Source organism: Deefgea chitinilytica, from assembly GCF_016881405.1.
GTDB lineage: Bacteria > Pseudomonadota > Gammaproteobacteria > Burkholderiales > Chitinibacteraceae > Deefgea > Deefgea chitinilytica.
In genome coordinates, this window is the sequence record NZ_WOFE01000011.1 from 57,672 (window position 1) to 98,672 (window position 41,001).

Sequence of the window (41,001 nt, forward strand, 5' to 3'; positions counted from 1 at the left end):
GCAAACACTAAGCCGCGCCCCTTCTGAAGGCGAAGTGGCCGCCAAAATGAATATTCCCCTCGCGGAATATCAAGAAATGCTCGGCGATGCGCGTGGGCATCAATTACTGCATTATGAAGATTTTGAACAAGATGGTGACAACGACCAACTTGATCAATACGCAGCCGACAGCAGCGCGAATCCTGCAGATCTGTTTTCCGATGATAGATTTCGTTCGCAGTTGATCGCAGGGATTGAGCTATTACCAGAGCGTGAAAAGCTGCTAATGGCGCTGTATTACGATGAAGAACTCAATTTAAAAGAAATCGGTGCCGTACTTGGTGTCTCTGAATCACGAGTTTGCCAATTACATAGTCAGGCGATTGCACGCCTACGTGGCAAGTTAAAGGATTGGCTGGCTAATGGATAAAATCAGTGTTTTTGGCGTCATTCTCGGCATTATCGCCATCATCCTTGGGCAGTGGCTAGAAGGCGGCCACATCAATTCGCTAATTCAATTTACGGCATTTTTAATTGTAATGGGCGGTACCGTCGGCGCTGTAATGCTACAAACGCAAACGCGGCACTTTATTGCTGGCTTGAAAATGCTCAAATGGATTTTCATTCCGCCAACGATGGATTTTAGAAAACTACTTACCACCTTAATGAATTGGGCCACCCAAGCTCGCCGCGGCGGTTTATTGGCCTTGGAAGCTTTTCTCAATAGCGAAAAAGACCCCTTCGTCAAACGGGGGCTACAAATGGTCGTGGATGGAGCCGAGCCCGAAACCATTCGCCGTGCGATGGAACTCGATATCGACGCTTACGAAGATCAAGCTCGCGCCGCCGCCAAGATCTGGGAATCTGCTGGCGGGTATTCGCCCACGTTTGGCATTTTAGGCGCGGTGCTCGGATTAATTCACGTCATGGAAAATCTGACTGACCCCTCGAAACTTGGTGCGGGGATTGCAGTCGCGTTTGTCGCAACCATTTATGGGGTCGGTGCAGCTAATATGTTTTTCCTACCGGTTGCCAACAAACTCAAGCATTACATCATGCTCGAAGTCCGCCGCCGCGAAATGGTCGCGGAAGGCTTAGTCACGATCGCCAATGGCGAAAATCCCCGTCTATTGGAAAACAAACTCGCCGGATTTTTGCACCACTAAGCAGGCACCTCTAGGTATATTTAGCCAGCCATTGCTTATTGATGGCTAGCTACATATACCCTACCAACCCAGCAAATCAAACCAGCCCAGCTATAGTCAGAGTATCACCCTTTGTGAGGCCACCACCATGCTCTGGCTGATTCGTTGTTTGATTCGCAGTATCGCGTTGCTTGATTTAGCCGTGTTCAGCTTGATCATGTTGTTGCTCTCTTTGCTCCCCCAATCCGTGCTGTTGCGGTTTTATCCCTGCTTATTTCATGCTTGGTGCCGTTGCTTTGTCTCGGCCTTAGGCGTTTCTATTCGTCTGCACCAACATCAGCGGCAAGCGCTGCCAGAGCACTACATTCTGATCGCAAACCATCCATCGGCATTAGAAGACGTCGGAATTCCATCGCTGTTTGCGGTACGCAGTCTGGCAAAAATTGAGGTCAAAGATTGGTTTTTGGTCGGCAAAATTGCAACGGCAGCAGGAACGCTCTACGTGCAAAGGGAGAACAAAGCCTCTCGCCAAACCGCGCAGGCCGAGCTCATTGCTGCGGTGCAATCTGGCGACAATATTGCACTCTACCCTGAAGGCGGCTGCAAAGGACGACGTATTGCAGATCGATTTTTATTTGGTGCGTTTGCCGTCTCTATCGCAACCAACACCCCTATCGTCCCAGTTTTTTTACATCACGAAGCACAAGAAATATTTGAATGGCGTCAAAAAGAAAGCCTCCCTCAAAAATTATGGGCCATTCTCACCAGCCCTAATTCTATTGTGCACTACCATGTGTTTGACCCGCTCTTTCCGAGCGATTTTGCCGACAAAGAAAGCTATTGCAGCAGCACACATCAACAGTATCTGGATTGGCAGCGGCGATTTCTTGATTAATTTGATGACTTCAGCCCACAAAATAATTCATTTAGCAAACAGACAACAGGCTTGCCGTTATAATCGCGAAAGCTTCTCGTCTCCAGATATCCACAATGCCATTATTTCGTAAAAAAAATGTTGCTAATGTCTCCACCCGCGCCGCTTTGCCTCCCGGCTTAGCAAATTTACTGCGCGAATCGTGGTGGCTAATCTTGGTTGTCGTGTTGGCTTATCTCGTACTCGTACTTTCAACCTACCATCAAGCCGACCCCGGCTGGTCACACAGCGCCACCGAAGCCATGGTGTATAACCGCGGCGGCAGCTTTGGCGCATGGGTAGCAGATGTTTTGCTGTATATGTTTGGTTTTTCTGCGTGGTGGTGGACGGTATTTTTATTCGCTGCCATTTTGTGGGGCTATCGACGGATTGACCGCGTCGCCGAATCGCCACGTCCCGTGGTCTTCTTAGCTTGCCTTGGCTTTACCCTAATTGTTTTTTCCAGCAGTGCATTTGAAGCTTTGCGGATGCATTCGCTCAGCGCTCCTCTCCCTTACGTACCCGGTGGAATGCTTGGCTTGGCTCTTGGGAGCTGGATGACGCTCAGTTTTGGTTTTAGCGGCGCCACCCTTATTTTGATTACCACCTTTTGCTTGGGGATCTCGCTATTTACTGGTTTGTCTTGGCTTAATGTCATGGAAAACATCGGCACCCTACTCGAGGTAACTTACCTGAATTTAGTCAATGCCATCCAAGCCGCCAAAGATCGCCGCATCGGTCGAGAAACCAAAAAAGCACGTGATGAACAAGTGATTGCCGCCAAGCAAAAACAGGCAGACAAAGAGCCACTGATTATTGAAACGCCAACCCTCGATATTCCAGTCGCACGCCAAGTCGAAAAACGTCTTGAACGAGAAAAAAAAGAGCTAGAAAAACAACAAGCCCAAGCCAGCAAGCTCTCAGCACAGCCTTTGCTATTTGCTGAAGACGATCTCCCTCCGACGCCAAGCAAACGCCCAGCGGCGGCGATCGTCAATCACAATAACTCACTACCAGCTCTGGCGCTGTTAGCACCCGTAGTGGCGTCCCAAGAAACGATCAGCAAAGAAACTCTGGAATTTACCTCTCGCCTTATCGAGCGCAAATTAGCCGATTTTAATGTCGAAGTTAAAATCGTCGCAGCCTATCCCGGCCCCGTAATTACCCGCTACGAAATCGAGCCCGCGGTTGGGGTGAAAGGCTCACAAATCGTCAACCTAATGAAAGATCTTGCCCGAGCTTTGGGTTTGGTCTCAATTCGTGTCGTTGAGACCATTCCGGGCAAAACCTATATGGGTCTTGAGCTACCGAATCCGACCCGACAAATGATTCGACTTTCAGAAATCCTATCAAGCGAGCCCTACCACGATATGGGCAGCAAATTAACCATTGCCCTAGGTAAAGACATCACTGGCAAACCCGTCGTGACCGACCTCGGTAAAGCACCGCATATGCTAGTAGCAGGAACGACCGGCTCGGGGAAATCGGTCGGGGTGAACGCAATGATCTTGTCGCTGGTATATAAGGCGACGCCCGAAGAAGTTCGGTTTATTATGATCGACCCAAAAATGTTGGAATTGTCGATCTATGAAGGTATTCCACATTTACTCGCGCCGGTTGTCACCGATATGAAGCTCGCCGCCAACGCCTTGAATTGGTGCGTAGCGGAAATGGAGAAACGCTATCGCCTACTCAGCGCAATAGGCGTGCGTAATTTGGCCGGTTACAACCAAAAAATCAAAGAAGCTGAAAAAGCAGGGAAGCACCTCACCAATCCATTTAGCCTGACGCCGGATGACCCTGAGCGCTTAGAACATCTACCATTTATTGTCGTGGTGGTCGATGAATTCGCCGACTTGATGATGGTCGCTGGTAAAAAAATTGAAGAACTAATCGCTCGGTTGGCGCAAAAAGCACGGGCGGCGGGAATTCATCTGATTTTGGCGACGCAGCGACCGTCAGTGGACGTGATTACCGGCTTGATTAAAGCCAATATCCCAACGCGCCTCGCATTCCAAGTCTCCAGCAAAATCGACAGCCGCACGATTCTGGATCAAATGGGTGCCGAAGCGCTACTCGGCCAAGGTGATATGTTATTTTTACCACCTGGCTCGGGCTACCCGCAGCGAATTCATGGCGCGTTTGTCGCTGATGATGAAGTGCATCACGTCGTTGACTACCTCAAATCACTGGGCGAGCCCAATTACATTGATGGCATCCTCAACGGTGGCTTTGAAGCCGAAGCGGCTGCAGGTGGTATTAGTACCGGCAATGCAGACGGTAGCGAAGCCGATGCGCTGTATGACGAAGCAGTGGCCTTTGTACTTAAAACCCGCAAAGCATCCATTTCATCCGTCCAACGGCAGTTGCGCATCGGTTATAACCGCGCAGCACGCCTGATCGAGCAAATGGAACAGGCCGGATTAGTCTCTTCTATGGAAACAAATGGCAACCGGACTGTACTTGCGCCGCCAATCAGTGAATAATGTCGCCTGAGCATTTTTTAGAATGCAAAACGTTGCAAATCAGTCACTTCAGAGACTCAAGTCTGAAGTTTTTTATCAAAGAACTTGAACTCTGTCTGCGCTTTATGATATAAACGTGGACTTTTCCAGTTCCGAACGTCAGGACAGAATCATGGCACGAGTATGTGTAGTCACCGGCAAAGGCCCGATGACAGGGAATAACGTTTCCCACGCCAATAACAAAACTAAACGTCGCTTCCTACCAAACCTGCAATCCCGCCGGTTCTGGGTTGAAAGCGAAAACCGCTTTATTCGCTTGCGCGTTTCTAACGCAGCGCTGCGCACCATCGACAAGAATGGCATCGATGTGGTTTTGGCAGATCTGCGCGCGCGCGGCGAACTGTAAGCTAAGGAAATAAATCATGCGTGATAAAATCAAGCTAGAATCTTCTGCTGGTACTGGTCATTTCTACACAACGACCAAAAACAAACGTACCATGCCAGAAAAGATGGAAATCAAAAAGTTCGATCCAGTTGCTCGCAAGCACGTGATCTACAAGGAAACTAAACTGAAGTAATTCAGTGCAGTGACTCCATACTCGAACCCCACTCTACCGAGTGGGGTTTTTGTTTTTACACGGGTATATAACCAAAAGCCAAATCTCACAAGGCTCGCGATCCAATACCCGCACCTAAACCTTAGTTAGCCTGCGCCATCAGCTCCGCGTCCAAATCCCAAATTTCGCACAAGGTTTTGGTAAGCATCGCCAGCATTGGATCATGCTCTCGATCACTAGAATAAATAAACTGCAACAGTGCACTAATTGCTACTTCGCCATTACGCCACAGCACAATCGAACCATCTGCCGCATACCGATGTGCAGTACGCTCGGCCAAAATTGCGATACCCATTCCGGATTTAATCAATTCCAGCAAAGTAGCTTCTTCATCAAATTCACCCACCAATTTCGGGGCAATATTTTGACTACGCCACAGTTCTTGCGAAATATCGGCCAAGCTAGTGTATTGCGACAATCCCAGCCACGGCGCCGCGCCAAGAGTCTTCCAATCAGCATTGATTAAGTCTGCCGCCATGGCAGGCGGCAAAGCGACACAAAAACCAATTTCTCGTAAAGGCACAGTGCTGACGTTTTGATACGGATTGCGACCGAGATAAAAACCACCATCAAGAATTTTCTTGCGAACATCATTCAGAATACTCACCGAAATACCATGCGTGGTCTGTACGGTCAGTAATGGGTAGTTTTGCCGCAGCAAAGACAGCCACGGCCCGAGCTTGAGTCGTGCAGGTACCCCAATCGTGCCGATTCTCACCTTACCCTTGGGTTGATTTTGCAAGGCCTTGGCGCGATACAGCAGGCTGCGCGCCTGCCCCAAAATTTGCTCGGCCTCAGGCAAAATCAGCTTACCCGCCTCGGTCAATTGCACCCCGCCCGAATAGCGCTCAAACAGCGAAACGCCGAATTCTTCTTCCAGTGCCTTGATCTGCGCAGTCACCGCAGGCTGTGACAAATGAAGCAATTCAGCAGCTTGGGTCAAATGCCCTTGTTGCGCCACAGTCACAAATGTACGTAATTGATAGATTTCCATACTAAGGATTATCCCTCATTCCACCCCGATAAGGAAATCGGCAAACACAAAAATGTAGTCGATAAACCTTGATTACACACAAGAAAGTAAGCTTTATGCAATTGAACATAAGTCGAACTGATTTCGTGCATCAAAAAATGCAATTAGCCTAAATGGCAAGCTTTCACATAGATTAACGCCACAATACCCATTCGGGTTTGACGATCGAATTATAGAAGGAGGCAAAGCATGCAAGATCATACGATTGAACGCATTCAGCAGAACCCCAAATTTAAAGAACTGGTGCGCAAAAAATCCAGCCTATCTTGGTTACTGTCAGTAGTCATGTTGGTGATTTATTACGGTTTCATTTTGGTCATCGCATTTTCACCCGCTACGCTGGCTCAATCACTCTCCGGTGGCGTGACAACGATTGGCATCCCGATTGGCATTATGATTATTTTGTCCGTTTTTGTGATTACCGGCATCTACGTGCGCCGCGCTAACACGGAATTTGACCAACTCACGCGCGAAGTCGTTGAGGACGCGAAAAAATGATGAAATTAACTATGCAACGACTCTGTGCGGCAAGTTTGCTGCTGGTCTCTAGCCTGCCAACTTGGGCTGCTGGCGCGATTGAAGGTGCTGCGGAAAAACGCCACGACCTCAATTTACCAGCAATTGTGATGTTTTTAATTTTTGTTGCCTTCACACTCGGTATTACTTACTGGGCAGCTCGCCGCACCAAATCAGCAAAAGACTTCTACGCTGCTGGCGGTGGCATTAGTGGTTTCCAAAATGGCTTGGCGATTGCGGGTGACTACATGTCAGCGGCATCGTTCCTTGGTATTTCCGCGATGGTGTTTGGTGTTGGCTACGACGGGCTGATTTACTCAATCGGCTTTCTGGTCGGCTGGCCACTGATTACCTTTTTGATTGCCGAGCGTTTGCGCAATTTGGGTAAATACACTTTTGCCGACGTTGCATCGTATCGCCTTTCCCAAATTCCAGTCCGTATTTTTGCGGCAACCGGTACATTAGTAGTCGTTGCACTGTATCTGATCGCTCAAATGGTGGGCGCGGGTAAACTGATTCAAGTATTGTTTGGCTTGGATTACACCTACGCAGTTATCTTGGTCGGTATTTTGATGATTATGTATGTGACCTTCGGCGGTATGTTGGCGACGACTTGGGTACAAATCATCAAAGCGATTTTACTTTTATCCGGTGCAAGTTTCATGGCCTTTATGGTGATGAAACACGTTGGTTTTAGCTTTGAAACGCTATTCCAACAAGCCGTTGCCGTTAAACACGCAGGTGCTGAAGCCCTCGCAGTTAAAGCCAATGTCGCAGCTGAAGCAGCTGCCGCGGCAGTGGCAAGCAATGCGCCCAATGCCTCTGCGGCAGTCGCCAGTGCTGCTGCGGCATCAAAAGCAGCTGTTGCAGCGGCCAAAGCCAACATCATGGCACCAGGCGGTTTGGTTTCTAACCCAATCGATGCCATTTCACTGGGTATGGCTCTGATGTTTGGTACTGCGGGTTTGCCACACATTTTGATGCGCTTTTTTACCGTATCGAATGCTAAAGAAGCACGTAAATCCGTATTCTTTGCCACAGGCTTTATCGGTTACTTCTATATTTTAACTTTCATCATTGGCTTCGGTGCGATCGTGCTGCTGTCGGGCGATGCGGGCTTGAAATTTAAGGAAGCATCTGGTGCCTTGATTGGCGGTTCAAATATGGCGGCGATTCACTTGTCTGATGCCGTCGGCGGTGATTTGTTCCTTGGCTTTATCTCTGCGGTGGCCTTTGCGACGATTCTGGCCGTAGTGGCGGGCTTAACCTTATCCGGTGCATCTGCGGTATCGCACGACATTTATGCTTCGGTGATCAAAAAAGGTAAAGCGCTTGAAAGCGAAGAAATTCGTGTTTCAAAAATCACTACCATCGCGCTCGGTTTCTTGGCTATGTTCTTAGGGATCGCCTTTGAAAAGCAAAACATCGCATTTATGGTGGGCTTGGCCTTCTCAATTGCCGCTTCGGCCAACTTCCCAGTGCTATTCTTGTCGATGTTCTGGAAAGGCTTGACCACTCGTGGCGCAGTGATTGGTGGCTTCGTTGGCTTGATCAGTGCCTTGACCCTGATTATCCTTGGCCCATCGGTATGGGTTGAAGTACTCGGTCACGACAAAGGCAGCGAATGGTTCCCGTACAAAAACCCAACCATCTTCTCGATGACACTGGCCTTTATTACCATTTGGATTGTTTCACTCTTGGATAACAGCCAGCAAGCCGCAGAAGAGCGTGCCAAATTCTTGCCACAGTTCATTCGCTCTATGACAGGTATTGGCGCAGAAGGCGCAACTGATAAGCACTAAGAGTTGATACCCATTAATAACGCCCTGCTCGATACCGATGTAGGGCGTTTTTTATTGATAGGAAGTTATGATGTCAACCTTATTTGATTTCACAATTGCGCCCTACAGCAGCCTCACAAGTTCCGAGCAAGATCGCTTTGAGCAAGCGTTAGACATTCAATATTTTGCCAGTGGCAGCACCGTGATCGCGGCCAATGCGGCAAATACCGCCTTGCTGATTGTCAGTAAGGGGCTGATCGCCGAAGAAGAGCAAAGCGAAGTGCTCTCGGTTTACAGCGAGCTTGAAACGCTTAACGGAAAAGCACTGCTGAATGAAAGCGCCAGCCAGCACTGGGTCGCAATCGAAGACAGCTTGGTATTTAGCGTGCCGCGCGACTTGATTTTAGAGTTGATGCGTAGCAATCCACGCTTTGGGGCCTATTTTTATCAAGACATCGCACAGCGCTTGGCGATGCTCACGCAAGCGGCTACTGCAGGTGATGAGCTGCAATCCTTATTATTAGCGCCCATTCACTCAGTGTACCTGCATCCAGTTCAGTGGCTCAGCCATGAAGCCAGCATTCTGGATGCTGCACGACATATGCAGGCGCACGCTTGCACCTCGGTGTTTATTCAGCACCAACAACAGGCAGGCATTTTTACCCAAACGGACTTACGAGACTTTGTTACCAGTGAGCAACATGCCAGCCAAGCACGCCTAGCCGACTATGCCCAATATCGCCTGCACACAATCAGAGATACAGCACCGCTGCACGCTGCGATGGCACTTATGGTTAGGCACAGCATCACTCGGGTTGTCGTTCAACGTGACGACACCATTATTGGTACGCTCGAGCAAGTCGACTTGCTGGCCTTTCTGACCCAACACTCGCACCTGATTCAAAATCAAATCGAGCGCGCCCGCAATCTTGACGAATTAGGATTAGCTTGGGCGCAAACCGATAAAATCATTCGCCAGCAACAAGGGCAAGGCATCAAAGTCACCTTGATCGCCGCCACCATTCGTGAATTACATCGGAAGTTGCTAGCAAAAATCTGGTTACTCATTGCGCCGCCAGAGATCACCCAACAGGTTTGCTTGCTTTGTATGGGTTCAGAAGGTCGGGGAGAACAAATTTTACCGACCGATCAAGATAACGCTCTGATTATTGCCGACGGTTTTACCCACCCAGATTTGGTAGCGATCTGCGAACAATTTAACCAAGCACTGATTCGTTTTGGCTACCCAAGTTGTGCGGGCAAAGTGATGGTGAATAATCCGTATTGGCGGCGCAGCGAAAGCGAATTCAAACTCTTGTTTAACGATTGGCAGGCCAAAACCAGCGGAGAACATATGTTAAACCTCGCAATTTGGCTCGACGCCTACCCCGTCATCGGCGACAAGTCTTTGTTTTCACGCTTACGCGACTACTTACTACAAGACCTCAGTCCGAATGACAGCTTGCTCGGGCATTTTGCGCTGCCGATTGTGCAGTTTGATACGCCCCTAGGCTTTTTCTCGCAGCTACGCAGCACCAGCGGACAACTCGATTTAAAAAAAGGCGGGATTTTCACCTTGGTGCACGGCATTCGCTGCCTAGCACTCAAAGCAGGTCTCAAACAGCGTAACTCCTATCATCGCCTCGATGCGCTGCGTGAGCGAGGATTACTCTCCGCTGAATTTGCGCGCGAGCTGAGCGAAACACTGGCCTTTTTACAAAGCCTACAACTGCGATTTGGTTTGCAAAAAGCGCAGCAAGGCAAGGCGATTGACCACTTAATTACGCTCAGCCAACTAACGACCCTCGAGCGCGATCTACTCAAAGACGCCTTTGTCGTGGTCAAACGTTTTAAACAGCATATTAGCCACCAATTTAAGTTGCATCTCTTATGATTCGCTATTTACAGCAATGGCTTAGGCAACGCCAATTACGCGATGCGCGGTTCGATTTTCTATTTGCCCCCGTCCCCAGTGATGAGTGGGTCAGTATTGATTGTGAAACCAGCAGTCTCAACCCCAAGCAAGCCGAAATATTATCCATCGCGGCAGTGATGATTCGAGGCAACACCATCCTCAAATCGACCAGCCGCCAGTGGCTAGTTAAACCCAGCGGCCCAATCGACCCCAAAACCATTCCCATACACGGATTGCGCCAACAAGACGTGAACGAAGGTTTGACACTGCACGATGCATTGACAGAATTACTGCTATATATAGGTAGTCGCCCACTAGTTGGGTACTACCTCGAGTTTGATTTAGCGGTCATCAATCGACAATTGAAACCTTGGCTGGGCATCAATTTACCCAACCAAGGTATTGATGTGTCTGGTTTGTACTACGACAAAAAGGTCAGCGCTTATCGGCCCGAGGTTGATTTATCATTGAAAAGCATCCTCACGGACTTGGCCTTGCCCGAATTGCCGCGACATGACCCGATGAACGATGCGCTCACGGCTGCGATGATTTTTTTAAAGCTCTCTAACCAGGTATCAATTCAAAGAGGTTAATCCACAATGCCTAGAGGAAAATACCCAACCTTATGAACGACCTGCCCATTGTTTTAATGCTTTGAGCAAAGCATCAGGCTGAATCGGTTTCACCAGAAAATCGTTCATCCCAACCTCTAAACAGCGCTGCTTATCGTCGGCCAGCGCATTAGCGGTCAATGCAATAATAGGAATGCCCGACAATCTGCCATTATCTTGACTGCGGATCAAGCGAGTGGCTTCAAGACCATCCATCTCTGGCATTTGCATATCCATAAACACCAAATCAAAAGGCTGCTCTAGCACCGACATCAGCGCAAAACGCCCATTTTCGGCGGTCACAACCGTGCAGCCTAGTTTTTCTAGCATTTTGACCGCGACCATCCGGTTGACCGGATTGTCTTCAGCCAACAGGACTTTATAGTGCTGCGCTGAACTCGTCTCTTTTAAGGTATGCCGCGTGACAAGCTGAGTATCGCCTTCGCCTTGCAGCACCAGCTCGAGCACGCCGTAAAACTCATCAGCCGGCACTGCTTTGGTCAAATACGCCGCAAAACCAGCATGATGAGCTCGACTACCATCACCACGCACACCAATCGCGGTCACCAACATCAAGGGCAAAGCAGCTAAAACCGGATCGCCTTTGATGATGCGCGCCATCTGCAAACCATCGATTTCAGGTAAATGTAAATCCAGCACCGCCAGCGTAAATGGCTGCGACGTTTGTGCAGCGGTATGCAATAGCGCTAAGGCTTGTTCGCTATTCGAGACGGCCACCACTTGCCCAGCCCAAACCGTTAATAAATTGACTAAGGCTTCCCGATGAGTATCAATTGCATCCACCACCAAGACTTTTTGCTGTTGTGGCGTCGTCGCTTGCCTTAAGCGAACATGCGCCGCCACAGAAGCCATCGCCATCTGCACCGTAAACACAAAATCAGTGCCCTGCTCAGCAATGCTATGTGCCGCAATATCGCCGCCCATCAGCGTCACAATTTGCTTGCAGATAGCCAAACCTAAACCCGTCCCTCCAAAGCGGCGGGAGGTGCTTTCATCAACCTGAGAAAAGCTATTAAACAGGCGATGAATTTTATCGCTTGGAATACCAATCCCGGTGTCGCTAACGCAAAAACGCAGCGTGATCGCATTGGCGGTTTGCGCTTGCAAACTCACATTGACGCTCACTTCGCCCTGCTCAGTAAACTTAATCGCATTGCCAACCAAATTGATCAGCACTTGCCGCAAACGGCCTGGGTCGCCGCGCAACATCGCGGGCACGTCCGCTGCAATATCACAACGATAGCGCAAGCCTTTTTCTTGCAAGCGCAAAGACATCATGGCCGAAAAATCATTAAGCAAACGCGGCAAGTCAAAATCCAGCATTTCCAGCTCTAAGCGCCCCGCCTCAATTTTGGAAAAATCCAAAATATCGTTGATGACGCCCATTAAAACGTCGCCGCTATAACGCACAGTTTCGGCATATTCACGCTGTTGCGGCGATAAATTAGAATCCAACAATAATGAAATCATGCCCAATACGCCATTCATCGGCGTGCGAATCTCATGACTCATATTGGCCAGAAACAAACTCTTGGCTTGATTGGCGGCTTCTGCGGCCTGCATCGCTTGTTGAAGTTTGAATTTTGCGGCCTGCTGCTCAGTCACATCCATCACCATGCCGTACCACAGCGTATCGCCTTCTGGCGTTCGTTCAGGCTTGGCGTGCGCCTCAACCCAAATCAAGCCTTTCGCCGGATGATTAATCCGGTACACCGTATCCCAATGTGACAATGACTCTAATGCCTTGGTATAGCTGGCAACGACTTCATTCACATCGTCTGGATGCAGATACGCCAATACTTTAGTAGCATCCTCCGCCACATCGGCAGGCTTCACACCATAAATTCCTTCGATACCAGCGCTGGCATATAAATAGGCACTACTGCCGTCTTGATTCATCCGCGTTTGAAAAATCAGGCCCGGCACTTGTTCACCGATTTTTCGAAAGCGCTCAGCAATATCATCCCGTTCTTGCCTTGCCAATTTCCGCTCAATGGTTCCCCCGACCCAACGCGCCATCAGACGCAAAAATTCGTAATCCACCTCATCAAACGGCCGCGCTTGCACTTCCGGAGCAGCAAAATGCAGCGTGCCGTAGCGTTGCCCTGCAACCCAAATAGGAGTCCCAATATATGTTTCTAAACCAAACTTGGCATAACAAGGGTGATTGGCCCAAGGCGACAAACCCATCATTGAAATCGCGACGACATCGTCGGCTTGATAGGTCAGACTGCAATAGGTCTCTGTTAAGTCATATTGCACGCCCTCATGCAATGCACCGTTGGCTGAATACTGCACCTCGATCAGATAATCGTTTTGCTGAATATGGCTCACAGTGCCAACTGGCACGCCAAAATAGCTACAAGCCAAATACAAAGCATTGGCAATTAACTCATGATCGTTACGTTGCCGCAGCGCAGTAATCTGGCTCAAGGCCCGTAACGAAGCTTGTTGGCGCTGATGCTTTTCTTGCGCTTGCTGGCGTTGAATGGCTTGTCTTTGAAACAGGATCAACTGCGCTAGTGTCGCGAGGAAAGCCTGTAATTGCTTAAGCAGTATTGCGCTGTAGGCATTATCTGAATTAGCTAAGATCGCAATACCCACCGTTTTTCCTTGATGTTGCAAGGGTAAAATCAAGCGATAAAGCAGCGGCTGCGTTACCGCAAATAGCTCAGAAAACGTGTCGTCAACTTGCTCGGCAGACACTACGACCGCGCGACCTTTCGCAAGTGCCGCACGATATTCGGGCCGCATCGGCCACAAACAATGGGGACTTGAATAACCGCTAGCAGTCTGTAAGGAAAACAGTTGCACACTGTGATGATTTGCACTCCATTCCCCTAGAGCGCCACACACGCTGCCCGTCAATGCCAGCAAATCTTGCAAGACAGCAGCAAACCCGCTGGGCTCAATGACCTCAGCGAGAAAATTCGATTGCGCGCGTAATAGCGCAGGTACCACGTCAAGACGCATTGCACTCCTTGTGCCAAATCGGTGTTACATGCTCATTGAGCATAGCTGCTTTCTGCTGCTTTCCCAACAAACCCTAATCAATTCAACGTCTTTTTCACTACATCAGCCTCACTGATTTATGACATCAAAAAAGACAATTAGCTTTCAAGCTCGTAATCCAATACGCTCGGCTTAGATTATTTTCAACTCAGTTTCTCTACGAAGGGGCTCACACATGAGTGGTATCGATTCAGTTTTAAAAGAAACTCGCCTATTCCCACCATCAGACGAGTTTCGTACTAATGCAACCGTATCCGGCATGGACGGTTATAACGCACTTTGCGATAAAGCCACTGCCGATTACGAAGGATTCTGGGCTGACCTAGCCCGCAGTATGCTGAGCTGGAAAAAACCATTTACTCAAGTCTTGAATCAAGACAATGCACCATTTTTCAAATGGTTTGAAGATGGTTTGATCAATGTTTCTTACAATTGTATCGACCGCCACCTCGAAACGAAAGCCAATAAAGTCGCGATTATTTTTGAAGCGGACGATGGCTCAGTAACGCGTGTAACTTACCGCGAGCTGTATCACCGCGTTTGCCAATTTGCTAATGGCTTAAAATCACTCGGCGTGACCAAAGGCGACCGCGTTGTGATCTACATGCCACACACCATCGAAGCTGTTGTGGCAATGCAAGCTTGTGCACGGATTGGTGCGATCCACTCTGTGGTATTCGGTGGCTTTTCAGCTGGCGCATTGCGCGATCGTATCCAAGATGCGCAAGCTAAAGTGGTCATCACAGCCAACGAAACCGTCCGCGGCGGCAAAGCCACCCCACTAAAATCGATTACTGACGAAGCGTTGGGCTTGGGTGGTTGCGAATCAGTATCAAAAGTTATCGTGTTCCAACGCACTAGTACCAAACCAGAACACTGGAATGAAGAACGCAATATCTGGTGGCATAAACTGGTCAAAGACCAAGCCGACACCTGCGAGCCAGAATGGGTTGAAGCTGAGCACCCATTGTTCATTCTGTACACCTCAGGCTCAACGGGCAAACCAAAAGGCATTCAACACTCTTCAGCAGGCTACCTGCTCGGTACGCAAGTGACAATGAAATGGGTGTTCGATTACAAAGAAACCGACGTGTACTGGTGCACGGCCGACGTAGGTTGGATTACTGGCCACTCTTACATCGCCTACGGCCCACTGGGCATCGGCGCGACCCAAGTGGTATTTGAAGGTGTTCCGACCTACCCAGATGCTTCACGCTTCTGGCAAATGATCGAAAAACACGAAGTAACCACGTTCTACACCGCACCGACTGCGATCCGCTCATTGATCAAACTCGGTGGCGATCTGCCAAAGAAATACGATCTGTCTTCATTGCGCCTATTGGGCACAGTGGGCGAGCCGATCAATCCAGAAGCATGGATGTGGTACTACGAAGTAGTGGGCGGTTCTCGTTGCCCTATCGTCGATACTTGGTGGCAAACTGAAACCGGCTGCAATATGATCGCCCCATTGCCAGGTGCTGTGGCGACCAAACCAGGCTCTTGCACCTTGCCGATTCCAGGCATTATGGCCGACATCGTTGATGAATCTGGCGCGCAAGTTGATTTAGGTAAAGGCGGCTTCCTTGTTGTGAGCAAACCTTGGCCATCGATGGTGCGTAATATCTGGGGCGACTCCGAGCGCTTTAAGAAAACTTACTTCCCAGAAGACTACAACGGCAAATTGTATTTGGCCGGCGACTCAGCGCACCGCGACGAGAACGGCTACATCTGGATCATGGGTCGTATCGACGACGTATTGAACGTATCTGGTCACCGCCTTGGCACGATGGAAATCGAGTCTGCACTGGTAGCCAACCCATTGGTAGCCGAAGCAGCAGTCGTTGGTAAACCACACGACATCAAAGGCGAATCAGTCGTTGCCTACGTGGTACTGAAAGCCGCGCGCCCAGAAGGTGAAGAAGCCAAACGGATCGCCAAAGAGCTACGCGAATGGGTAGCACACGAAATCGGTAAGATCGCTCAGCCAGACGAAATCCGTTTTGGCGACAATCTACCAAAAACACGCTCAGGTAAGATCATGCGTCGCTTGTTGCGTGACATTGCCAAAGGCTTGGAAATCACTGCCGATACCTCAACACTAGAAAACCCAGCGATCCTGGAACAATTACGCCAAAGCGCGATTTAAACCCAAGCGCCAATACAGCATAACTTTACGAGAGTTGTTGACCCCGCCTTTGTGGCGGGGTATTTTTTTTACCCTACAAACCGTGCGACTTGATATACTGACGTAAGCACTTCGCATAAATCGTTAGCTTCAATTTAACTTCCAACAACACCACCATGCACTTTTGGCAAAACCTGATTCGACACTGCAGCCCAATGCTATTAGCATTGAGCCTGCTCTTGTTCGGCATTGGGGCGCCACTCAAAGCAGCACCAAACACCAGTGTAACGATGGCGGTGTCTCACTGTGAGCAAACCGACTCCAGCGCGCTCAGCGTTACAAGCATTAGCGATTGTTTAAGCCATTGTGCACTTCCAGCACCCAGTACCATCTCAATGACGATGAACGCCATCCGCAGCGAGCGCTATGCTGCGCCTTCGCTTGCATGGCAAGTCGTCAGCATTGCACCTCCTTCACCTCCGCCACGGTCTGATTCGTAAAATTTCCTTCTGATTTTTACGTTTTCATTCAATGACGGCGCAGCAAGCCTGCGCCACGGAGACTCACATGAACATGACACACTACATGGCCTTGCTGGCCGAAAATCAACCGTGGAATCTGATTTTATTTATGGCGATTCCGGTCATCCTCGCCGAAACCGTCGCGATTACTGAGTTGTATATCCTCTTTTCGCGCCAGTATCACGGGGCAATGCGCCAAATCAATCGCTTTGCCAGCATTACGGGCGGGATTTATTTCAGCGGTGTATTTGTCTATTTAATGATCAACGCGGTGATTCCGATTACGCAAGCCGGCGAATGGCGCGGCATCGCCGATGTCATCGCGGTTGGCTTTTATTTATCTGGTATCGTGCCTTTGGGTGGGATGGCTTTATTGGATTTGGGCGTGATCGGTAAAGGCTGGGATGAGGAAAGAAAACTCAAGCTGCACGCGATTTTTGTTGCCATCTTCTTAGTAGTCGCACACATTGCGATGATTTTCGGGATGCTCGATCCAACATTATTCATGGCACCAGAGATGAGTAGCGCAATGCCAGCAATGCACCACTAAAATAACGGCTTTGTTCAGATTACGTGTTGATGGTTTTAAGTGCCTGCTGCACTGTGTTTTACAGTCGCAATCCGCGACGAGGACTTACTTTTCTTTTCGCTGCGAAAAGTAAGCAAAAGAAGGCGACCCATATATCTGCACCGACTTCGTCGGCTTGATATGAGGGGTTTTAAAACCCCAACTCGGCGAGCGTGAAGCAATATCAACATCAACTCTGAACACTGCCAAATAACAAGGGTATACCAATATAAGCAATATCAATAAACATCTAGATGGCTATACCCCTTTACTAAAAACAATCCGTACTTCTGCGCCATTTAAAGTACTGCGCCCTAATTGAATCGTTCCGCCGTAGGCATCCACAATATCGGCAACCACAGCCAAGCCAATGCCTTGGCCGGGTTTGTCCGTGTGCTCATCCAAGCGAATGCCACGTTGTAAAGCGCGCACTGGTTCGTCACCAAAGCCAGGGCCATCATCAGCGACAATCATCAACAAACCACCATCATCACGACTCAATGATAGAGTCACGTGAAGCCGCGCAAACTTCCCCGCGTTATCGAGAAGATTGCCCAGCACTTCAAACGCATCGCCTTCATCGAGTGGCCATGCCACATCATCGGCGCAATCCAAAGTGAACGTTAAGCCGCGCCCGGCATAAACTTTCTGCATCGCCGCCAACACGCGTTCGGCAATGGGCTTGAGCGCAATCGCCGCCGCCAATTCAACCGAGCCACGCAATGCGGCGCGATTGAGCTGATGCTGCACAATATGATCCATTCGCGTCACTTGCTCATTCACGCGTTGTGCGTAATCGTCGCCGGATTGTTCAGAGCGCAAAATGGCCAAGGGCGTTTTTAAGCTGTGAGCCAAATCGGCCAAGGCTTCACGATAGCGCTGCTGTCGCGCGCGCTCTTGCTCGACCAAACGATTGAGTCGCCCCGCTAAGGGCGCGAGCTCGCGTGGATATTCACCAGTCACCTCGGCTTGTTCGCCACCTTCAATCGCCGCCAGTTCGACTTCTAAACGACGAAGCGGCGTTAAACCCCAACGTAAAATCAGCGCTTGCGCCAGCAATAAACACACTGCTGCCGCCGCCAAACCGCCCCAAAGTGCGCGTTGGAATTGCGCTAATTGCGCTTGAACATACTGCTGATCTTCAAGCACGCGAAAACGGATCGTTTGCGCCGTTTGCCCGGCCAACCAGCGCACTTGATAGGCTGTTTGTAGAAAATCACGCTGTCCAATTCGCAAAGCATCTTGCTGCCACACACCAGTACTGAGGTTTAATGCTGGCAACTGCTGCAGCTGCGCCGCCGACGGTGAAGCCCATTTCTCGGTTTGCGCGGGATTATCAATAAAGGCATACAGACCCGAATTGGGGATTGAAAACAGCGGCTCGGCCAATTGCTTGGGCAGAATCAATTGACCTTGCGGATTCAACTCCGTCATCGCAATCAGCAAATACACCGCACTTTGCAGGCGCGTGAAATGGCTGTCTTGCAAATGTTGGCGGTAAATATTTTGCACCGCGAATCCAGTAACGCAAAAAAACGCCAGCAACACCGCGCTGACGCCAAGATGCAAACGACTGCGAATTGATAATTTTTTTAGCCGATTCACACCGTTTCCAAAGCAAAACGATAGCCGCGGCCACGCACCGTTTCGATGCTCGGCTGCGCGCTGTCTTGATCGAGTTTGCGGCGCAGGCGACTCAGTAAAACTTCAATCACATTGCTATCGCGATCGGCTTCGTGTGGATAAAGATAATCAGCCAGCGCGAGTTTGCTGACCACATTCGGGCGCTGGTGAATCAGGTGTTCTAAGAGGCGATATTCAAAAGCGGTGAGTTCAATCAGCCCCGCGCTATTGCGCACTTGCTGGCGCGCAAAATCAATTTGCAATACACCAAAATCAAGGCCATTCGGTAAGGCTTTCAAGGCACGGCGCAATAAAGCCATCACACGTGCCGCTAACTCGGGATATTCAAAGGGTTTGGTCAGATAGTCATCCGCGCCAGCTTCAAGGCCAGCCACTTTTTCTTGCCAATTGGCGCGTGCAGTCAAGATCAAAATCGGCATCGTATGCCCAGCAGCGCGAACGCGCTCGATGAGTTGAATGCCATTCAGTTTGGGCAAGCCCAAGTCAACAATCAGCAAATCGAACGGATATTCGCAGGCTTGAAACAAGCCGTCCTCGCCATCTACGGCGGTATCGACCCGATAACCTTCCGCCGTTAAACGCGCCGCCAGCGATTCACGCAGCGCAGTTTCGTCTTCGATCAGCAGCAATCGCATGGTGTTTAATAGGTTTTACCCGTGGCTTCATCGACAAATACAGCGCGCACTTCGCCACTGCTGGTTAATACTTTAACGCGCCAGACGTTATTGCCGCCTTCGACAAATTTTTCTACCGACATCACGCGACCGCCATTGGTTTTCTTTTGTGCCAAAGTGGCGGCATCATCACGGCTCACCGCAGCATACGCGGAACCCGCGAGTAAACACGCCGTACACAACAACACTTTCAATAGAGCTTTCATGGTTTGTTCCTTTTAAATCAAGGATGATTGTACCTGCAAGCGTAGCGATCGCGCGTGGGAATGATCACAAGCTAGGGCTAATCATCCAATTCTACCAAAACCCGCACCGGTAAGCGCGATCCCGGCTCACCCGGATAACGCTGCATCGTGGTACTGTAAATTTGTGAGCGATACTCATAATCGACCCGATAATCGCGCAGTTGTTGGCGGTAATCGTTCACCTCACGGCAACGCTGCACTTCACGATTCACCGTTTGCGTCGTCGCCGAGCTGCGCGTCGGATCAGCCACATGATCACCAATCATCGCGCCGAGCAAAGTACCCGCCACAATCGCCACATCGCGACCACGGCCTTTACCCACCTGCGTGCCAATCGCCCCGCCCGCCGCGCCACCCAGAATCGCCCCGCCATAATGCGGGCTAGACGGTTGCGCCACCGTTTCGGTCACCCATTCCGAACGGCACTCTTGCCGTGGCTGGCTAATTTGTTCATAACGCGGTTGCACCGAGCGAATCACCGCATAATCTTTTTGCTGCCATTTCGGCTGGTGATGGCGATCTCTATCATCATCCCAACCCCGCCCCGCATGAGCCGTGCTGGCGAATAAACTCACAACCAAACCCAATATCGCCCATGTTCGCATGATGAATCTCCTGTCGCATTCTGTGTTGATAGCGCTAGAATGCTCCCATCAGGCTGAATCATTACTGAACTACCAAAAAAACCATTACAGCAAGAATAAGACGTATATCCTCACAAGTGCCACAAATAAATGGCTATATAGATATACCTAGACTAATCCTAATTTAATACCGAGTTAAATTGCACCGTTTATCGGCAGGCAATGATGCAGCAACGCCACCGAAGGCCAAAAGGGCACCGCATGTTACGTTTGATCCTGTGTTTATGCTTACTACTTCCCCTCAGTGTTCGCGCTAACGAGGTGAATCACTTTCAAAACCAAATTAATCAGCTGGTCAATCTGCGCAGCCAAGCCTACCAATTTGCCCAAGCCCATCAAATCAACCAGCAAAAATCGGTCAAACTCACCCGCGCACAAAGCAATCAAATGCGCGAGATCGCGCAGCGCTATATTCAGTTGCGCAACGAAATTTTGCCCTATGCAGAAAAAGTCGCTCCCTTATTTGCGCCCAACGTCAAACTCAAACTCAGCGATAGCGTTGCCAGCAACGCTCACCTATTCAATCCCGCGACCAAGCAAGTCAGCTACACCCTGACGGTCAACCCGAACGATGAAGCAGGCCAGCAGCTTTTGCTCGACATTCAGCGCGGCTTAGCTGCCGCTTTGGTACTAATGGACAGCTACCAAATCGCGATTGAGCCCTACGCCAACAATCCATCGCTAAACTACCTGCTGACGTATGATGTGGGCAACCACACTTCATTGCGACAATTGGCGAGTAATTATCATTCCAGCGAATATCGCCAACGACTACTCAAAGCTACCCAATGGGTGGATCAACTGATGGATGCGCGCCGCGAGCAAGGCATCGATAGCAGCCAGCAGGAAAACGACTACTACGCACTCAGTCAAAGCACCATCTGGTATATCTCGCTACACCAGAGTAATCAAATCGATGTGGCTGATACCCTGCAATACATGGTGGGCGAGCTTGAGCTACAGCAAAAAAGCGTGCAAAACACACTGAGCTACGGCCTCAGTATGGGCTTTGGCAATATGGTCGGCTTAGTGCAAACGCGGAAAGGCAAACTGACCCACCTACCCGCCAGCGAAATCAAAACGCTAGAAAGTCAGCTCAAGCCACTCGATATCCTGCTAGAGAAAACCCCGTTTCGCCTGACCGATAAAATGATTCCTGGCCACTACGGCCACGTTGCCGTCTGGCTGGGTAGCGAAGCCGAGCTACGCGAAATGGGCATTTGGGACGAAATTGCGCCCGTGTATCAAGCCAAAATCCGTAGCGGAGGCCGAATTGTCGAAGCGCTGCGCAGCGGCGTCACGATTAGCAGTCTGGAGCATTTTTTAAATATTGATGACCTACTGGTGCTGCGAGAAAGCCAGACACCGGATATCGACTATCAACAAACCGCGATCCTGACTGCGCTAGCGCAAGTGGGCAAAGAATATGACTTTAATTTTGATGTACTCACGCACGAACGGATTGTCTGCTCAGAACTGGCTTATGTCGTCTTCCCCGAATTGCCGTGGCCAATTTCCAAAGCACTAGGCCGCTACACGATCAGCCCCGACAATGTCGCGCAACTGGCCATCGGCGATACGCCGATACTCGACCCTGTGATTCTTTATCGCGATGGCGTGGCGATCCAAACCAAGCTACGCGAAACCGTGAGCCGTTTGATTAATTCCAAAACGACGCTGTTTGCGACAAAATAAGTATCTTTCTAGGGGCAGTACAACGAAAAATTTAGTCCACGAAAAACACAAAAGGCACAAAAATATACCGTTCAGACACGGCAAAACCTAACTTAAAGCCAAACTTCAAACCCAGCGTTTTTAACTTTCTTTCGTGCCTTTCGTGGACTCCGTTTTTAATGACCTTCCACGGCAGCCTTTCACCAACAATCGCGCAATGTCGTTCACTGGCGATATTTGTCTAACAATCCCGCGCAAGGCTTGAGTCCAAGCGCACATCCGCCCACAATGCAGCATCTTGCTTTCAATCAGGTTACCCATGTTTGTTGAATACCCCAATTCACCGTACAAATTATTTCAGCCCTTCCCGCCCGCAGGCGATCAGCCGACTGCGATTGCGCAACTGATTGAAGGCCTAGACGATGGATTGCGTTTTCAAACGCTGCTGGGCGTAACGGGTTCGGGCAAGACCTTTACGATGGCGAACGTGATCGCGCGCACCGGGCGGCCAGCGATTGTGATGGCGCCAAATAAAACCCTCGCCGCGCAGTTGTATTCGGAAATGCGCGAGTTTTTCCCCGAAAACGCCGTCGAGTATTTCGTCTCGTATTACGATTACTACCAGCCCGAGGCCTATGTACCCAGCCGAGATCTGTTTATCGAAAAAGACAGCGCGATCAACGAGCACATCGAGCAAATGCGTTTGTCGGCAACCAAGGCGATGCTCGAGCGCCCCGACTGCATTATCGTCGCCACCGTATCGGCAATTTACGGGATAGGCGATCCGTCGGATTATCACGCAATGATTTTGCATTTATCGGAAGGCGAAAAAATCGGTCAGCGCGACATCATCAAACGCCTGACGACGATGCAGTACGACCGCAATGAGATCGAATTTGCGCGTGGGCATTTTCGGGTGCGCGGCGATGTGATTGATATTTTCCCTGCCGAAAGCGCCGATTTGGCGGTACGCGTGTCGATGTTCGACGATGAAATCGAGCGCATCAGCCTGTTCGATCCGCTCACCGGCCACGTCAAACAGCGCATGGGGCGCTACACCGTATTCCCGTCCAGCCATTACGTCACGCCGCGCGAGAAAGTACTCGCCGCGATTGAAACCATCAAAATTGAGCTGCGCGACCGTTTAGCGTTTTATCACAAGGAGCAAAAACTCGTTGAAGCGCAGCGGTTAGAGCAGCGCACCAAGTTCGACCTGGAAATGCTGAACGAAATGGGCTTTTGCAAAGGCATCGAGAATTACTCGCGGCATTTTTCTGGCAAGCCCGCAGGCTCTGCGCCGCCGACTTTACTCGATTACCTACCGAAAGACAGCCTGCTGATTTTGGACGAAAGCCATGTGATGATTGGCCAGATTGGCGCGATGTATAAGGGCGACCGTTCGCGCAAAGAAAATCTGGTCGATTATGGTTTCCGTATGCCATCGGCGCTGGATAATCGCCCGCTGAAATTCGAAGAATTCGAGCGCCTGATGCCGCAAACGATTTTCGTCTCCGCCACGCCCGCCGCGTATGAAGCCGAGCATCAAGGCCAAGTCGTCGAGCAAGTGGTGCGCCCGACTGGCTTGGTCGACCCTGAAATTGAAGTGCGCCCTGTCGCCACGCAAGTCGACGATTTGCTGTCCGAAATCAATCAGCGCACCGCGATTGGCGAGCGCGTGCTGGTGACGACGCTAACCAAGAAAATGTCTGAGCAACTGACCGAATATCTATCCGAGCATGGCGTCAAAGTGCGTTATTTGCACTCGGATATTGATACCGTTGAGCGCGTGGAAATCCTGCGCGATTTGCGGCTCGGTGTGTTTGATGTGCTGATCGGGATTAACTTATTGCGCGAAGGTTTGGATATTCCCGAAGTGTCGCTCGTCGCAATTCTCGATGCCGACAAAGAAGGCTTTTTGCGCAGCGAGCGCAGCTTGATTCAAACCATAGGCCGCGCCGCGCGTAATCTGAACGGCAAGGCGATTTTGTATGCCGATCGGATTACCAATTCGATGGAAAAAGCCATCGGCGAAACGCAGCGCCGCCGCGAAAAACAAATCGCGTTTAATTTAGAACACGGCATCACGCCACGCGGCGTAGTGAAACGAATCAAGGATATTATCGACGGCGTTTACAACGCCGAAGAAGCCGTCGCGGCGCGCCTCGAAGAGAAAAAGCACAAAATCGTCGCCGAGATGGACCCGAAACAATTGGCGAAAGAACTCAAGCGCCTTGAAAAAGAAATGCTCAACGCCGCGCAAAACCTCGAATTTGAAAAAGCCGCGCAATTGCGTGATGAACTCAAACGCCTACGCGAACGCGCGTTTGGGCATGACTAGGGTATATGAATGAAGACTTTATTAGGTAATTTCTATAAAGCAATACCCATCAGCCTAATGATCATGTGCAGCGCGGCGCACGCCGAAACTAGCGTTGCCCCCAATCACGCATTTGGTGAAAACACGCCCGAATTTTTACGTAGCATGAACACCGCGCAGCCGTGGAAAACTTGGTTCGTCACGCCAGTCCTTACCCACCATTTTGATCGGCAAGCGGTGATTGACGATAACTTGAATGAAAACAACCCCGGCTTTGGCATCGAGCGCAGCAACGGGCTGTGGCACTGGATGCTCGGTGCGTATCGCAACTCGATTCGGCAAACCTCGGTCTACGCACAGCTGGGCTGGACGCCGCTGCAATGGCATTTTAGCGAGTCAGGCAATCTCTCGCTCGGCGCGGCGGGTGGCCTGCTGACCGGCTATCAAAACACCGAAAAAGGCTACCCAGTCGTACCTGCCGGCGGACTATTTGCCTCGCTCGAAACGCCCTACCATTTCGGCATGAATCTGTTTATTGTGCCCACGGTGAAATCATTTCAAGTCGAAGGCTTTGTCGCGCTGCAAATCAAAGCGCATTTTTAATTCACGCAAGGACACGCCCATGTTTAATGATGTCTTGAATTTTTGGTTTGAAGAAATCAGCCCCGCGCAGTGGTGGGCGAAAGACCCGCAGTTTGATCAGCAAATCCGCGACCGCTTTGCCGCCCTACACGCCCGCGCCGTGCAATGTGAGCTGTACGAATGGCGCGATACCGCACATGGGCGACTGGCCGAAATCATCGTGCTCGATCAGTTTTCCCGCAATATGTTCCGCGATACGCCACAAGCCTTCGCCCAAGACGCGCTGGCATTAGCCTTGGCGCAAGAAGCGATTGCCGCCGGCGCCGCCGATTTGCTCACGCCGATTGAGCGCAGCTTTTTGTATTTGCCCTTCATGCACAGCGAATCGTTGCAAATTCATGAAATAGCAGTACAGCTCTATACCGACAATGGCTTGCAGAATAATTTGGACTTTGAGTTCAAACACAAAGCCATCATCGAACAATTCGGCCGCTATCCGCACCGCAATGCGATCTTAGGTCGAGTTTCGACGCCAGAGGAAATCGAGTTCTTGAAGCAGCCGGGTTCGGGGTTTTGAGGTATTTGATATTTCAACGAAAATCGCGCTGATGCCGCGCGGCACTTACTTTCTTTGCTTCGCCAAATAAAGCGAAGTTTCTGCGGAGCAAAAAGTGGGCAAAAGAAAACAAGCCGAAGGCGCAGTTTCTGCGAAGCTAAAGGCTACCCTATATCTGCACCGACTTCGTCGGCTTGATATCAAGGGGTTTTAAAACCCCAGCTCAACGAGCGCGAAATTATTTCGATGTATTGCCAGCTAAGCATTGATCATTAATGACTACAAGCAAATACATAAAACATTAGATGTGATGAGTATCGTGATTACACAGAAATTAATTGTTTAGGTTTTGTAGGTTGGTGCTGAGCTTGCGAAGCCCAACAATCGCGGTAAACGTTGGGCTTCATTCGACTCAGCCCAGCCTACGAACTGCATGCAGTGGGTTATTTTATTGGCTGAATCAGCGCTTAGGCTTTTTGTGCTTTACTACGACGGGCGGCCAACAAACCGACCAAACCCATACCCATCAAAGCATAGGTTTCTGGTTCTGGCACTGGTGCAACCTGAGCTTGTAATTGCATGGTGTACTTAATGCCATTTTGAATTGGAATTGGAGTAATATTCGAACAACATTGACTAACACCCACATAGTAAGTTCCAGCGGCTAGATCTTCTAACTGCAAAAAGCTGTCCAAGCTGTGGTAGTTGGAGTAGCCGTAGTCGTATGTACCACCCGCCCCTGCAGCAGCATAATGATCATCATTGCTAGCCAATTTTACAAAAGAGCTATTGTATAAAGTTAAAAAACTATCAAACCCATTTGGATTTGGATACGTCGCGTAGTCTATATCCACAATCACACGACCCGCTGCATTCGTAGTGAATTTAAAGTAGTCAATTGCACCATTCCCGCGACCGTTCACTGATACCCATGGCGCTGAACCTGACGTATTGTTCCCCGCGGAATCCCCAATATCAGCGCTGAAGCCCTTTCCAAAGAAAGGATTCAAATTAACTGCGGAATCAAAAGTATTATTTAAAGTGCTGTCTTCATAGTTATTGGCGGCAGCAGAAGCAGAGAAACTGGCTGCAAGTAGCAAAGAAGTAACGAGGGTTTTAATCATGTTTTGTCTCCATGCATCGGTTATTGTGTTGGTTTGCTGTAGCCATATTTTGATTTCAATTGGCCTGAAGCTCAGGACGCATTCTATGTTGCTAAGCATTTAATAACAAACAGGATTTTATGATATACACTACCGTTCATCACCTAGTTGAGAACTTTTTTCTTTCAAAAATAATCCTGATAAAGCTCTAAATTTTTTCCTACTTAATTGCTTATGATAACTATTGATCCGGCCATCTAGAGATTGAACTTTTCCTTCAGTTGTCACCGCGTACGGTGCAAAAAAGCCGTGTAGGATTATCATTCGTAATACCGGAATCAAATTCGCGGGTTACGCCTTTGGCTAACCCGCCCTACGGCATTGATGTATTTAATTGTAGAGCTTTATTTACAATGCCTAGCGGGCAATACATCGACTTAAATCCCAATCTCGTTGAGATGCGCGAGATCCCTTGTGTCAAGCCGAGCGAGGAACAAGCGGGGCGGGGTTTTTGGGGTCAATGTTTGAGGCCGTAGGCCGAGTTTTGACCACAACCGCTGTCCGCAGCGAGGTGTGGCGCAGCTTGGCAACTTGTTGCCTTAGCGCAGCCCATGGCCTCTGGCCAGAACGGGCGTAGCCCGCGCAGATACTAGGGTCGCCTTCTTTTGCTTACTTTTCTTGGCGAAGCAAGAAAAGTAAGTGCCGCGCGGCATTAGCGCGACCCAAGTTAAAAGAACAGAGGTGCAGTACGCTTAGTACAACGCCCACTAAGTTGGCCACGCCAACTCCCGCTGACTCTCAAACCGCCTCGCCTCCCCTGTCACCGGATCAACAAACTCAATCGCTCGCGCGAGCAATTGCAGCGGCGACGAAAAATCGTTGCCTTTGTCGGGCATCAGCTCGGGATACCACGCGTCATTGACAATCGGAATGCCCAGCCCCGCCAAATGCACCCGCAATTGATGCTTGCGGCCGGTGTGCGGGGCGAGGCGGTAATGGGCGTAGTCGCCACGGCGCTCTAATAGCTCTATTGCCGTTTCGCTATTGGCTTCGCCGGCGACTTCTTGCACCGTAAACGCATCGTCGCGATATTCGATACGGCTGCGATGCACGCAAGGAAACGACAATTCAGCGCGAAAACCTGCAATCGCCTCATAGGTCTTCTGAATCTGCCGTGATTCAAACAGGCCGTGATAAGCGTGGCGGTGCTCCGCTTTCTGGCAGAACAAAATCACGCCTGCGGTTTCTTTATCGAGGCGATGCAGCGGTGTGATTTCTGGATTATTCAAACGCAAGCGCAAACGAGTTTGCAGATTTTCCAGCGCATAACGCCCCACGGGCGCGACCGGCAAGAAATGCGGTTTATCGACGACGAGCAACACCTCGTCTTGATACAAAATATGCTCGGCAAACGGCACAGTCAGCGGCTCGGGCTGCGGGCGGTAGTACCAGAGCACGGTGCCGGCGCGGTAGGGTGAATCCACGCGATAAGGATTGCCGACTTCATCGACCACTTCGCCACGCAGCAAGCGACCGCAAATATCATCAGCCGCGACATGCGGAAAACGATGAATTAAAAAATCCAAAATCAGTGGCCAATCGCCTTGCGGCAGGCCGACAAAACTCGGCGCAATGCCGCCTTTATGCGGAATCGGGGCGATGGGTTTAGCCATGAGTAAAATCTCAAAACAACATCAAAATCGGGATCCACGAAAAACACGAACCAAGGCCAAGCCAAATGCATTCATCCTTAAGCTCAATGGCATTGGCCGTAGTCTTAGTTTTTTCGTGTCTTTTCGTGTATTTCGTGGACAAAATAGGTTCTGCTTTTAACGTACTTTATTCGGCCCACGGCGGCCGCGTTGTTTCGGTCTGCCAGCGGGTTTCGGATTGGGGTTCGGTACATGCACTGGCGCAACGGTGATGGTCCGCATCTGCCCCAACTCAATACCATCAATCGTATAGCCACCTATCGCATAGCGAATAAGGCGTAGCGTCGGATACCCAACCTTTGCCGTCATCCGACGCACTTGGCGGTTTTTTCCCTCGGAAATTTTAATTTCTAACCAGCTCGTTGGTATCGCAGCGCGCTCGCGTATCGGCGGCAAGCGCGGCCAGACTATTTCGGGCTGCTCAATGAGGCGCGCCTCAGCTGGCAAGGTTTTGAAATCGCCCAAATCCAAGCCCCCCGCGCGCAATGCTTGCAGCGCAGCGTCATCCGGAATACCTTCCACCTGCACCCAGTAGGTTTTGACGAGTTTGTGCTTGGGATCGGTAATTTTGTGCTGCAAAGGGCCGTTGTCGGTCAGCAGTAATAGGCCTTCAGAATCGGTATCAAGCCGCCCCGCGGGGTAAACATCTTTGATCGGCACATAATCGGCCAAACACTGGTGCGGTGGGCTGGGGGAAAACTGGCAAATCACGCCATAAGGCTTATTCAATAAAATCAATTTAGGCATGGCAACAGTTTGTTCAGTAAATCTTGGCAGAATGGCTGCAAACCTGTGATAATAGTGCGTTTTTTCGCTGCGACAAAAATTATTAATCAATTGCGGTGAAAGTTTTTAACCACTGATTTCACAGGTGTGCCCGATGAGTCTAATCAAAGTCCCACAAGGGGGCGAAAAGATCGTTCCTAACCTAGCAACGCCAAACAACCCAATCATCCCGTTTATCGAGGGTGATGGTATTGGTGTGGATATCACCCCGGTGATGATCGACGTGGTCGATGCAGCGGTTAAAAAATGCTACGGCGATGACCGTAAAATCCACTGGATGGAAATCTACTGCGGCGAGAAAGCGTCTAAATTGTACGCGGATGGCTCTTACCTGCCACAAGAAACCCTCGATGCACTGAAAGAATACGTGGTATCGATCAAAGGCCCATTGGCTACACCAGTTGGCGGCGGTATCCGTTCATTGAACGTGGCTTTGCGTCAAAACCTGGATCTGTATGTTTGCTTGCGCCCTGTGCGTTACTTCGACGGTGTTCCTTCACCAGTTAAACGCCCAGACCTCGTAGACATGGTGATCTTCCGTGAAAACACTGAAGACATCTACGCCGGTATCGAATGGGACGCCCATTCTGAAGGCGCGAAAAAAGTGATCGAGTTCTTGCAAAAAGAAATGGGCGTGAACAAGATCCGCTTCCCAGAGAGCTCAAGCATCGGTATCAAGCCAGTATCGAAAGAAGGTACTGAGCGTCTGGTACGCAAAGCGATTCAATACGCAATCGACAACAACCGTAAAAGCGTTACCTTGGTTCACAAAGGTAACATCATGAAGTTCACCGAAGGTATGTTCCGCACTTGGGGCTACGAACTCGCTAAAAACGAATTCGGCGGCGTTGAGATCGACGGCGGCCCATGGTTGCAATTGCCAAACGGCATCGTAATCAAAGACGTGATCGCTGACGCGTTCTTGCAACAAATCTTGTTGCGTCCAGCTGACTACGACGTGATCGCTACCCTGAACCTGAACGGCGACTACATTTCTGACGCTCTGGCGGCAGAAGTGGGTGGTATCGGTATCGCTCCAGGCGCGAACTTGTCTGACAACGTAGCGTGCTTTGAAGCGACACACGGTACTGCACCGAAATACGCAGGCCAAGACAAAGTAAACCCAGGTTCACTGATTCTGTCTGCTGAAATGATGTTGCGCCACATGGGCTGGACTGAAGCAGCTGACAAGATCATCGAAGCTATGGGCAAAGCGATCCAAGACAAGATCGTGACTTACGACTTCGCCCGTCTGATGGACGACGCGCAAGAAGTGTCTTGCTCTGCATTCGGTAAAGCAATGATCGAACGCATGTAAAGCAAAAAGCAAAAGTCTTTTCGCTGCGTTGTCTTGCCTCGCCGTACTTGATGTACTGTCTTTGGCATCGACGCCTTGCCAAAAAACTTTTGCACTGATTCGCCGCTGATCTTTCGATTAATCACGTCAATCAGCTACATGATAAAAAACCCCGTTTATTAACGGGGTTTTTTCATTTTCAGCTGAAAATAGTCGATAACAAGAGAAAGCAGGCAATAAAAAACCCGCCGAAGCGGGTTAGGACTTTTTACTTAAAGTAAAAATTAAGCAGCTTGGATATTCGCAGCTTGCTGACCTTTTTGACCTTGAGTAACGTCGAAAGAAACGCGTTGGCCTTCTTTCAAAGTTTTAAAGCCTGGCATGTTGATCGCAGAGAAGTGAGCGAAAAGATCTTCGCCGCCTGCATCTGGAGTAATAAAGCCAAAGCCTTTAGAATCATTGAACCACTTAACAGTACCTAATGCCATGTCGAGGACATCCTGAAAACAAAAATATAAATAAATTGCCGATCAAACTAGAATAGAAAATCGGTAAACCGGTTTGCCATAGATAGGTCCACAACAAACATGTATAACTTTTTACGCCATTTTGACTGTTTCGGTCAAGCGAAAATAAAAGATACACGGCACACTGTGGTATTGCATTCACGCTTGAAAAATTCACTGTGAGCGCCAAATATAAAGTTAAGTGAGGAAAAGACAAAACCAATGGCGATCCAGCATCAAAATGACACGCAGTTAAAAGATTCAGCAGTACGCACAACCCCGCCGCCCATGTGGCAAGTCGTCCTTCTGAATGACGACTACACCCCGATGGACTTTGTCGTTGACGTGTTGCAGCACTATTTCGGGATGGCCGGTGAACAGGCCAACCAAGTTATGTTAAAAGTCCACACCGAAGGTCGCGGCATTTGCGGGATTTATCCCAAAGATATCGCAGCCACCAAAGTGGCCGAAGTTACGCAGTACGCTCGGGCGCACCAGCATCCGTTGCAATGTATTATGGAGGTGAACCAATGATCGCCCAAGAACTCGAAGTCAGCCTACATATGGCTTTCATGGACGCACGGCAAAAACGCCACGAGTATATTACCGTGGAACACCTGCTGCTGGCGCTACTCGACAACCCCTCAGCAATCGAAGTGATTAAGGCTTGCGGGGCAAATTTAGACGAATTACGCCGCCAACTCAGCGACTTTGTCACCGAGCACACCCCTGTCGTTTCCGGCACCGCCGAAGTTGAAACGCAGCCGACTATAGGATTTCAGCGCGTCATCCAACGTGCGATCCTGCATGTTCAATCGTCGGGTAAAAAAGAAGTCACCGGCGCGAATGTACTCGTGGCAATTTTTGGTGAAAAAGACAGCCATGCGGTGTATTTCTTGCATCAACAAGGTATTACCCGGCTTGATGTGGTCAATTATATTGCGCACGGCATTAGCAAATCGGCCAGCAGCCAACCTGCTACACCCCGCTCTGAGCCCTCTGAAGACGGCGAAGGCGAAAGTAATGCGGGTAAAGCACTCGATAGCTATACGCAAAATATGAACGAGCAAGCGCTGGCCGGTAAAATCGATCCATTGATTGGCCGGGATGCTGAGCTTGAGCGTGTAATCCAAATCCTTTGCCGCCGTCGCAAAAACAATCCCCTATTAGTTGGCGAAGCTGGCGTGGGTAAAACTGCGATTGCGGAAGGTTTGGCACGCAGCATCGTCGAAGGCGAAGTACCTGACATCTTAGCAGATGCGACGGTATACACGCTGGACATGGGTGCGCTCTTGGCTGGCACCAAATACCGCGGAGATTTTGAGCAGCGCCTGAAAGCCGTTATCAAGCAATTGGGCGAAGAGCGCAACGCCATTCTCTTCATTGATGAAATCCATACGCTAGTTGGTGCAGGTGCCGCTTCGGGCGGTACGCTCGATGCATCCAACCTACTCAAGCCTGCGCTGTCCAACGGTACGCTCAAATGCATCGGTGCGACCACATATAGCGAGTATCGCGGCATTTTTGAGAAAGACAATGCCCTGTCGCGCCGCTTCCAAAAAATCGATGTGCCAGAGCCAAGTATCGAGCAAACCATTGAGATCCTTAAAGGTTTGAAAGAAAAATTCGAGCAACATCACGGAGTCAAATACACACAAGCGGCGTTAACTACAGCTGCAGAACTGTCGGCCAAATACATTAACGACCGTCACTTGCCCGACAAAGCGATTGATGTGATTGACGAAGCCGGTGCGGCACAAAAAATCTTGCCACGCTCGAAACAAAAGAAAACCATTGGCAAAGGCGAGATCGAGGACATTATTTCGAAAATCGCCCGGATTCCACCGAAATCAGTGTCGAGCAACGATAAAGACACACTGAAAACGCTAGAACGCGATTTACGCAATGTCGTGTTTGGCCAAGAAAAAGCGATTGAAGTACTCGCCACGTCGATCAAAATGGCGCGTGCCGGCTTGGGCAACCCGCTTAAACCGATTGGCTCATTCTTGTTTTCTGGCCCAACTGGCGTCGGCAAAACCGAAGTCGCGCGGCAATTGGCGTTTACGATGGGCATTGAATTGATTCGCTTTGATATGTCCGAATACATGGAGCGCCATGCGGTAAGCCGTTTAATCGGTGCGCCTCCGGGCTATGTTGGCTATGAACAAGGCGGCTTGCTCACTGAAGCAGTGAACAAACACCCCTACTCGATTTTGCTGCTCGACGAAATCGAAAAAGCGCATCCAGATATTTACAACGTGTTATTGCAAGTAATGGATCACGGCACGCTGACTGACAATAATGGCCGCAAAGCTGATTTTCGCAATGTGGTGATTATTATGACGACTAACGCCGGCGCTGAAATGCTCAATAAATCGTCGATTGGCTTTACCAGCAAAAAAGAAGTCGGTGATGAGATGCAAGAAATCAAGCGCATGTTTACGCCTGAATTCCGCAACCGGATCGATGCGATTATCCCGTTTGCCTCATTGACGCACGAAATCATTCTGCAAGTCGTGGATAAATTCTTGATGCAACTCGAAGCGCAACTGCACGAGAAAAAAGTCGAAGCGCACTTCACTGATGCACTGAAAGATTATCTCGCCAAGCATGGCTTCGATCCACAAATGGGTGCTCGCCCGATGGCGCGTTTGATTCAAGATACCATTCGCAAGGCGCTGGCTGATGAATTGCTATTTGGGCGCTTAGTGAGCGGTGGTGAAGTAACAATTGATATCGACAAAGACGGCAAGGTATTGCTGCAATTGCCAGAGCTTGAAAAGGCTACCGCCTGATACCCGGCGATAAACAAAAAGCCCCGCAGTCGCGGGGCTTTTTTATGACTGAACACTTAAAACTTAGTTTTGTTTTACGACCACCACTTGAGATGGCGTTGGCGCAGGGAATGCCGACAAGGTCGCCAAAATCGCTTTATTGGTATCGAAATACACTTGCCAGTAGTGATCGTTATGGCAATACGGACGCACAGCCAATACCGGACCGACCAATTGGAATTCTAAAATTTCCACATCAACCGCAGGCTCAGTCGCCACATTTGGAATTTTGGCGATGTTTTCTTTAAGCAGCGCGATCGCTTGATGTACGTCTGCCGCACCCGACAATTGGGCTTTCAAATCAACCCGGCGGTAAGGCGTTGCAGTGTAATTCATAATGTTGTCAGTAAAAATCTTATTGTTACCAACCACAGTCAGAATATTGTCTGGCGTCATGATAGTCGATGCAAATAAACCGACTTCGTGCACGACACCAGTTACGCCACCAGCAGTAATCATGTCACCCACTTTGAATGGGCGTAGCACGATGAGGAATGCACCACCCGCAAAATTAGCCAAGAGGCCAGACCACGCCATACCGACCGCCAAACCGACAGCGGCAAGTAGCGCAGCAAACGTCGTCGTTTGAATACCGACATAACCCAAAATACCAATGACGAGCAGCACATTCAACAGCACTGTGACTGCCGAGCCGACATAACGCAATACGGTTGGATCGACTTTCTGTTTGGTCAAGCCTGCTTGCACAAAACGAACCACTAAGCCGATGAGCCAGCGACCAATCACCCAAAAAGCAATACTCGCCAAAATGGTGACGCCAAATTGAGCCACATAGCCCACAGCGATATCTTGATACTTCGACAGTAGCGTTGCATCTATCATTAATGATCTCCCAAAGTTAAACGTCATGAATTTGACGGCAAGCCAAGCTTACCCGATTCATATTAAAAACTGAACTTTTAACCGCGGGGATGATGTGTTTGATGTAAAGACTTTAATCGAGCCGCCGCAATCTGCGTGTATATTTGCGTCGTTGTAATATCGGAATGGCCCAGCAGCATTTGCACCACGCGCAAATCCGCACCGTGGTTGAGTAAATGCGTAGCAAACGCATGTCGCAAAACGTGCGGACTGAGTAATTGAGCAGGGATTTGTGCCAATTCGGCGTATTGCTTAATAATGTACCAGCACCCTTGTCGCGTCAGCGGTTCACCGCGCTGATTAATAAACAAACAACTCTCACTCGCTTGCTTGAGCAACAGCAGGCGTGATTCACTTAAATATCGAGTTAACCAATCAGCAGCCCAATCGCCAATTGGCACTAAGCGCTGTTTGCCACCTTTACCATTTACAACGCGCACATATTTTTCGCGCAAATACACTTCGTGTACCGACAATGTCACCAACTCGGTCACGCGTAAACCCGTGGCATACATCAATTCAAGCATTGCTCGATCTCTGATACCCGCTGCCGTCTCTAAATCAGGCGCTGCCAATAAGGCTTCGATCCGATCCTCTGACAAGGCCTTAGGCAGTGGCCGAACCCGCCGTGGCGAACTTAATTCAGCACAGGGATCAACGGTAATTTGTCCATTGAGCACGGCATGCCGATAAAATTTCCGCAAACTGGCCATTCGCCGCGCCAACGTAGCCGCCTTCATATCACGCGACTGCCTCGCCATAAACGCTTGCACCGCATCACGATCAGCGGTTAGCAAAGTCTGCCGGGTTTCTGCTTGCAGCCAATGCGCCCAAATACTTAAATCCCGCCGATAACTTTCAATGGTGTTGATGGACAAGCCATCATCGAGCCAAATCAAATCTAAAAACTGATTAATCAGCGTTAATTCGCTATCGGCGACTGCGCTCATTGCCGCCCGTTCAATCGGCATACACAACGCCCTCATGCCGCAATAGCCAGCGCTTAATCGGCAGCCAATCTAGGCCGTTTCGATTTGCATTAAAGCCACCCAGGCCTTTTGCAGCCACCACTCGGTGACAAGGAATAATAATCGGCAGCGGATTTCGTCCACAAGCGCCACCAATCGCCCGTGGCGCCGACTCAATCTGCGTGGCAATATGGGCATAACTCTGCACTTTTCCCGCTGGAATTTGCGCAATCGCCTCCCAAACCTTGAGCTGATGTGCGGTACCAGTCAGTTGATACGGTAAGTCAAACACAAAGTTGGGATGCTTAAAATAAGCCGAAATTTGCCGCTCGGCCTCGCTAAGTAATGGATGACTTGCACGCAGCAATGCGGTATCAGCAGGCAGAAAATCAACTGCCGTTAATTGCTCTGCTGCCACCGAGAGGCCTAAACGGCCAAATGGAGTCGCAATAATGGCACGAGAGATTGATTGCATCGACACTATCCTTATTAGGTATATTGCTAAAGACCATTTATAATAATGACTACAATTAAATACCTAGCATATGTTTACTATACCTGCAGGCAATTAACTCTTAGATAGCCACACGCAATATCACATTTCGTTTTGCAGGCTTAGATATAAAGCATCAAGTAAAGCATGCGACGGATCTTCGGTGTATTCCCAAAACATAGCCCCAGCTAAACCATGTTGCTTGACGTACTCCCCTTTGCCTGCGATCGACTCTGGGTCTTCATAACTAATGAATTCATCACCATCAAATAACCACGGCACCCGAGCTTGATCATCCCAGTGCCGAGTGTAACGCCCACTGGGCAACAGCTCGGTGACAATCTCCAGATAACTATAGGTACCATTCGTCTTTGGCTGGCCAGCAGCACCTAAGCCCGTGGCACCGACTCCACGCAAGCTACGGCCATAAAACGGACAACCCAACACCAATTGCTCGGGGCGTATTCCATTGGCTAGATACAATTGCACGGCATGATCTGCACTGTCGGCGTCGGGATCGTGGCTTGCACGGTATAAATTCGCATGGTGACCGGCTCGCGTGGCCCAGCCATTATAAAAGTCATAAGTCATCAAATTAATAAAATCGCACTGTTCGGCGACTTTTTGAATTTCTACGCCATCCAGATAATATTGCCCCGCACCTGCTGCGATGGTCAGTAGATAAGAGGCTCGCTGCAACCGCTGCGCAGCTGAATTTAATTGTTGCCGCAAAGCTTTGAGCAGCAAAGTGAAGTTCTGTTTGTCTGCTGCCCGCGCTTTAATTCCTGCCATATCGTTGCTGGGATATTCCCAATCTAAATCAACACCATCAAATTGATACTTTTGAATAAATTCGATAGCTGATCTAGCTAACTTGTCGCGAGATTCAGGGCTGACAGCCGCATCAGAAAAACCATCAGCACTCCAGCCCCCGACAGAAATTAATAGCTGTAAATCTGGATTACGCTGCTTAAGCTGTCGCAATTGTTCACTGAGATGCTGGCAGTAGGCTTCATTACTCATGCTCGGATCACTCGAGCCTTGTGGCACAATCTCACCGTCCTGCACCTTGGCAAAGGCATAGCAAAGATGCGTTAATTTTTCGACCGGAATCCGCTGTAGATCACACGGTTGCCACGTTGCTAAATACGCCAATACAATTGAAGCCATACATACCTCGTAAAATTACGACCTAGCTGCTCAGCACCTTGCTCACAATGCGGCGATCACGGTCATTTCAACTTTATATGCGGGATCAGCCAATTTGGCCTGCACAGTTGCTCGAGCTGGGGTATGCCCTTGTGGCACCCATTCACTCCAAGCAAGGTTCATTGCATCATAATCGGCCATATCGGCAACAAAAATGGTGACCTGCAAAATTTTACTTTTATCAGAACCAACCTCTGCCAGTAAGCGGTCAATACAAGCCAAAACTTCTACGGTCTGCCCCAGGGCATCTTTACTCAAATCCTCTGCAATTTGCCCAGCCAAATACACTGTATTATTGTGCACGACGGTTTCGCATAACCGTGGACCAACGTGATAACGCTGAATAGAAGACATCACACACTCCCCAAATAAAAAGGCGAACCGGTGGCTCGCCTTGATGTTGAAACATTAACGTTTAAATTGCAATTAAGCGACGGCACGTAAACGTAGTGAAAATTCACGCAAGGATTGAATACCACTCGCTTCGGCACGCGCGCACCAATCTTGTAACTGGATAACTAGCTCGTGACGATTCAAGCTTGAGCGCTCCCAAATTCGGGTTAGTTCTTGTCGCATTTGGTAAACCTGCGCCAGCACCTTACTTTGTGCAAGAATCAATTCAAGTTGAATTTTATCACTGGCCGAGGTGTCTTTGGCGTCTTGCTTGAGCCACACCTTCATTCGCTTCGCAATATCAAAATTAACCGTTGGCAAACATGCACTGGCTGACAATTGCTCAATTTCTTGCGCCACTGTGGCTTTCAAGGTACGCGCATAATTAGCTGCAATCGCATAACGATTGGCAATAATCGCTTGTAGCAATGATTCATCCAAAACTGGGCGGGTTTGTGCAATTACTAATTTAGGCGCTACTTTTCTAACTTTCGCCAAACCGAATGCCGACAAGATGCGAATGTACAACCAGCCAATATCAAACTCAAACCACTTATAAGACAATTTTGCCGAAGTACCAAAGGTGTGATGATTATTGTGCAGTTCTTCACCGCCAATCAAAATCCCCCACGGCATGATATTGGTCGACGCATCCTCAGTTTCAAAGTTGCGATATCCCCAATAATGACCGATCCCATTAATCACACCCGCGGCGGTCACTGGAATCCACAACATTTGCATCGCCCAAATCCAAATCCCATTGGCGCCAAACAAAACCAAATCAATGACAGCCATCAAAACAGGCCCCCAACTTGCGTGTGGAGAATACAGCTTACGCTCTAGCCAATCATCAGGGGTACCATGCCCATATTTTTGCATCGTCTCTGGTCTTGCGGCTTCTGTCCGATAGAGCTCCCAGCCCTCCCAGAAAACTTTCTTAATACCGAAAATTTGCGGGCTATGCGGGTCTTCTGCTGTTTCACACTTAGCATGGTGCTTACGATGAATTGCGGCCCATTCTTTAGTCACCTGCGCCGTGGTCAGCCACAGCCAGAAGCGGAAAAAATGACTTACAACCGGATGTAAATCCAAAGCCCGATGCGCCTGATGGCGATGCAAGAAAATAGTCACTGACGCAATCGTCATATGCGTCAGCAGCAGCATCACCAGTACATAACCCCACCATGGCAGATCTATCAGGCCATTTAACCATTCCATACCATTCATCCTTCGTACATTACCTACAGCGCACTATAAAAGCAGATTTTACTCAGATTCCATACCTTTGAGCGACTTAACTGACAGAGTGCTGCGCTGCAGGGCTGGGTAAGATCGTAATATCCCGTCGAGGGTATGGAATTTCGATCCCATGCTGTTTAAATAATTGCCAAATTTTTAAATATAAATCAGACCGTAATCCACCTTGACCATTTTCTGGGTCTTTCAACCAGAAGCCTAAAGTCAAATTAATCCCATTATCCGCAAAAGCCAAAATCATGACCCCCGGCGCAGGATCTTGCAAAATACGCTCATTACCTAAAGTCACCGTAGGCAATAATTTCATCACCATTTCAAGATCTGAGCTGTACGCAATTTGAACAGGCAATCCAATCCAAATTGAACGCTCATAGTAAGAGTTATTGACTACCGTTGAAGTGATTAATGTTTCATTCGGCACCAATGACTCAGTACCATCTGGGGCTTTAAGCACAACATATCGTGAAGTTAATTTGCTAATCACCCCTTGCCGATTATCAACCGCAATCACATCGCCTAGTTTCACCGAGCGATCGAGCAAAATAATAAAGCCTGAAACATAATTCGAAGCAATTTTTTGCAAACCAAAACCGAGACCAACACCTAAAGCGCCACCGAAAACCGACAACACAGTTAGATCGATTCCAACCATCGCCAAAGAAGCAAGTACCGCCAATACAATTAGCAATGAACGCATCACTTTAACAAGCACGACACGTACATTCATATCCATCAAACTAGCAGACATTAAGCGCTGTTCAAGCAAACGCCCCACCCACATAGCCAATAACAGCGTGACCCCAACTGACAATAAGCCCTGAATGACCGTTAATACCGAAATATGAATCGGCCCAGCATTAAAGCTTAAAGAGTCTAAGACCTCCATAACCTCAGGCAAGATACCTACAACATACAATACATAAGCAACCCAAATACTACCTGCAATATACTTCTCGCTTTGTTTAACCCAATCTGAGCCATCAAATGCAAGCCGCAGCAGATAAACCAAAATACGAATATTGACCATTGCCAGCATTAATAAGTTAGCAACGCGCAATAATGAATTGGTTCTACCTTCTATTAAATGCAATACCAGGTTGGCAAAACTCACCAAAATCAAGGCAAGCACAGGAAATAAGACACGCCGAATGCCATCCTCGCCGACTTTCCATTTCACCGTTTGCCCATGATATTGCTTTAATAAAGAGCGCGAAAACCAATACGCGCCACTCCAACAAATCAACAATAAAGCACCCTGGATTAAAAATTGCGGGTGAAAAACACCATACTCATTAATATCCTGAATCAGTTTCGCCAATAAATTATGTTGTTCAATAACCATAACAATTATTTACCCCGAATTTTATTTAAAGTTTTAGTCGTTGATGTATCAAACAAGAATGGAATTGAATGTACAACGCCACCACGAGCCATTGTTTCTTTACTACCAACAATCGCCTCAACCGACCAATCGCCGCCTTTCACTAATATCTCAGGTTTTATTAATTCAATTAATTCAAATGGCGTATCTGCATCAAACCAAGTCACCATATCAACCGAAGCTAAACTCGCCATAACTGCTGCACGATTTAATAATGAATTCACCGGGCGATCATCGCCTTTGCCAAGCCGTCTCACCGAGCCATCAGTATTCAAAGCCACCACCAAAGCAGCCCCCTGAGCGCGCGCCTGCGCCAAATAGGTTACATGTCCACGATGCAAAATATCAAAACAACCATTGGTAAAAACAAGCGGACGTGGCAAATCGCTTATTCGCTGTATTAACTGCGCAGGATCACAGATTTTCTTTTCAAAATCAGGCATCGGGTAGAGCGACAATTCAGTTTGCATTTCTTTACACCCAATTCAATTCATATCATCACTAAGCTGAAGAGTTTAAATACTAACTCAATCCATCAGTAAAGCACCAAGGAAATATCACCGTGCACTAGTATTGCTTCAAAAGCCTTTTCAATCAATGCTTAGCAAGCAATACCCACGCC

Annotated in this window: 38 protein-coding genes (1 of these 38 cut by a window edge); 20 read left to right on the forward strand and 18 right to left on the reverse strand. The window is 49.2% G+C overall.

Annotated elements, in window-relative coordinates:
• The 6 genes from GM173_RS14780 to rpmG all read left to right on the forward strand — a co-directional run.
• On the forward strand, window positions 1–409 hold the 3' portion of the coding sequence (locus GM173_RS14780) for an RNA polymerase sigma factor FliA (RefSeq protein ID WP_203572158.1). Its footprint begins 338 nt before the window's first position; the window shows 409 of its 747 coding nt (coding positions 339–747); its start codon lies off the left edge, out of view; the stop codon is at window positions 407–409.
• Window positions 402–1,145 carry a flagellar motor protein gene (locus GM173_RS14785; protein ID WP_203572159.1) on the forward strand — a complete coding sequence of 248 codons (744 nt, stop codon included), beginning with the start codon at window positions 402–404 and terminating at the stop codon, window positions 1,143–1,145. Before GM173_RS14780 ends, GM173_RS14785 begins: the two co-directional genes overlap by 8 nt.
• A gap of 127 nt (window positions 1,146–1,272) precedes the next feature.
• Window positions 1,273–2,019: a lysophospholipid acyltransferase family protein gene (locus GM173_RS14790; protein WP_203572160.1), complete on the forward strand. Its 747-nt coding sequence runs from the start codon at window positions 1,273–1,275 to the stop codon at window positions 2,017–2,019.
• Window positions 2,020–2,114: 95 nt separating this feature from the next.
• A complete protein-coding gene (locus GM173_RS14795) occupies window positions 2,115–4,523 on the forward strand; it encodes a DNA translocase FtsK (RefSeq protein ID WP_203572161.1) in 2,409 nt (802 codons plus the stop codon).
• 151 nt (window positions 4,524–4,674) lie between these two features.
• Window positions 4,675–4,908, forward strand: a complete 234-nt coding sequence (rpmB, locus tag GM173_RS14800) for a 50S ribosomal protein L28 (RefSeq protein WP_203572162.1) — start codon at window positions 4,675–4,677, stop codon at window positions 4,906–4,908.
• A gap of 16 nt (window positions 4,909–4,924) precedes the next feature.
• A complete protein-coding gene (gene rpmG, locus GM173_RS14805) occupies window positions 4,925–5,080 on the forward strand; it encodes a 50S ribosomal protein L33 (protein ID WP_028449594.1) in 156 nt (51 codons plus the stop codon).
• Window positions 5,081–5,201: 121 nt separating this feature from the next.
• Here rpmG and GM173_RS14810 read toward each other — a convergent pair whose 3' ends face one another.
• Window positions 5,202–6,113, reverse strand: a complete 912-nt coding sequence (locus GM173_RS14810) for a LysR family transcriptional regulator (RefSeq protein ID WP_203572163.1) — start codon at window positions 6,111–6,113, stop codon at window positions 5,202–5,204.
• 228 nt (window positions 6,114–6,341) lie between these two features.
• Here GM173_RS14810 and GM173_RS14815 point away from each other — a divergent pair, with 228 nt between their 5' ends.
• From GM173_RS14815 to GM173_RS14830, 4 genes are all read left to right on the forward strand, one after another.
• Window positions 6,342–6,650: a DUF485 domain-containing protein gene (locus GM173_RS14815; protein ID WP_203572164.1), complete on the forward strand. Its 309-nt coding sequence runs from the start codon at window positions 6,342–6,344 to the stop codon at window positions 6,648–6,650.
• Between the two features lie 11 nt (window positions 6,651–6,661).
• Window positions 6,662–8,470, forward strand: a complete 1,809-nt coding sequence (locus GM173_RS14820) for a cation acetate symporter (RefSeq protein ID WP_373309391.1) — start codon at window positions 6,662–6,664, stop codon at window positions 8,468–8,470.
• Window positions 8,471–8,540: 70 nt separating this feature from the next.
• Window positions 8,541–10,343, forward strand: coding sequence for a putative nucleotidyltransferase substrate binding domain-containing protein (locus GM173_RS14825; protein ID WP_203572165.1), 1,803 nt, complete (start codon window positions 8,541–8,543; stop codon window positions 10,341–10,343).
• Window positions 10,340–10,957, forward strand: a complete 618-nt coding sequence (locus GM173_RS14830; RefSeq protein ID WP_203572166.1) for a 3'-5' exonuclease — start codon at window positions 10,340–10,342, stop codon at window positions 10,955–10,957. The genes GM173_RS14825 and GM173_RS14830 overlap by 4 nt, the downstream gene beginning before the upstream one ends.
• A gap of 30 nt (window positions 10,958–10,987) precedes the next feature.
• Here the strand turns inward: GM173_RS14830 and GM173_RS14835 are convergent, their stop codons facing one another.
• Window positions 10,988–13,969, reverse strand: coding sequence for a response regulator (locus GM173_RS14835; protein ID WP_203572167.1), 2,982 nt, complete (start codon window positions 13,967–13,969; stop codon window positions 10,988–10,990).
• Window positions 13,970–14,183: 214 nt separating this feature from the next.
• Here GM173_RS14835 and acs point away from each other — a divergent pair, with 214 nt between their 5' ends.
• The 3 genes from acs (at window position 14,184) to GM173_RS14850 (ending at window position 17,204) form a co-directional block, all read left to right on the forward strand.
• Window positions 14,184–16,154 (forward strand): acetate--CoA ligase, encoded by a 1,971-nt coding sequence (acs, locus tag GM173_RS14840; RefSeq protein WP_203572168.1) that lies wholly within the window; start codon window positions 14,184–14,186, stop codon window positions 16,152–16,154.
• A gap of 194 nt (window positions 16,155–16,348) precedes the next feature.
• On the forward strand, window positions 16,349–16,633 hold the full coding sequence (locus tag GM173_RS14845) for a hypothetical protein (protein ID WP_203572169.1): 285 nt from the start codon (window positions 16,349–16,351) through the stop codon (window positions 16,631–16,633).
• Between the two features lie 67 nt (window positions 16,634–16,700).
• Entirely contained in the window at window positions 16,701–17,204 is a 504-nt protein-coding gene (locus GM173_RS14850) for a DUF6803 family protein (protein WP_203572170.1), read from the forward strand.
• 276 nt (window positions 17,205–17,480) lie between these two features.
• On the opposite strand, the gene GM173_RS16330 is transcribed toward GM173_RS14850, so the two are convergent.
• From GM173_RS16330 to GM173_RS14870, 4 genes are all read right to left on the reverse strand, one after another.
• Complete coding sequence (locus GM173_RS16330; RefSeq protein WP_203572171.1) at window positions 17,481–18,827, reverse strand: ATP-binding protein; 1,347 nt, start codon at window positions 18,825–18,827, stop codon at window positions 17,481–17,483.
• Window positions 18,824–19,501, reverse strand: a complete 678-nt coding sequence (locus GM173_RS14860) for a response regulator transcription factor (protein WP_203572172.1) — start codon at window positions 19,499–19,501, stop codon at window positions 18,824–18,826. Before GM173_RS14860 ends, GM173_RS16330 begins: the two co-directional genes overlap by 4 nt.
• A gap of 5 nt (window positions 19,502–19,506) precedes the next feature.
• The gene (locus GM173_RS14865; protein ID WP_203572173.1) at window positions 19,507–19,746 is read right to left on the reverse strand and encodes a PepSY domain-containing protein; all 240 of its coding nucleotides are present in this window, start codon (window positions 19,744–19,746) and stop codon (window positions 19,507–19,509) included.
• 77 nt (window positions 19,747–19,823) lie between these two features.
• The gene (locus GM173_RS14870; RefSeq protein WP_203572174.1) at window positions 19,824–20,390 is read right to left on the reverse strand and encodes a glycine zipper 2TM domain-containing protein; all 567 of its coding nucleotides are present in this window, start codon (window positions 20,388–20,390) and stop codon (window positions 19,824–19,826) included.
• Window positions 20,391–20,630: 240 nt separating this feature from the next.
• On the opposite strand from GM173_RS14870, the gene GM173_RS14875 reads away from it, so the two are divergent.
• The 4 genes from GM173_RS14875 to GM173_RS14890 all read left to right on the forward strand — a co-directional run bounded on the left by GM173_RS14875 (window position 20,631) and on the right by GM173_RS14890 (window position 25,579).
• Entirely contained in the window at window positions 20,631–22,124 is a 1,494-nt protein-coding gene (locus tag GM173_RS14875) for a YiiX/YebB-like N1pC/P60 family cysteine hydrolase (RefSeq protein WP_203572175.1), read from the forward strand.
• Between the two features lie 298 nt (window positions 22,125–22,422).
• Entirely contained in the window at window positions 22,423–24,441 is a 2,019-nt protein-coding gene (gene uvrB, locus GM173_RS14880; protein WP_203572176.1) for an excinuclease ABC subunit UvrB, read from the forward strand.
• 9 nt (window positions 24,442–24,450) lie between these two features.
• Window positions 24,451–25,023: a hypothetical protein gene (locus GM173_RS14885; RefSeq protein ID WP_203572177.1), complete on the forward strand. Its 573-nt coding sequence runs from the start codon at window positions 24,451–24,453 to the stop codon at window positions 25,021–25,023.
• A 19-nt stretch (window positions 25,024–25,042) separates the two neighbouring features.
• Window positions 25,043–25,579, forward strand: coding sequence for a DUF924 family protein (locus tag GM173_RS14890; protein ID WP_203572178.1), 537 nt, complete (start codon window positions 25,043–25,045; stop codon window positions 25,577–25,579).
• Between the two features lie 446 nt (window positions 25,580–26,025).
• On the opposite strand, the gene GM173_RS14895 is transcribed toward GM173_RS14890, so the two are convergent.
• The 3 genes from GM173_RS14895 to GM173_RS14905 form a co-directional block, all read right to left on the reverse strand.
• A complete protein-coding gene (locus GM173_RS14895) occupies window positions 26,026–26,682 on the reverse strand; it encodes a DVUA0089 family protein (RefSeq protein WP_203572179.1) in 657 nt (218 codons plus the stop codon).
• Between the two features lie 746 nt (window positions 26,683–27,428).
• Window positions 27,429–28,334 (reverse strand): pseudouridine synthase, encoded by a 906-nt coding sequence (locus GM173_RS14900; RefSeq protein WP_203572180.1) that lies wholly within the window; start codon window positions 28,332–28,334, stop codon window positions 27,429–27,431.
• Window positions 28,335–28,490: 156 nt separating this feature from the next.
• Window positions 28,491–29,120 (reverse strand): pseudouridine synthase, encoded by a 630-nt coding sequence (locus GM173_RS14905; RefSeq protein ID WP_203572181.1) that lies wholly within the window; start codon window positions 29,118–29,120, stop codon window positions 28,491–28,493.
• Between the two features lie 133 nt (window positions 29,121–29,253).
• On the opposite strand from GM173_RS14905, the gene icd reads away from it, so the two are divergent.
• A complete protein-coding gene (gene icd / locus GM173_RS14910; protein WP_203572182.1) occupies window positions 29,254–30,477 on the forward strand; it encodes an NADP-dependent isocitrate dehydrogenase in 1,224 nt (407 codons plus the stop codon).
• Window positions 30,478–30,740: 263 nt separating this feature from the next.
• Here the strand turns inward: icd and GM173_RS14915 are convergent, their stop codons facing one another.
• Complete coding sequence (locus GM173_RS14915; RefSeq protein ID WP_203572183.1) at window positions 30,741–30,944, reverse strand: cold-shock protein; 204 nt, start codon at window positions 30,942–30,944, stop codon at window positions 30,741–30,743.
• Between the two features lie 240 nt (window positions 30,945–31,184).
• Here GM173_RS14915 and clpS point away from each other — a divergent pair, with 240 nt between their 5' ends.
• Complete coding sequence (clpS, locus tag GM173_RS14920) at window positions 31,185–31,496, forward strand: ATP-dependent Clp protease adapter ClpS (protein ID WP_203572184.1); 312 nt, start codon at window positions 31,185–31,187, stop codon at window positions 31,494–31,496.
• Window positions 31,493–33,757 (forward strand): ATP-dependent Clp protease ATP-binding subunit ClpA, encoded by a 2,265-nt coding sequence (gene clpA, locus GM173_RS14925; protein WP_203572185.1) that lies wholly within the window; start codon window positions 31,493–31,495, stop codon window positions 33,755–33,757. The genes clpS and clpA overlap by 4 nt, the downstream gene beginning before the upstream one ends.
• Before the next feature lie 63 nt (window positions 33,758–33,820).
• Here clpA and GM173_RS14930 read toward each other — a convergent pair whose 3' ends face one another.
• The 8 genes from GM173_RS14930 to GM173_RS14965 all read right to left on the reverse strand — a co-directional run bounded on the left by GM173_RS14930 (window position 33,821) and on the right by GM173_RS14965 (window position 40,849).
• Window positions 33,821–34,639 carry a mechanosensitive ion channel family protein gene (locus GM173_RS14930; protein WP_203572186.1) on the reverse strand — a complete coding sequence of 273 codons (819 nt, stop codon included), beginning with the start codon at window positions 34,637–34,639 and terminating at the stop codon, window positions 33,821–33,823.
• A 77-nt stretch (window positions 34,640–34,716) separates the two neighbouring features.
• Window positions 34,717–35,649: a site-specific tyrosine recombinase XerD gene (gene xerD, locus GM173_RS14935; RefSeq protein ID WP_239078545.1), complete on the reverse strand. Its 933-nt coding sequence runs from the start codon at window positions 35,647–35,649 to the stop codon at window positions 34,717–34,719.
• On the reverse strand, window positions 35,639–36,121 hold the full coding sequence (locus GM173_RS14940) for a methylated-DNA--[protein]-cysteine S-methyltransferase (RefSeq protein WP_203572187.1): 483 nt from the start codon (window positions 36,119–36,121) through the stop codon (window positions 35,639–35,641). The genes xerD and GM173_RS14940 overlap by 11 nt, the downstream gene beginning before the upstream one ends.
• A 120-nt stretch (window positions 36,122–36,241) precedes the next feature.
• Window positions 36,242–37,309 carry a glycoside hydrolase family 18 protein gene (locus GM173_RS14945; protein WP_203572188.1) on the reverse strand — a complete coding sequence of 356 codons (1,068 nt, stop codon included), beginning with the start codon at window positions 37,307–37,309 and terminating at the stop codon, window positions 36,242–36,244.
• Window positions 37,310–37,351: 42 nt separating this feature from the next.
• Window positions 37,352–37,702 (reverse strand): RidA family protein, encoded by a 351-nt coding sequence (locus tag GM173_RS14950; RefSeq protein ID WP_203572189.1) that lies wholly within the window; start codon window positions 37,700–37,702, stop codon window positions 37,352–37,354.
• A 72-nt stretch (window positions 37,703–37,774) separates the two neighbouring features.
• The gene (locus GM173_RS14955) at window positions 37,775–38,959 is read right to left on the reverse strand and encodes a DesA family fatty acid desaturase (protein ID WP_203572190.1); all 1,185 of its coding nucleotides are present in this window, start codon (window positions 38,957–38,959) and stop codon (window positions 37,775–37,777) included.
• A gap of 76 nt (window positions 38,960–39,035) precedes the next feature.
• The gene (locus tag GM173_RS14960) at window positions 39,036–40,340 is read right to left on the reverse strand and encodes a mechanosensitive ion channel family protein (RefSeq protein WP_203572191.1); all 1,305 of its coding nucleotides are present in this window, start codon (window positions 40,338–40,340) and stop codon (window positions 39,036–39,038) included.
• 5 nt (window positions 40,341–40,345) lie between these two features.
• Window positions 40,346–40,849 (reverse strand): adenylyltransferase/cytidyltransferase family protein, encoded by a 504-nt coding sequence (locus tag GM173_RS14965; protein WP_373309390.1) that lies wholly within the window; start codon window positions 40,847–40,849, stop codon window positions 40,346–40,348.
• Window positions 40,850–41,001: the final 152 nt, after the last annotated feature.

Excerpts from the sequence above, each read along its gene's own strand:
- GM173_RS14785 (WP_203572159.1), top strand. The coding sequence starts at position 402 with ATGGATAAAATCAGTGTTTTTGGCGTCATTCTCGGCATTATCGCCATC.
- GM173_RS14815 (WP_203572164.1), top strand. The coding sequence starts at position 6,342 with ATGCAAGATCATACGATTGAACGCATTCAGCAGAACCCCAAATTTAAA.
- xerD (WP_239078545.1), bottom strand. The coding sequence starts at position 35,649 with ATGCCGATTGAACGGGCGGCAATGAGCGCAGTCGCCGATAGCGAATTA.
- GM173_RS14850 (WP_203572170.1), top strand. The coding sequence starts at position 16,701 with ATGAACATGACACACTACATGGCCTTGCTGGCCGAAAATCAACCGTGG.
- GM173_RS14930 (WP_203572186.1), bottom strand. The coding sequence starts at position 34,639 with ATGATAGATGCAACGCTACTGTCGAAGTATCAAGATATCGCTGTGGGC.
- rpmB (WP_203572162.1), top strand. The coding sequence starts at position 4,675 with ATGGCACGAGTATGTGTAGTCACCGGCAAAGGCCCGATGACAGGGAAT.
- GM173_RS14790 (WP_203572160.1), top strand. The coding sequence starts at position 1,273 with ATGCTCTGGCTGATTCGTTGTTTGATTCGCAGTATCGCGTTGCTTGAT.
- GM173_RS14960 (WP_203572191.1), bottom strand. The coding sequence starts at position 40,340 with ATGGTTATTGAACAACATAATTTATTGGCGAAACTGATTCAGGATATT.
- GM173_RS14900 (WP_203572180.1), bottom strand. The coding sequence starts at position 28,334 with ATGGCTAAACCCATCGCCCCGATTCCGCATAAAGGCGGCATTGCGCCG.
- GM173_RS14825 (WP_203572165.1), top strand. The coding sequence starts at position 8,541 with ATGTCAACCTTATTTGATTTCACAATTGCGCCCTACAGCAGCCTCACA.
- rpmG (WP_028449594.1), top strand. The coding sequence starts at position 4,925 with ATGCGTGATAAAATCAAGCTAGAATCTTCTGCTGGTACTGGTCATTTC.
- GM173_RS14860 (WP_203572172.1), bottom strand. The coding sequence starts at position 19,501 with ATGCGATTGCTGCTGATCGAAGACGAAACTGCGCTGCGTGAATCGCTG.
- GM173_RS14945 (WP_203572188.1), bottom strand. The coding sequence starts at position 37,309 with ATGGCTTCAATTGTATTGGCGTATTTAGCAACGTGGCAACCGTGTGAT.
- GM173_RS14950 (WP_203572189.1), bottom strand. The coding sequence starts at position 37,702 with ATGTCTTCTATTCAGCGTTATCACGTTGGTCCACGGTTATGCGAAACC.
- GM173_RS14820 (WP_373309391.1), top strand. The coding sequence starts at position 6,662 with ATGCAACGACTCTGTGCGGCAAGTTTGCTGCTGGTCTCTAGCCTGCCA.
- GM173_RS14905 (WP_203572181.1), bottom strand. The coding sequence starts at position 29,120 with ATGCCTAAATTGATTTTATTGAATAAGCCTTATGGCGTGATTTGCCAG.
- GM173_RS14885 (WP_203572177.1), top strand. The coding sequence starts at position 24,451 with ATGAAGACTTTATTAGGTAATTTCTATAAAGCAATACCCATCAGCCTA.
- GM173_RS14915 (WP_203572183.1), bottom strand. The coding sequence starts at position 30,944 with ATGGCATTAGGTACTGTTAAGTGGTTCAATGATTCTAAAGGCTTTGGC.
- acs (WP_203572168.1), top strand. The coding sequence starts at position 14,184 with ATGAGTGGTATCGATTCAGTTTTAAAAGAAACTCGCCTATTCCCACCA.
- GM173_RS14845 (WP_203572169.1), top strand. The coding sequence starts at position 16,349 with ATGCTATTAGCATTGAGCCTGCTCTTGTTCGGCATTGGGGCGCCACTC.
- GM173_RS14835 (WP_203572167.1), bottom strand. The coding sequence starts at position 13,969 with ATGCGTCTTGACGTGGTACCTGCGCTATTACGCGCGCAATCGAATTTT.
- GM173_RS14810 (WP_203572163.1), bottom strand. The coding sequence starts at position 6,113 with ATGGAAATCTATCAATTACGTACATTTGTGACTGTGGCGCAACAAGGG.
- GM173_RS14965 (WP_373309390.1), bottom strand. The coding sequence starts at position 40,849 with ATGCAAACTGAATTGTCGCTCTACCCGATGCCTGATTTTGAAAAGAAA.
- GM173_RS14865 (WP_203572173.1), bottom strand. The coding sequence starts at position 19,746 with ATGAAAGCTCTATTGAAAGTGTTGTTGTGTACGGCGTGTTTACTCGCG.
- icd (WP_203572182.1), top strand. The coding sequence starts at position 29,254 with ATGAGTCTAATCAAAGTCCCACAAGGGGGCGAAAAGATCGTTCCTAAC.
- GM173_RS14795 (WP_203572161.1), top strand. The coding sequence starts at position 2,115 with ATGCCATTATTTCGTAAAAAAAATGTTGCTAATGTCTCCACCCGCGCC.
- GM173_RS14955 (WP_203572190.1), bottom strand. The coding sequence starts at position 38,959 with ATGGAATGGTTAAATGGCCTGATAGATCTGCCATGGTGGGGTTATGTA.
- GM173_RS14830 (WP_203572166.1), top strand. The coding sequence starts at position 10,340 with ATGATTCGCTATTTACAGCAATGGCTTAGGCAACGCCAATTACGCGAT.
- GM173_RS14875 (WP_203572175.1), top strand. The coding sequence starts at position 20,631 with ATGTTACGTTTGATCCTGTGTTTATGCTTACTACTTCCCCTCAGTGTT.
- clpS (WP_203572184.1), top strand. The coding sequence starts at position 31,185 with ATGGCGATCCAGCATCAAAATGACACGCAGTTAAAAGATTCAGCAGTA.
- GM173_RS14940 (WP_203572187.1), bottom strand. The coding sequence starts at position 36,121 with ATGCAATCAATCTCTCGTGCCATTATTGCGACTCCATTTGGCCGTTTA.
- uvrB (WP_203572176.1), top strand. The coding sequence starts at position 22,423 with ATGTTTGTTGAATACCCCAATTCACCGTACAAATTATTTCAGCCCTTC.
- clpA (WP_203572185.1), top strand. The coding sequence starts at position 31,493 with ATGATCGCCCAAGAACTCGAAGTCAGCCTACATATGGCTTTCATGGAC.
- GM173_RS14870 (WP_203572174.1), bottom strand. The coding sequence starts at position 20,390 with ATGCGAACATGGGCGATATTGGGTTTGGTTGTGAGTTTATTCGCCAGC.
- GM173_RS14890 (WP_203572178.1), top strand. The coding sequence starts at position 25,043 with ATGTTTAATGATGTCTTGAATTTTTGGTTTGAAGAAATCAGCCCCGCG.
- GM173_RS14895 (WP_203572179.1), bottom strand. The coding sequence starts at position 26,682 with ATGATTAAAACCCTCGTTACTTCTTTGCTACTTGCAGCCAGTTTCTCT.